The organism is Brevibacillus brevis (genome assembly GCF_022026395.1).
Classification (GTDB): domain Bacteria; phylum Bacillota; class Bacilli; order Brevibacillales; family Brevibacillaceae; genus Brevibacillus.
Genome location: NZ_CP041767.1, coordinates 4385514 through 4443184 on the forward strand (window position 1 = coordinate 4385514; position 57671 = coordinate 4443184).

Below are 57671 nucleotides of genomic sequence, written 5' to 3' on the forward strand. Positions count from 1 at the left end.
ACGAGCCGCTTCCTCAATCTCGTGTCCTTCCAGTTTTTCTTTTGTTTTTTCTTTGCCATCGACGATAATCAACGTATTTCCCAACAAGGTGATACGCCCATTTTCCGTCACTCTTGAAAGGAAATACATCTTGTTGAACATCGATTCAGGAGATGTTTCCGTTAGCACACAGATTGGATGGATGTTTTCTAAATTCCATTGATGGGAAGGTGTCTCAAATCGATATTGATTTTCCCACTCCTCGTCCGTCTTCTTTTGCAAATAGTAGAGCGAATTGGTCTCATCCTGGTATACGCGGTAAATTCCATCACTATCAACAACTTCACCGCCACTCATTGGAACAGGAAGCCGTGGCGAATTACCGCCCATGCCTACATCCACCAAGTATTCCTCGTTATCTAGCGGTACGATGTTGAATAAATGAGCGTTCTCAAGAGCCCAGACTCCATTTCCTACATAGACAGTCCCTGCCATCAGATAAGGCGCAAATCCCAGTTCTTTTAGCAGAAAGTAAAATATTCCGTTTAACTCGTAGCACACGCCACCCTTTTTAGCATGGACAATTTTTTGATATAGGTCTTCTTCACGCAAAGACAGAGGTTTTTTTGCGAGAATATCAAGATTCTCAAAGTGAACTTGGAGGACATGCTGTTTTTGGAGATGGGACAAATAACCGAGACTTAGCTCACTTCTTCTTTCAGCCTTTATATATTCTAAATATTTTTGTGTATCCATGATATGATTCACCTCTTTTTATACTTAATCATTTACAATGTTTCTGTTTACGTTTTTATTATAAAGTTGATCATCCATAAATAAAAATATATAATTCATTATCACATTAATAACACTGAATATATCAATATAAGGTGGAAATGTACTATGGAATTACTTCAACTCAAGTATTTTCAGACAGTCGCCCGTACGGAACATATGACAAAAGCGGCACAGGAACTCCGTATAGCCCAACCAGCTTTAAGTGTTACCATAGCTCGCTTGGAGGAAGAATTAGGAGTCCCCTTATTTGATCGGATTGGGCGACAAATCCGCCTGAATGTTTTTGGACAAGCTTTTCTCAAAAAGGTGGATATCGCTCTTGGAGCATTAGAAGATGGGAAACGCGAAATTTCAGACCTGGCTGGATTGGAACGCGGAAGTGTTTTGTTAGCCACGACAACCTTGAATCGGGTATCTGAATTGCTAGCACCTTTTCTATCCTTATATCCTCGCATTAGCTTTCGCATCACCCAAGCGACGACAGAAGAATTGAAGGTCCAATTGCTCGAAAAGGGGGAAATCGACTTTTGCCTCACTTCTTCCTCGATTGATCGACCAGGAATCTGTAATCTACCCTTATTGACGGAAGAGATCGTACTGGCTGTGCCAAGTACACATCGTCTAGCGGGCCGCCAGCGTATCCATCTCAGTGAAGTAGCAAATGATCCGTTCATCAGTTTAAAACCGGGATACAGCTTCCGTGAAATCACCGATGCTTTCTGTCGGGAGGCTGGTTTTATCCCCAATATTGTATGTGAAGGGGACGAGCCTGCCGCCATCAGCGGCTTGGTACGAGCTGGTCTTGGCGTTGCTTTTATCCCCATCGATGCCAAAAGGGAATTGCCACCGCTTACGCTCCTTCATATAGAGGAGCCTGTTTGCCAATGGACTCCTCATTTGGTGTGGCATGAAAAACACTACTTGTCACTTGCTGCACAGGCTTTTCGCGAATTCGTTATCCAGCATTACGCTCAAGCAAAACAGTAAGTGTACATCCTGCGTTCGAGGCACTTGCACGAAAAAAGCTGCCAGGCCTAATGCCTGACAGCTCTCCCCTTATTCCTCACTCTTTTTCCTCGTTCGGCGATACAGCAAATCCATGCTTTCTTTGAGCGTTTCATACTCGTGCTCGGTCAAGTTTTCGATCTGTTGAATATTTGTGATCGCCTGCTTTTTGATCTCTTCCGTCAAGCGATCTTTCTCATCCAGACTTTTGCTTTCATGTGTCTCTGTCCAATGCGTAGCAAAATTTGCCGTCAATGCTCCCAGCATTCCGATCCCCGTTATCATCAAAATCGTCGCCATGATCCTTCCACCTGCCGTCACAGGCGAAATATCACCGTAGCCGACTGTCGTAGTTGTCACAATCGACCACCACAACGCATCCGGGAAGCTTTTGATATTCTCGTTTACACCGTATTCGAGCAAATAAATCGCAGTCGAGCTCCACAGCATGATGATCGTGACGACACCAAATACTTGACGCATCGGGCCAGATCGAATGATTCCCAGCAAAAACGGCGAAGCACGCACGATGCGCACCAGACGAAGCACGCGCATGATTCTGGCTAAATACAAATAAGAGTCCAATGGAATCATTGCGATCAGATCGAACCAGTTGGCATAAACGAATTTTCGTTTGTCCTTCGCCCTCCACAGCCGGACCAAATACTCGACAATCAGCAAAATGATCAGCCCATTGTCTACCTTGTCCATCAGTTCATCCGTCAACAGCGGATGATTGGAGAAGTCTGCGAACAACAGAATCGCATACGTAATCACAAGCATAATGATAAAAATCTCATACATGACGCGCCAGAACAAAAAGACTCCTCCCTGTGCCCGTAAGTACCTGTTCAAAATATGAGCGGTTCCGCATCGAAAAAGAGGCGAGAACCTGAAGCGGGAGGAGCCAAATGCAGAGAACCTACATGAGCACCAGACTTCGAAGGTGAACGCCTCTTTCCATGCTTAGTAGCTGATCAGCGCAGCCATCAACAAGCCCGCTGCAATACTCAACCGCGATGCGAAAATACCGACGGATACGTTCCCGTTCGGAATTTCAGACACGACTTTAAATGGTGTGATCCATTCGAACAAATAAAAAATGATGACTTGAAATACCATTCCTACAATACCCCAGATGACCAAATCCCACAAGTTAACGGAGTGGTAAACAGCCGAAGCGAGGACGATTGCCAAACCGATGATTTTTCCTCCCAAATCGTGCGAGGCTGCTTTTGCCGCTGCCATTTTCTTCGGATCGTCAGTCTGTGCTCCCTGCTTGATCAGATCAAACTCCTTGTAAGGAGTCGTAATTGTAAACACAAAAATCCCTACAGCCAATATCGGAATGGTCACTGCCAAATATGCCAAAAAGTTTACTACGTAATCCAATTGTCCCAACATGTAAGTTGTCCTCTCCTTTCGCTACTTGTCTATGCCGACCGGCAAATAATATGATAGGTTGTTTGTAATCGGTCCACCGACACGAGCTACAATTGCCGATGCCTCTGTGCCGATCCAAAAGGACCCCCAGAGCAGTCGTCCAGCATAAGCCCCCTTCATCGTCTGAACCGTAATCTCCGGAAGCTCCACCCGTTTCTGATAAATCATCGGCTGCTCCCAGTAAAACTCTTCCTGATCTTTCTCTTGCAGCGTACCATCTGATGCAAACAGCATGACACCGCCACCTTCTCGCCCAAAAATCGGCTTCGTGACGTAGTCCTCTTTGCCTGCAAACCGATTTTCAAAATAAGTAGGCAGCATGTAAGCTTCGATGATCGCGTGCTCCTCTTCGGTGAAAAACTCATTCGCCTCATGCAAGTTCCAGATGAGCGCCTGCAAAGCCTTCGTCTGAATGAGAAACGCAGAAGGAGGATTAATAATGGCGAGCTTTTTGCGGGCAATCAGCGAAAGCACATGCTCACCAGTCGGGTAGCCGTCTTCATCTTGTTCTACCGCCAGCTTTTCCAAAGCATGCAGACGGTACAGCACATCGACTGGCAGTAGCTCCTCATTCTCCTTTACATAGAGCCGATCTTGCCAAACACGCAAATGTTCCAATGCGGCAAACCGGGCAGAAAGACCCGATTGGTTCAGTAAGTACAATGTCGTTCCCTTGTCTTCCTCATGCCAGTCGAGCGAGCTAAACCAGATAGAATCCGTATCATAGCCTTTCGCCCGATACGCGTCGACCACCTTGCTGAAAGCCGAACGCAACTGCCGCTCCATCCCTTCATTCGGGTCCTCACGCAGGAAATGGCGACAGGCACGACCGTTCACATAAAAAGCCTCGACGATTCCTGTAGGGGTGTCGCTGTTGCACTCAAGCATCTTCAAACCTTCTGTCGTCTGGGCAAAATCAAAGCGTCCAATCACAGTCGGCACCGTTTGGGAAACGACGATCCTGACTGCCTGCAATGCCTGCTTTGGCACTCCTAGTTCCAACAACAGGGAGTCCTCTGCACGCTGCAATACCGGAACGACCTTGGTAAAGATTTGCCCCAGTCGCTCGGTTGCCATCGCGATTTCCTCTCGAAAGGTGGGGGAGATCAGGTGAATATCATGGAGCGCATATTCCTCGCCATACATCCAATCCCAGGTAAATACGCCCTCTTCCCGCATCGGGCCGTACAGCGCCTCTCGTTCTCGTCGGTTATGGTCCGCCACTTTCCTCACCTCACCCGGAGCTGGAATAGCCCGAGCTGCCGATACCGCCCTTGGAGCTGCTCGTGCTTATCCCACTCGATACTCCGGATTTGCTCTTGTAAGACCTGTAGGTAGAGCTCGAACCCCCACTGCTGCTGCTATCGTCACAATAGCCGTCATTGTCATTATCGTAGCAATCATCATAGTCGTCCCCGGAAGAACAACCGCTGATCGCAAGTGCAGCTACGACGAACAGACCGACTACTTTCTTTGATTTCGTTTGTGCCATTTTTCTTCCTCCTACACTGGCTTCGCGTAGTAAACATAAACCTGCCGATCTTCATCCACCTCGGCCGATGTCTTCTCCCATTCGCGTCCATTCACGTACAAGTAGTCGCTTTGCAAATGCAAGAGAGCATCGTCATCGTCCTTGAAATAAAACGTGTGGACGAGCGGATAAACGCTTGCATTTTCTTGAAATTCACGCATTTCGATCTGGATGCTGCCCCAGCGTGCAGACACAGCCTCCGCGTAATCGACAGCTTGTTCTTCTGTTGAGCGCTTGACGTAAATGACATACGTACCGTTTTCGATTGCACAGGACGTTTTTTCATAAACGACATGCCCCTTCACCAAATAATCGCAAGCAAAACGCAAGGAGACCTCATCTTTGTTCACGTGGTCGTAGTAAAACTGAACTGGGTATCCCCTCGCCTCATCCAGCAGCCGATATTCCATTCGTGCCATTTTTCTCACCTCTTTACCTATCACAGAATAGCAAATCTTTCGCACAATTTTATACGTGCGCCGAAACATTTGGTTGCCAATAAATGAAAAGAAATCCAGCAGAGCCATAAACCGCTACATAAGTCCTGCTTCTTTTGTACCCGTTACTGTCGAATCATACCGCGAATGGTTTCATGCAAATGTCCGTTGCTCGCCATTAAGGAAGGGGTGTGATCTTGTTGGAACGGCTCATGCTGATACGGTTTTCCAGACCAGTCCGTAATCGTTGCACCCGCCTCCTGGGCGATCACAATTCCGGCGGCTACATCCATAATATTGGAGCGTTGCATCACGATATAATCGAGCCATCCGTTTGCCAGCAGGCACCAGTCCAGTGCAGGCGCAATATTTCGCATGAGACGCTTTGTCTGGAATACAAACGGTTCCGTAAAAGCCATCTCTTCCTCCTTCGTTACTGTGTTGCGTCCACGGATGTACGTTCCGACTGCACGTGTGAGGTCTTGTCGGTTATTGACGTTCAATCGTTTTCCGTTCAAATAGGCTCCTTTTCCTTTTTCCGCCCAAAACATTTGACCTGCTACCGGATTGTAGACGACGCCCAGCACCAGCTCGCCCTTGTGCTGCAACGCAATCGAGATTGAGAAATACGGATAGCCTATAAAGTAGTTATTCGTTCCATCTAACGGATCGATAATCCACAGATACTCTTCCTCGCGGGAAACCATTCCGACCTCTTCCGAAAAAATGGTATGTGTCGGGAAGTGGCGATGCAGGACCTCAATGATGCGCTGTTCACTGCCTTTATCCTCTGGCAGCTTCACGTCGTTATGCAATTCCTCATCGGGCACGAGCTGTTCAAGAAAACGTTCCTTCAAAAAGGCACCCGCGACACTTGCTGCTTCTTTTGCAATTTCGATCATGATATTTCGCTCCTTTATTACGTTTGGAACACTTTTTTGAACAACCTTCCACTTGCACTTGCATAGGAAAGATTACTATCATAGAGAGATACCCGAAGGAGGGGGATAAATATGAACACCGACTTCATTCGGCTGAAAAATATGGAAGGTGAACTCAAATTCACCCAAATGAACAATAGCTACGGCTTCTCCGTCACCACAAAGGAGCTCGTTTTTTTCAAGCCACATATGACCTACCATTTGTTTTTACAGGATATCATCAGTATGATCCCGATGAAGCTGGACACAAGCCCTGTCACATTTCGGCATCAGAGTCAGACGGTACACGCCTCGTTTGGTTCCGATTACTACAAGCTGACCGCCAAGTGGGCGCGGATTGTTTCACGTTCTGGTATCGTCGAAAAAGAAAACATGGAGTTTATCGTGCCGCTTTCCACCAAAATGCTCACCTATATCTCGGAATACAGCGGTCTCGTTGTCATCAAATAACACCGTCACCCCTCGTTCTCACCTTTTTGATGTGGAGCGAGGCTTTTTTATTTCCGACCATTTCTGGAGAGCACAATGAACGTTCCTGTACCGTGGGCGATCCGCCTATCCCGATCATCGTAAACACTGCCCTCCATGACGACCAGCGTGTGTCCGCGATGCAAAAAGCTCGCTTCAGCGCGCAGCCGCTCTCCTGTTCCCGGAAGCAAATAATTGAGCTTGAGCTCTGTCGTCACTGCATACTGATTCGGTGGCAAGGATCGATTGATCAAGGAGCCCATCGCTGAATCGATCAAGGTCGCAAGAATTCCTCCATGAACAACTCCCCCTGAATTGTGCATAAAAGGGGTCAGAGGCAATTCGAAGCGATATGACTGTCTTTCTACGTCTATGAACTCCCCCTTTAATCCAAGAAACCCGGAGATAAACGCACTATTCCGTTCCCGCTTTTGATGAATGGCAGCAACAGCCAGCTCGAGAATGCGGCGCTCCTCTTCACTCCCGTCCGACCAGATGTTTTTTAGCTCATCTAACATTTCGTTCACTCCAACCGAAATAGAATCGATTCTTCTATTTTATCCCAAACAAGCTGATTTCGCTATGATTCCTAAACTTATGTCATTCGAGACTGAGCAAATGTTCAGACTTTTACGGTTGTTTCTGTAATTAAAAATTGATAAGATAGTTCAAAACATAAGACAGGCATGATCCGTATTGGAAGGGAGTTTTTCAAATTGGCCAGACAACGAAGTGATATGATCAAAAAAGGATTCGACCGCGCACCACACCGCAGCTTGCTTCGTGCAGCAGGTGTAAAGGATGAGGATTTCGATAAACCGTTTATCGCCATTTGCAACTCGTACATCGACATTATTCCGGGTCACGTGCACTTGCAGGAGTTTGGAAAACTGGTCAAGGAAGCCGTTCGTGCTGCTGGCATGGTACCATTTGAATTCAATACGATTGGTGTTGACGACGGAATCGCTATGGGACATATCGGGATGCGCTATTCCCTCCCTAGCCGTGAGATTATTGCAGACAGCTTGGAAACCGTTGTCGCTGCTCACTGGTTTGATGGCATGATCTGTATTCCAAATTGTGACAAGATCACTCCTGGGATGATCATGGGTGCGCTTCGTGTCAACATTCCAACCGTCTTTGTAACCGGTGGTCCTATGAAAGCCGGAAAAACGAGTGATGGCCGCTCCATCTCGCTTTCCTCCGTATTCGAGGGTGTCGGAGCTCACCAAGCAGGCTTGATCAACGACCAGCAACTCGAAGAACTGGAGCAATATGGATGCCCGACTTGCGGTTCCTGTTCCGGTATGTTTACAGCAAACTCGATGAACTGTTTGCTCGAAGCCATTGGTTTGGCTCTCCCTGGCAACGGTACCGTACTCGCTGTCTCGCCTGAACGTCGCGAGCTGGTACAAGCATCTGCTGAAAAACTGAAAAATCTGATTGAACGCGACATTAAGCCACGCGACATCGTGACACTTGAGGCAATCGACGATGCATTCGCACTCGACATGGCGATGGGTGGTTCAACCAATACGGTTCTCCATACTCTGGCTATCGCACAAGAAGCAGGCATCGAATACCCAATCGAGCGCATCAACGAAGTAGCGAAGCGCATTCCACATATTTGCAAGCTGGCTCCTTCCTCCGACTATCATATCGAGGATTGCCACGAGGCAGGCGGCGTATCAGCGGTTCTGAAAGAAATCGCGAAAAAAGCAGGCGCGATCCATCCAGACCGTATCACCGTCACGGGCAAAACCCTTGGCGAAAACATCGCTGACGCCGAAATCAAAAACGATCAAGTCATTCGTCGCCTAGACAATCCGTACAGCGCTTCCGGCGGTCTCGCTGTTCTGTTCGGCAACCTGGCAGAGCAAGGCTCGATCATCAAAACAGGTGGTGTCGATCCTTCTATTAAAAAGCACGAAGGTCCAGCTATCTGCTTTGACTCCCAAGAGGAGGCTCTGGCAGGAATCGCTGCTGGCAAAATCAAATCCGGTCATGTTGTCGTCATCCGCTATGAAGGTCCTAAGGGCGGCCCAGGTATGCCGGAAATGCTGGCTCCTACCTCGCAAATCGTGGGTATGGGTCTCGGTAAAGAAGTCGCGCTCGTTACAGACGGACGCTTCTCCGGAGCTTCTCGCGGGATCAGTATTGGTCACGTGTCTCCTGAAGCCGCAGAAGGCGGTCCAATTGCCTTCGTACAGGACGGAGATATCATCTCGATTGACCTCGAGGAGCGCACGATGCAACTGCTCGTGGATGAAGCCGAGCTGGCTCGCCGCAAAGAAGGCTGGAAAGAATTCGAGCCGAAGGTAAAAACAGGCTATTTGGCTCGTTACTCCAAGCTGGTAACGAATGCGAGCATGGGTGGTATTTTGAAAATCTAGCACACTGCTAGCATACAGACCAAAGCCCTTGTCTTTGTGGGAGACTCCACAAGACAAGGGCTTTTTTTACAAGATTTGCATTCCTCGATTCTCGCAACAAATTGCGCTGCCAGACGTATTAGTTAGTAGAGAGCCAGACGAGTAGATTACAAGACTCGCCGTGCCGAAACAAAGCGCTTCTCCCAGGACGTGCCCTTAAAGGTCGAATACGTCACTCCTGGTTTTCCATATGTATGAAGGAGTTTGTTGTTACCTGCATAGATCGCCACGTGTGTGATCCGTTTGGACGTCGTCGTTTTACTCGCCTTGAAGAACACCAGGTCTCCTTTTTTCAGATTCGACTTGGACACACTTGTTCCTACCTTGGCTTGATCGCGAGAAGTGCGTGGCAAGCTCTTGCCGACTGCGACTTTAAATACGCGCTTTGTAAAGGAAGAGCAATCAAAAACGGCTGTGGTATTGCTGCTCGCACCGAATTTATAAGGAGTACCCATATACTTTCTTCCCGTGGCAATGACCTTGTCCGCCTTGGATTGCGTCCACGCTGCCTCGGCTACATTTTGCTTGCCTGGCAGTGGAGCGACAATCGATGTGATTCCCAATGCTGCTCCCATTACGATTCCTATGAGGGTTTTATGTAATTTCATGCTGTTCATCCTCCCTTTTCTTTTGAAAAAGATCCCTGCTCAACTAGGGACCATTTTATGCAAAGTTTGGCTGACCTCTCACTTGTTCTCTACTTTACCAAAGCTCACACTCTATGAGATTACCAAAAACTTACCAAAAACTATTTTTCCAACTGGATACGATTACCGCTTGACGCCTTCGCGCTTGATTTGACGGGCATTCCTCAAATTTTCAGTCTATTTTCCTGCCATAATGTCCCTCACAAATTGGCAAATTTTATCCAGCTGCCATTTGTCCAAATCCACACTCCATGCGACTTTCGTCCTAGTTCCATTTACAAAAAACCCCTTTTCCCTCCTTTTTCACGTAATCTGCCTCTGGAATCTCGCTTCCCTTTCTTCTCTCTCTACTTGCAACTAGCAGGGAGTCATCGTAAAGTAGATAGGAGTTCGTTTTGAAGGAGGCACATATGCGACTGCGTAACATTCCAGGTGCCGAAGCGGCCCTGAGAGAATATCCGACGTTCGTAGACAATCCCCTTTCCTATAAAGGAAACTGGAAGGAACGCTTCGGGAATAACAATCCGATTCATGTGGAGATCGGCTGTGGAAAAGGACGTTTCATTAATACATTGGCCGAGCGTCACCCTGACATCAATTTCATTGCGGTTGAACTGAAAGCGGAGGTCGTTCTGCGCGCTGTTCAGCGTACAGAGTACAAAGCTGTTCCGAATCTGGCCTTTGTCCAATACGACGCTTCCAAGTTGACCGACTTGTTTGCCGATCACGAAATTTCTCGCATCTATTTGAACTTTAGTGATCCGTGGCCAAAAACTCGTCATGCGAAACGCCGTCTTACTTACAAAAGCTTCTTGAACACCTATCGTCAGGTGCTTGTGGCAGACGGTGAGATTCATATGAAGACAGACAACGAGAACCTTTTTGAGTTTTCACTCAACCAATTCGCTGGGGAACGCTTCCAGATGCGCAATATCACTTTTGACCTTCACCAGTCCAAGCTGGCGGCGGATAATGTGATGACGGAGTACGAGGAGCGCTTTTCTTCTCGTGGGCAGCGCATTTATCGAGTGGAAGCGAGCTGTGTGATTAAGTAGGCTCTGGTTTGAGTCAACATAGGGGAGGAGAAGAAAAAGCACAGCTCTCTTCGACTCTGACACACCAGCAGGGGGGATTCACTGGACGTCTCCACTTCCAAAAGGGGACCGTCGAGCCAAAGCCACCCTACGGGCGGAAGTTTCTCAAGGAAGAAGTGTTCGACAAGCGTGGTCCCCTTTTGGAAGTTCCGACTGGGTGGGCGTTGTCAAGGTCTGCGAGCCCTGCGCTTTTTCTTCTCACCAGCTTTCGTTGGTTCATCGGAACCTTCTAAATGCTTATTAGAAATCATAAGTACCAAAAAACCCTCCACGCTCTCTAGTAGGCTTGTACCTTACTTGCGAACGTGAAGGGTTTTTTTATTCTTTTTGCCGTCCGACGCTTTTGTACACGCGTTCAGGACGTCCGACGACTCCGTACGAAAGGTCTGCGATGGCGTCTCCTTTGGCTACCAGATATTCGAGGTATCGCCTTGCTGTTGAACGGCTAATGCCTGTTTCTTTACTGACCAAATCTGTCGTGGCCTCCTGGGTCTGCATGAGAAAGCCTGAAATTTTGTCCAGCGTGATTTGATCAATTCCTTTGACTGCCCTTGTCTCGGTTGTCTTCTTTTGCCCAGTCCGGGAAATAAGCTCATCGATTTGGGCTTGGCTGATTTGATCGGTGTCTTTTTTCCAATCACTCACCTTTTGCCTGAACTCCTGATAATTCCGCAACGTCTGTTGCAAGCGTGCAAAGATAAGTGGCTTGGTAATAAAATCGAATACGCCATAGCGGATCGCCTCTACAACCGCATCTACTTCTTTGGCGGCTGTCAGCATGATGACATCCGTTGTAGGGAACTGCTCCTTTATGATCGACAAAAAATCGAGGCCGTCCATATCCGGAAAATAAATGTCGAGTAAAACGAGGTCGGGATGTAAAATTTCCATTTGGTCCTTGGCCTCTTGCCCATTCGTGGCAATGCCAATCACCTCGTACCCCTCTACTTTTTCCACGAAGCGTCGGTTTACCTCTGCGATTCTCAGGTCGTCTTCAATGATGAGTACCCGTATCATCTAGTACGGCCTCCTTCCGTTCTGCCGTGCGTGCATCCTTTGGTATCGTCACAGTAAAAATCGTTCCGCCTACCGGATTACCCGTATGCGTAATATTGCCGTGTACATGTAAAACAGCTTGTTTGACCAAGTGCAGACCGTAGCCATGATTCGGATGTTGTTTGGTAGAGAAGCCCAGCTCAAAGATTCGTTCGGCATTTTCTTCGGAGATGCCTGGCCCCCGGTCCTCTACCTCTATGAGCAAGACCTCTTCCATATTAAGCAAAAAGATCGTGATTTCTGGAGCAAATGCACCTGGAGCTTTTACAGCGTCCATCGCATTATCTATCAAATTGCCGAGAATGACAATCAGCTGTGAGCGATCAATCGAGGCAGGAATGTCACGGAAGTTGCTTTCTGGATCTATTTTCAATTCCACTTTGCGTTCGTTGGCTTGATTCAGCTTCCCAAGCAACAAGCCACCTATCAGCGGGTCGGGAACTTCTTGCATAATAAACTTCGTATTGTGGACATGCACATTCAACTCGGAAGAGATCGTTTCAATGGCTTCCTGATACGATTCAAGCTGGATGAGTCCTGATATGAGATGCAGTTTGTTGGAATACTCGTGCGTCTGGGAACGAAGGACTTCCGCATACTCCTTCACTCGTGACAGCTCCTGTGTGACCTCGAACAGCTCGGACCGATTGCGAAAACTCGCTACAGCACCCATTACATGGCGCTCCTTATCCATAATCGGGACCCGGTTCACGACTAATACATGCTCGTCCACATTCGTTTCGCGGTCAAATTCGGCTTTCCCTGTCTCAATCACCTCATGAAGACCAAGCGAACGAACCAGCTCGTCCTGTTTGTCCATGATCCTGTCTTTATCCTTCGCTTGCCCGAGCATGTGGAGAGCGGTCTGATTCGCCAGCGTGATCGCCCCATCCTTATTGACTGCCACAATACCTTCGCGAATCGATTCCAGCACCGCTTGATTTTCCTGATACAATCGCCCGATTTGTTCTGGCTCCAAACCAAATATCGCTTTCTTTACATTTTGTGAAAGAATGAGCGTAGCCACCACACCCAGAAGCATGATGATGATGCCGATGACAACGATTCGATTGCGATACGATTCGATTGTTTCATTTATATCCTCAAACAAGAAGCCGACAGAAACGACCCCCATCACTTTTCCTTCCTCATCATAGATCGGTGTTTTTCCTCTCAGCCCAGGACCAAGCGAACCGACTGTCTCAGAGATGATGGATTGTCCCTCAAATACTGCCTCATTGTCGCCTCCCACCATCTTTTTGCCAATCTGCTCTGGATCGGGATGTGAGTAGCGGATGCTTTGCAAATTTCCTACGGTGATAAAAGCCGCATTCGTGTCCACGCGTATTTTTTCCACGATTGGATTGATAATCTTGGCGGGATCTTCTGTGTCAAACGCCTGTTTGATCTCGGACATCTGCGCGACGGTCTTGGCGGTGTGCAGTGCTCGCGTCCCGATCTCATGCTCTAATACGCCCGCCAGCATCTGTTCAAACATCGTACCGAGTATGACAATCACACCAAAAAGGAGCGAGCAAATAATCAACATCAGCTTGCTGTGAAAACGCACATCGTTCCCTCCTCTTCTTCTCATTGTATCTCATTTCGCCCGATGACGAAAAAAGAGGCCATGAGCAGGCCTCTTTTTTTCTTCCTTCTTTTCGTTGATCAGAATGAGATGACTCCGGTAAGAAGAGCAAGCGCAATCATCACCATCGATGTTCCAAACGCCCATTTCAGGACGAACTTTTGGGTTTCCGCATAATCGACTCCAACCATTCCGATCAACAGGTACTGTGCTGCAAACAACGGGCTGAGTACATGCAGCGGCTGACCCAAGATGGAAGCGCGACCAATTTCCGCCGGATCGATTCCGTAAGCGGCTGCTGCATTTGCCAAGATTGGAACGATCCCGAAGTAATACGCATCATTCGACATGAAATACGTGAATGGCATGCTTGTCAGCGCTACGAGTAGAGGCATATGGGAACCAAGTGAATCTGGAATCCAGGAAACGAGTGTACTCGCCATCGCATCGATCATTTTCGTTTCAGTCAGGATGCCTGTAAAGATTCCCGCAGCGAAAACCATGGACACGGTAGCCAGTGCGTTAGCAGCATGGGCTGCAATTCGCTCTTTCTGATCTTGCATTTTCGGATAGTTCACAAACAGGGCAATGGCAAAAGCGAGCATGAACATCGTCGGCAGTGGCAAGAAGCTCGTAATCAGACCGACCATCAGGGCTGCGGTCAACAACAGATTGAACCAGATCAGGCGCGGACGTTTCAGTGCAGCAGTCTCATCTGTCGCCGCCACTTCTTCTTGTCCTGCAAGCGATTGCAAATCTTCATCTGGTATCTCCATAATCCCCAGACGCTTACGCTCTTGTTTGCCCAGAATACAGGCTACGATCATCACCCACGCAATTCCGCCAATCATTACAGGAATAACAGGGACGAAAATCTCGGAAACATCCATATGAAGTACACTCATGACACGTGCTGTCGGTCCACCCCAAGGCGTCATGTTCATGACACCGAGTGCGAGCATCGGCATGACTGCCAGAATCATCGGTCTAATTCCCAGCTTGCGGTACAAAGGCAGCATCGCTGTAACCGTAATCATATAAGTAGTAGTTCCATCACCATCCAGCGCCACCAAGGTAGCGAGGATCGCTGTACCTACAATCACCTTCAGTGGGTCACCCTTCACCATTTTCACGATTTTCTTGATTAATGGATCAAACAGACCTGCATCCATCATGACTCCAAAGTACAAGATGGCGAACAACAGCATAATTCCCGTCGGCGCAATTTTCTTGATGCCTGCAAGCATCATGTCGCCAATTTCTGTACCAAATCCGCTAATCAACGCAAAAACAACAGGAACGACAATCAAAGCAACCAATGCCGAAAGCCGTCTCGACATAATCAGGTACATGAAAACGGCTACCATGAGAAATCCAAGTAATGCCAACATACGCTAGTTCCCCCTTGCAAGAATGCGCTTACAATGATGTTGTAGCAACCATGACGAATGCGCTTTCATATTGTGCTGTCATTATAACAATGTTCGTAAAAATCCGAATAGAATATGCGCATAAACTGTTTTAACCGCATTTCCTCTATTAACATCATAAAAATCACGAAATGCGCATATGGTGATCGGCCATGCAAGGGAGAAAAGAAAAAGAACGGCCGAATTAGCCGTTCTCTCGTCTTTCTTATACATCTCGCTTTTGAAACACCCGAATGGACAGCCCTAACGCTACGACGCCATAGAGAATGGTGTAGATGAGCATGGCAGTACTCGGAGGTGAAGTCGTACCGAAAATACCTTGCGAAGCGAAGGACAACGGATCGTCAGCTGTATCAAATAGCGAGAGCGTCGTTTGCCTGAATAACGAATCGGTTGGAAAAACCAGACTGGAAATAATCCCGATGTTCGTGAGTGAGCTGTTGCTAAATGCAACACCAAGCTGCTCGATAAAGCCACCAATAAAGCTGATCCCGTACAGAATGATTAGGATAATACCGCCCGTTACTGTTGTAGTCATACTACTCAAGAGCATGGCTACACAAACAAGAATGATCGGCATACTTACGAAGAAAGCGGCTGCTTTCAGGATTTGGTCTCCTCCTACCTGAACAGCCAACGCACCGCCGCCCACCCATTGGTTGATCGCCAAAAGTCCGAGGAACATCAGGAGTGCGTATAGCCCCAACATACTTGCCAACCCGAAAAATTTCCCCAATAAATATTTGTAGCGAGGAAGGGCGCGAGCCAGCCACGTGTCGATTTGGTGGCTCTCGATTTCAGATGCAATACTCCCGACACTGCTCAAAATCGCCAAGAGTGCCGTAATGACGGAACCAAAGTACAAGCCCATCCCCAAGAGCTGCGTGGAAAAGAAGTTTTTTTGCAGCAAAGCTTCTGGACCTGCGCCCCCGAACGATTCCTTCATTTCCTTGACCGCATAGCCTGTGGCAAGCCCAAACAGCAGCAGGAAGGCCAGCGACATGATCAGCGTAATCGTGAAAATACGCTTGGAGATCATTTCTCTATACGTGATTTTGATGATCGGCCACATGTCGTTCTCCCTCCTTTCTCTGCACCCAATACAGGAATACGTCTTCCAGTGATTGTTGCTTGCGCACGACTTCATGTACTCCAGCCCCGGATGCAACCAATTGTTGCAACAGAGCGGGTACCCGATTGTCCTGATCCATCGTCATTAACCATGTATCACGGTCTTTCTCTTGTCTTACGAGACGACTCTCTGTGACAAAGGAAGGAAGCTCGTTCTGAAAGCCTGCGCTACCCTTGTCCACTGTCAATTCAATTTGTGGTTGGACGCTGCTCAGCTTGCGCCAGTCGCCATGTACGACCAACTCACTGCGGTGAATGATCCCGACGTAGTTGCACACGCTCTCCATTTCACTCAGTAGATGACTGTTGAGAAAAATCGTCTTTCCTTGGTCACGCAGCCGCGCGATCAGCTCACGCACTTCTTTCCGCCCGATTGGGTCCAGTGCGGAGGTCGGCTCATCGAGGAAGATCAGCTCTGGATCGGATAAGAGGGCGCAGGCAATCCCGATACGCTGCTGCATGCCTTTGGAATAGCCCCGGATGCGTTCACTCTCCCGTCCAGCCATTCCGACCAGCTCAACGACATTTTTTATCACGGATTTGCTCTCACGATATGTTAATCCACACAACTCAGCATGATGCTCTAGGAGCTGCTGGCCCGTCAACCAATCAGGATAGCGAAACAGCTCTGGCAAATACCCTACCTTTTTTCGCGATTCGACACTGCCAATCGGCTGCCCAAGCATGACCGCTTTGCCATTCGTTGGGTGCAATAGCCCGAGCATCGTCCTGACAAAGGTACTTTTACCCGCTCCATTTTGACCGAGGAAACCAAATACGGAGCCGCGCGGTACTTGTAGCGTAATATTTTTGCAGCCGGCTTTACCGTTATATTGCTTAGTCAATTCCCAGGTCTCTATCACATAATCTGACATCGTTTACCTCACTTTCTCCATCGCAAAACGGGACAAAGCAGAGTCCTCCTTCTTCAGGAAAACTCTGCCAACACTCCACTATTTGTATACTTATTTCAGTTCTTTTGCAAAATCCAACAGCCCGTCAGCGTTCTTTTCGCTGCCTTCCAGCATGTGAATTTGTCCATCCTGCTGCCACATCAGATGCGAATTGTATTTACCTGTGATCAGCATTCCGTTTTGACCGTTCACTTTCACTTCCTTCATCTTGCTCTCGCCGTCTGCCATGTATGGCACAGGGAGGGTATGCTGCCAGTCTTCGATGCTAATCATCTGCTTTTTCACTTGATCCGGAATGAACGGCAGGGCCAAGATTGTCTCGCGAAGCTGTGCCAGATCGACTCCCTCTGGTGCGCTTAGCTCAGGAGCATCTACGACAGAGTAGCCAATATTTTCTTTTCCGACAAGCATCCTGACCTGCTGCATCTGTGGAATCTTCAAGGAGAAGCGTTTGCCACTCAGCTTTTCATCAAAGCGCGCCTCTACCTGCAATTGCGCCAGTAGCTTGTTTGCACGATCGGCATCGATCTCCATGTGCATGGTAAAAGGAGATTGGATCTCTACACTATCCACCGTGACGTCCTGCGGCAGCTGTGGCAGCTTCACCCCAGCCTTTTCAGCGGATTCCTTGTTGTTATAATAGTAGCTTCTTTGCTCAAGTTTCTCTTGATCGTTTTTATCCATCCAGATTTTTCCGATCCCAGGCAGTTCCGTCTCGCCCCAATTGCCGTTAGCGATCCATTGTTCCAGCTCTTGCATATCTTCTTTCGTCACTTTGACGAACTCTACTTTATCCATACGGAAAATGGACAGAAAATCGTTCGCTGCTGCTTGTACTTGGGGGAAAGACAGGGACACAGCCAATACTGCTGCTGCCGAAGCACCTGTCACCCATCTTTTTGTTTGCTTATTCATCTGATTCCAGCTCCTTCTGATTGTTGCTCGATTGGTTGTCATTTGTCGCTCTCGTACATATGTGTCAGTCGTTTTTTCGATAGATTGCGAAAATCGCTGCCACGCTGCTTCCGTATTGACCTTCACATTGTTTCTCTCGGAAAAAGCATGCTCCATCTTCTCACCAGTCCAGCTATCCAACGCGGACAGTTCGTCAAAACGTGTGCGGCAGGTTTCACAGTACTCCAGATGAAGCAGGAATTGCTTACTTTCTTTTGAGCTGCATTCCCCATCCAAGAACGCCTGGATAAAGCCTGTATCGGCACATTTCATTCCTCTTCCCCCCTCATCCGGCCATATATGGTACGAAATTTACTTTTCGCTCTCGCGAGGAGTGTTCCCACCGAGCTGATCTGCGTGCCAGTCGCTTTCGCCAACTCCGCATAAGGAAATCCGGAATATTTCATGACCAGCAAGGTTCGTTCCCGCTCGTCTAGCTCCTCTAGCACATCGCGGACGATACTCTGGGACTCTTTTGCAAGCCACATCTCTTCTGACGAAGGGCTGACGTGTTCTTGCTCGGATGCACTTCGCTCTTGTCTTGCGTACCTGCGTTTTTCTGAACGAAGATAATTGTACGCTGCGTAGAGCGCGGACTTGGACAGCCATGCCGGAATATGTTCGATCCCTGTGCGATCGGTATGGTAAAAGGAGAGAAATACATCCTGCGCAATATCTTCTGCAGTTTGTTGATCTTTCACAATTCGCATGATCTGTCGGACTACAAACGGATAATACGTCGTAAACAATTCTTGAAAGGAATCTGTATGATCCTCTACTCGAGCATGGTTCATCACCAGGTTTGCTTGCACCTCCACTGGATTCCTCCTTCCCGCGTGCGCTATTGACGAATGCCCCTACTGCTTCGTTCATCTAATAGAAACCGCCAAGCCGTTTTTTGTGACAGGAAGAATGAAAATTATTTTTCATCTAAAAATAGATCGGGCTTCTCCAGGAAACGGCGCGTCAATTGATAGTGCTCCGTATCGCGATAATTCACCTCTTGTACCGGCGATTCATCAAAATTGAGGATAGTTGCTCCGGGATAGCCCAATAGAATCGGCGAGTGCGACGCAATGATAAATTGTGCTCCTTCTTCCACCAAATCGCGCATCAAGTACAAAAAAGCGATTTGACGCTTCGGTGAGAGAGCAGCCTCAGGCTCATCCAGCAGGTAGATTCCCCTGCCGTTGAAGCGATTGGCAAACAACGAGAAAAAAGATTCTCCGTGCGACTGCTCATGCAGCGAGCGTCCGCCGTAATGTTGAAAGCTTTTCGGGCCCATCTCATCGATATGGCTGGCAAACTGATAGAAGCTCTCCGCTCGCAGGAAAAAACCATTCGTTATTTTAGGCAGCCAGGAAAGACGTATGTAGTCACCCAGAATCGCCTCCGAGCGATGCACCTCATAATAGTTGTGACGCGATCCTCCAGCTGTGTTAAAACCGCATTGATAGGCAATTGATTCCAATAAGGTCGATTTACCCGAGCCATTCTCTCCTACAAAAAAAGTGACGCTGCTAGCAAGCTCAATCTCTTCCAGCTTGCGCAAGGACGGCAAGTGAAACGGATATTCTTTCATGTTGGGAAATTTCTCTCGCAGCAGCTTGATCGTTCGTAAATAAACCATTTTTGACCTCCACTCTCATTATTTTCCCGACTCCATCCGATACATCCTTATAAGGGCGCCTTTTTGAACGCTCATTTATTTGGGGGAGAAGTATCCGTGGACAAGGTTTCCTTTCTTCAGGAAAAAAGTACATTTCATATGAAATATCCGGATCAGAGCGACCTCGCTTTTTACCGGTGGTATACGACGCAGTATCCAAACGAAGCCATCGGCTGGTTTCACCTTGGCCAAGAACGAGAAGCACAAGGAAACCGGGAACAGGCTCTCGAAGCGTACAGGCGTGGCCTCGTATCCAAGCAAGGCTCGTATTACAACGAGACGCGTGACGCTTATCAACGACTGCTGCGGGAGCGACAACGCAATTCCTTGGGCAATCGAACGCGTTTACTCTTGGCTTCACTCTTGTTTCTCTATTTTCAATTCGCTTTTTCTCCCGGACCGTTGCGAGATGCGTCTTCCAAGACAACGCCGCAGGCTGCTAAACAGCCCGTACCGACATCTGGGCAAACGCAGCCACATGTAGAGGTCATTGCAGTCCCTCCTACACTCAGTGCCCGTGAGCTATCTGAACAGGTCCGGCGGTATGTAGAGTCTCGGCGCCCTGCTCTGACGCAGCCTTTTTCGGTGATGGTTGTCCCGGAAGTACCTGGTTCGCCGTTGTTCCGTCCCTTGCTGTTTTATCAGCCACGTGAAGTCCGAGGCATCTTGCGTTACAATCCGACGAGTCGAACTGTTCTCAGTGAAAAATGGTGGGATAAACCTGTGCAGTTGGAACGAGAACCGACACTTGCCACAGTAAAGGCAGAACTCACAGATGAGCAGCTAACCCTCCAGCATGTACTAATTTTGCGAAACGCCTTGTATCGCTACTATCAGCAAACCGGTACATTGCCTGCCCAGCTCTCTGATCTGGCTGGCGCATATCCAGGCAATTATTTGCCGCAAGTTCCAGTACCGCCGAAGAGACTTTTGTTAAAAAGCTATCCGTATCATCCCAAAGCCTTCTTGCCAGAGTCCGCATGGGACAGCTTGCGCAATGTGCTGCCGCTTCCCGGCTATCCAGAGCCAGTGGCGCCTTTCGAACCGTTACAGCTTCACTTGTCTACCTCGACACATACGATGAAGCTCATCAGCGGTTCCCATCTGGTACGCAGCTATCCCGTTGCCATAGGCAAAAACGGTTCTACACCCGAAGGCTACTATACCATTCAACAAAAAATCAATCAGCCGCGCGGACATGACAATATTTATGGAACGAGGGGCATGGTCTTTCAGGAGAACGGGTACGCCCTCCACGGGACAAACCATCCCGAGAGCATTGGCTCATCCGTTTCGCTCGGATGTGTTCGCTTGTACAATGCCGCTGTCGAGGAGTTGTACAGCTTTGTTTCCTTGGGGACAGAATTCATGATCTCCAATGCACCGTCCCCTGCCCAGCCTTGGAACAATCCTGTACCATTCGTTCTCCCGGCTGGCCCTGAGGAAGAGACGCCACAAGTCATTTACAATTGGCTCCATTGATTCCTTAGGCTTCGTAAAGAAAAGACGTGTGGAACGCCATCTCGTTACGCGCAGATTTTTACCAGGCGCTTACCAAACGAAAAAAGCCCTTCTATCCCTTTGAAAAAAAGGTGTAGAAAGGGCTTTTCTTCCTATAAACGGGAGGATTAGTCTGCGTTCACGATAGCTTTATACGGAATCGTCGTTTTATTTGTGTTGTAGACTAACAAGTAATATTTCCCTGGTTTTGCCTCAAATTCTCCCGTCAGTTTCTTACCTGCATTTTTGGGGTAGGCGAAATACGTTTCGAGATCATCTTCATGGAACACCACCCAGTTCAAGCCTTCGTCCTTCTCGCTACTTACCGTAACTTGAACGACCCCTTCCTCTTCAACCTGAATGATGTACGTATCCTTGTCATCTGTACGATCGGTTTGACCACTTATCTCTTCGCCCAAATGTAGTGCATTTGCGTCGTCGAATGAATTGTTCGGCTCCGTTTCGATTGGTTCTGATTCTTCTTCCGGCAATTCCGCGGTTACTTTGTATGGAATGGTTTCACCGTTAAAGTTGTACACGGATAAGTAGTAGGTACCCGGAGTTGCTTCAAACTCACCGGAAAGCGTTTTTCCTGAAGTTTTGGGGTAAGCGAAATAATGATTCAGATCATCCTCGTGGTGAACGACCCAGTTCAAACCAGTATCATGCTCGCTCGTTACGTTGATTTTCACCGTTCCATTACCCAATACCTTCAAGGCAAAAATGTCCTTGTCATCTTGTTTGCTTGTTTGACCACTCAACTCCACATTGCTTTTCAACGGATTTGCCTCTGAAAAGCTGTTGTTTGGCTCTTGTTCCTTTTCCCCGATTTCTCCACCCTGCTCCTCGATTGTGATCGTCATCGATTTCGCAGTAACCGCTCCTTTGTCATCCGTTACTCGCAGTTTCACGGTATATTCTCCCTGATTTTCGTAGACATGCGTAGGATTGGCATCACTGCTGCTTGTGCCGTCTCCAAATTCCCACAAATAGGATACGATGCTTCCATCCGGATCGGAGCTTCCGTTACTGCTGAATGCAACCTCCTCGTTTACGGCCGCTTTTGATGGTCCGTTCATGACAATAACAGGCGGCTGGTTCTCACCATCTCCCTGTTCTGGAAGAACCCCATGGAACGTGACATCATATTCAAACTGATTGGATGCATTTACTCTATAGTTGGTAAAGTAGGCCGTTACGGTTTTGTAGCCGTTCCATGGCTGGGAAGTAAGTGTAGTTAGAAACTCGTCTGTCATGCGACTCATCGTTTCCCAGTCTCGCTTCTCCCCTTGTGCCTGCGTACCCGTGTACGTGCCTGTTAACGTAAAGGTTTGGAAGAACGCTGAATCGTACTTGTTTGTAGACACATTTTGCAATCCAGTAACCTCTTCAATTTCCCCAAAGATTTCTGCATTTGCTTTGGGGTCTGGCGCGACCAGATAATCATCGGATACCAGCGGTACAGTCAGATCGGGATAGCTGTCTACCAATGATTCCATTGTTCGATGGTAATCCCGATTTAGCTCTGAATCATTGCTGAGCGTACGGATTAACTGGTCATAACCATCCACGTTATTGGCCTCTATGTAATCCATGATATCGTCCAGCTTGTTCCAGTCCTCTTTCATCATGTGATACTGCAGGGCGTATGAATACGTATAAAAGTCCCACGAGCCATAGCGTGCGTGCAAAGTTTGAGACGCCGTATACCAATTATTTTGCCCAAAGCGAATGAGATTGTTGACCATGGATTTTCGAGGCAGAACACCCGTTGTTCGCGTGGAGCCTGCAAAGAGTTCCGCTCCTCCTTCTTCAAACCACGACAGTCTCTCGTCTCTGTAAATCGGCCCCTCATTCCACAAGCCAGGTATGGCATAGCGCCCTTGCAAATAGTGCGTAAATTCATGGCGGAACAATTCTTCCAGTGTGTACGTGCTCTGCTGCGGTGTTCGTTCGTAGGTGAAGAAAGTTCCTTTTCCCTCGATATACATGCCCCCGTTGTCCGTTTCATAGCCATACAGGGGGTTGTTCATCTTGTACTCTGAAGGACTATTGTAAAGGACAATGGTCAAAATATCGTCGGGGTTCCCTTCTTCCATCGGTTCATCTCGTCCTACCATCCGATGAAACTGCGCTTTGACCTCTTTTGCCGCCCAATACAACCGTTTTACTTTTTCTTCCGTGACATCTCCGCCTGTTTTCATGACGATGCTTCCGTCATCAAATGTGTATTCTTTTGGCAAATACTTTTCCATAGCATCCTCACGAATCTTGTTGAACTGGATGTCTCTTCCCTGCGCGTCTTTACCTCCATAGACCGTTTGGATCAGCTTCGCTGCTTGCATATACTGAAGTCCCACATACGGATAAAGCTCTAACGCTTCTGTGAGGACCTCATTCCCCTTATTCGGATTGGAATGGTATTCTCCCAAATACGCACTATGATAAAACCCATTGTCGAGGACCCATTCTTTTGCCTCATCCGTATCGCCATGCAAGGCGAGTTTTCCCAACTCGTTCAGATACGAATCGATTTTGCCGTAAAACTCCTGCTTCTTCGTTGGTTCATCCACTTTCCACATTAGAATATAGCTAAACTGGCTCATGATACGGAATACAGCATCACCCGCACTCCGCTGCGTAATGAAAGTATCCATTTGTTCCTCGTATTGACGGATGATCGGGGCAGCTTTCTCCACGAGGGAAGCGTTTACAAAAGTGTTTCCGATGAGTCCACCAAATGCACCTACCACCTCATTTTGAGCATCTGTCCCTAATTTGAAATTCGGATTGTCTGCAATGGCTTGCAGAGCAGGGAACACTTTTTGATGCTCGCTTCTCTGATTGAGATAGGATAATTCCTGATGGTAGTAGCCGAGGTAATATCCAGAGCGAAGAACCTCAACCAAGGTGTCAATTCCTTTGGAATCGCTGCTGGAGTATTGTGTACCTCTCACTTGCAATGCGTCAATGATGGCCTGAACGCGCTGCCGATCGTTGTAAAAAGCATACGAATCGGGGGTAAAATCGAATAATTCAGGAATCTGCTCCCAGCTGACCGTCACCAGTACTTTGACTAACTCGTCATAACTGAGTTTGTTCAAATCGGACATCGCGTACTTTTCGGCATTTGCCTTTATGCTCCACTGCTGTTCGCTAGAAGAATCTTGCTCCTCCACACTCCAGGTCGGCTCCACTGGATGCGGATATTCTTCTGCTTTGTCACTGGTTTGATGCTGAAACGAGGTGACTGGGTCCAGCTTTCTCCCCGCATATTTCCCAGAGGGCGGAACGTTTTGATGCGCATCCCTTCCAATCGCACTCGTGTAATCCTTGACCGCCAAAGCTTGGGCAGGGGTACCAACCGTCCCCAATAGAAATGATGTCGAGAGAAGGACACCAGCCATCATGCGGCTTGTGTGTACCGTGTGACGCTTTTTCCTCATGAATGAGCAAACCTCCTTTTGGAATGAAATAACGTACACGCTGTTAAAATTGCAATTATGGTGCCAATACATATAACAGAAGAGAAGAGTGAATGTGTATACATTTTTTTACATAACTACATAAACATGTATGTTGCATTAGACACTGTTACTTTCCTAAGTGAGCCTAGCTTAGCGCACGCAAAAAAGCGCGTTCCCGCAAATGGGAACGCGCCATGTTTTTACAGTCACATTTATTTTTCTTCTTCCAATTCCCTCATCGACTCTTCTTGTTCTTCTTCTGGGTTCCAATAATCGAGCACTTTTCCTTGCAGAACCTTGCCTTGAATGAATTCTACCTGCTGCTCACTGAAATCCTCTGTCCACTCAATACCCAATTGTTCAGCTAGACGTACGACGGTCAACAGTTCTGACCAAGCCACATAACGTTTGTACCAGAAGAACTGTGGCTGTTCGTTCATGTATGGGTAAAGATCATCGAAATCGGTGTGTTTACAGTCAAGTGCTCGCTCAAAATTCAACTTGGTTTGGCGTAACTGTTCTTTGAAAAATGTGGGTAGATCCCTTTGTGCGTAGCCAGACATGGACTGTCCCCCCTGTCTCCCGATTTAATGGTATTGTACCACGCGAAAGAAGTTGTGCAAATAGTCGAATCGGTTTTGAATCGTTCCTGCTGGGCTAATCTTTAGCCGTTTGAAGCATCCGGGAACTGGTTCTGCCCCTCCTCTTGTGGAGGTGGCGGTAATTGAATTTCATTGGAAGAACCATTTGTCTGACCAGGAACTGGATTCATGATGTCCGGTGGAACCTCACCTGTTCCCTGATTTGGCGGTTGGCTACTGCCTTCATTATTTGTATGCTCACCAGTCTCTCCGGTACCTTGGTCAGGTGGAATTTCACCGTTGCCATTTCCCGTACCATCCGGATTTTGTCCCTGATTGGTGCCTTCCTCGTTATGACCTGGATCTTGATTAATCAGATTCTCCAGCTTCTTGGAATCGATTGGGACTTCTTTTGATGGCGTCCCTTCCTCACCTTGCGCATTTCTCGGAACGACTTGATAACGATATTGTTTGGGACTGTCCAACACATCCAGGAACGAGGTTTCCTTCGTACCCGCAGAGATGAGTTGTTTTTCGCCGTTTTCGCTAATGCGGTACAAATCGTACGTACTGCCGTCAGCTCCACCGATCCAGCTAAGCACGACCATCAATTTATTGGTACTGGTATCCAATGTCATGTCAGCAGCCAATTGAATTTCCGGTTCAACTTCCTCTTGTTTATGTTGTACGACGCCTTCTGGTCGAACGAAGTCTGATGACGGCACCCCTTTTAAGGCTGTTGCCAACACTTTGGAGAACATTTGCGCCGTCATGCTACTACCTTGGTGCATCAAATGCTGTTTATCCTCTGGATCAAAGCCCATCCAGACTGCACCGACGTATTCCGGTGTATAGCCTACAAACCAAGCATCCTTGTTTGCTTTGCTATCGCCTGCTATCGATTGTGTCGTTCCTGTTTTCCCTGCAACATGGCGGCCAGAGATACGCGCTGCCTTCCCTGTCCCTTCCTGTACCGCTTTCTCCAGCATGGTGTGAATCTCCCAAGCTGCTTCCGGCTTCAGTGCCTCCGATTGTTTTGGCTGGTATTCACGGACGACACCCTCAGTCTTGTTCTCGACCTTGGAAATGGCGTGCGCTTCGGACACTACCCCTCCATTTACAAAAGGTGTATAGGCCTGAGCCATTTGCATCGGAGATATACCTGCATCCAATCCCCCGAGGGCAATCGCCAGGTTCCGGTCATTCGGTGTCAGCTCAATGCCGACCTTCTTGAGGTACTCCAAGCTTTCCTTTACACCGATTTCATTTAGCAACCATACAGGCGGGATGTTTGCAGAGTCGATCATTGCCCGGCTCATGCTCATTGTTTCACTGTAGCGGTTATTGTAGTTGCGCGGCTCATAGCCATTGAAGCTCTGCCTTTTATTGCTCAGCTGCGAATTCGCGTTCCATTTGTTGATATCTTTATTTACTGCTGGAGCGAACACGGCAATCGGCTTAAAGCTGGAGCCCGGTTGACGCTTCATGTCTGTCGCATAGTTAAAGCCTTTTGGCGCATAGTTGCGTCCGCCCATCATCCCGGCAATTCCGCCCGTTTTCGCGTCGATGACAATCATCGATGATTCTACACCGCGCTTGGCGCCGTCTTTCGGGAAGTTTTTGGCATTCGCATATTCCTCTACCATGGCATCCTGTACTTTCGGATCGAAGGTCGTGTAAATGTCCCAGCCTCCGCGGTACAGTTCTTCTTCCGTTACTCCGAACTCAGCTTCAGATTCTCGAATCATATGGTCAAAAAACGCGCGATAGCCTTTTTTCAAGCTCGCACCCGCCACTTCATGCGGTTCTTTCGGCAACGCCTCTGCTTGAGCTGCGTCTTTTTGTTCATTGGTAATGATTCCTTGCTCATACATCAGACGAATAACGGTGTCTCGACGCAGTTTTGCTTTTTCCGGATTGTTAAAAGGTGAATAAGTGGTCGGTGCTTTTGGAATGGCCGCCAGCATCGCTGCTTCTGCAACGGTAACATCGCTCGCGGACTTACCGAAGTAATACTGGGCAGCGTCCTCTACCCCAAATTCCCCTTCGCCCAAATAAACGCGGTTCAAGTACATCTCTAAAATTTGATCCTTGGAATACTTACGCTCCAAGCCAATCGCGATACTCATTTCTTTTGTTTTGCGCCAGAATGTTTGGTCTAGGGTGAGAAAGACGTTTCTTGCCAGCTGTTGGGTAATGGTACTTCCCCCTTCAGCTAACGATCCTTTTTTAATGTCATTAACAATGGCGCCACCGATCCGAACCATATCCACGCCTTTGTGTTCATAAAAGCGCTTATCCTCTACGGCGAGGAAGGCATCGATCAGAGTCTTTGGCATTTCGTTAATCGGTTTGTATACACGGTTCTTCTGACGAATCAGGCTCGTCATCTCTTTCCCGTTTTTGTCGTAAATGACAGTTGGTTCTGCTTTTAAGTCCTGTAGCTTTTGCACGTTTTGCTCAATCATCCGGTCTCCCGCATACAACAGAGCAAAGTAGCCCCCAATCACACTAAGGATAAGGAAAATTGCAAACGATACGGCAATCATCAGCAAGTTGTTCTTTTTCTTCTTGACTGTCTTCTTGGCCTTTGCTGCCATTTTTTACCTCCTGGTCTTCTCTCTCTCCCCCACATCTTATATAGACGGTCCCATTTCAAAAAAGTTTCTGTTTTGGGTCGTAGTCTATCATTCCATACAAAATTCCGTTTGTCACTGGAAAAGCCTATCTCCTGAAACAGAAGATAGGCTTTTTCCTAAAGGTTTACGATTTATTTCAGCAGTTTTTCTGCTTCAGCTACAACATTTTCTACCGTGAAGCCGTATTCCTTCATAATACGCTCACCTGGTGCAGATGCGCCAAACTGATCGATTGCGATGACCGTACCGTTATCGCCAGCATAACGCTCCCAGCCCATTGGAGAGCCCATTTCTACCGCCACGCGTGCTTTTACAGTTGGCGGAATCACAGCGTCGCGATACTCTTTCGGCTGACGCTCGAACAGGTTCCAGCTCGGCATGGAAACAACGCGTGTTTCAATACCTTTCGCGAGCAATTGCTCACGCGCTTGCATCACGAGTGATACCTCAGAACCAGTTGCCAACAGGATGAGCTGCGGATTGCCGCTTGGAGCGTCTGCGAGAACATACGCACCTTTGCTCACGCCTTCTGCCGCTTTCTCAATGGTTTCAGGCAGAACTGGCAGGTTTTGACGAGTCAGTACCAGGACGACTGGCTCATCTGTACGGGATACAGCGTATTTCCAAGCCTCGTTCGTCTCCACTGCATCAGACGGGCGAAGAATGGTCAAGCCTGGCATTGCACGCAAGGAAGCGAGCTGTTCAATCGGCTCATGTGTCGGTCCGTCTTCACCAACAGCGATCGAGTCATGTGTAAATACGTAGACAACTGGCTGCTTCATCAGTGCAGAGAGGCGAATCGCCGGACGCACATAGTCGGAGAATACGAAGAACGTACCGCCGTATACTTTAACACCACCGTGGAGAGCCATACCATTGAGGGCTGCACCCATCGCGAATTCGCGAACACCAAACCAAATGTTGCGGCCATCGTAAGAGCCTGGCAGGAAGTTGCCCGCTTCTTTAATCACCGTGTTGTTGGAATGTGCCAAGTCAGCAGAGCCACCTAGGAAGAACGGAACGCTGTTTGCCAATGCATTGATCGCATTACCGGAAGCAACGCGTGTCGCCAGCTTCGCGCCAGCTTCATACGTCGGCATATGGTTGTCCCAACCAGTTGGCAGATGACCTTCCTGTGCAGTCGTAAATTGCAGCGCCAGCTCTGGATACGCTTTTGCGTAAGCAGCAAACAGGTCGCGCCAAGCCGCTTCTGCTTTTTCTCCCGCATCAGCCAAGCCTGCATAGAAATCCGCCACTTCTTGTGGTACGTGGAACTCACTTTCATGGTGCCACTCGTAGTTTGCTTTTGTCAGCTTCACTTCATCTTTTCCAAGCGGAGCCCCGTGGGAAGAACTGGAGCCGCCTTTGTTCGGGCTTCCGTATCCAATGACGGTTTTTACTTCGATCAAGGTAGGACGATCCAAATCTTTTTTCGCTTCTGCGATAGCCGCGTCAATAGCAGCCAGATCATTGCCGTCTTCTACGCGAATATATTGCCAACCATACGCTTGGTAGCGACCCGCTACGTTTTCAGAGAAAGAACGGGAAAGCTCGCCATCCAGAGAGATATCGTTCGAATCGTAGAGCACGATCATTTTGCCCAGTTTCAGGTGAGCAGCCAGGGAAGAAGCCTCGCTGGATACACCCTCCATCAGGTCACCGTCGCCGCAGATTACGTATGTGTAATGGTCAACGATGTCAAAATTGTCACGGTTGTAAACAGCTGCCATGTGCTTTTCAGCCATCGCCATACCGACAGCCATCGCGATCCCTTGTCCCAAAGGACCCGTTGTCGCGTCAACACCCGCCGTGTGCCCAAACTCAGGGTGACCAGGCGTTTTGCTACCCCATTGCCGGAAGTTATGTAGGTCTTCCAGTGAAACATCGTATTTCATCAGATGCAACATCGAGTATAATAGCATAGAGCCATGTCCTGCCGAGAGGACAAAACGGTCACGGTCAATCCATTTTGGATTGCTCGGATTTACTTTCATAAAGCGGCTCCACAGTACATGTGCCATTGGGGCTGCACCCATCGGCATTCCCGGGTGACCGGAATTCGCCTTCTCGATGGCATCAATCGCCAGCGTGCGGATGGTATTAATGGATAACTGATCAACAGACGTATGCTGAGTCATCTCGCAAAATCCTCCCTGCGTTTTCTAGAAATTACTACCGAGAATCAGGTAAAAACACACTGTGCCATTATAGCATAGTTCCCATTCATAATCATGTTCGCTTTGCATGAATTAAGGAGGTCTTTTTCAATGAATTGGCTTTATCTTACTATCGGGATCATTTTAGGTGTTGCTGGAATTGGCATGCTGCTCTTGGCGATGACCAGCTCTCCTATTTTGAAAAAAAACAGACTGGAACGCCGAAGACAGGCTGCCGAAAATCATCGCCCGGAAGAATATCATTAAATAGAGGAGAATTCGCATGCAGAAAGAGCGCTTCGCGATGCAGGTAGCCGTTCACCTTTTCCTGGTAAAAGATGCGCAAGTTTTGTTATTACGCCGCTACAATACCGGCTACGAAGACGGCAATTACAGCGTTCCCGCCGGACATCTCGATGGGAATGAAGAAGTGAAGACAGCCGCGATCCGCGAAGCCAAAGAAGAATGCGGAATTGACATCGATCCAGCGAGCTTGGAGATGGTAGGCGTCATGCATCGTCGCTCCGTTGATGAACGCATCGATTTTTTTGTCGCTGCTACTGAATGGCGCGGAGAAATTATCAATGCCGAGCCGAATAAATGCGATGAGCTCGTATGGGTGAACATGGATAAATTACCCTCGAACGTCATTCCTTATGTGAGGCAAGCTCTCTCGAACTTTAGACGAAAGCAGTGGTTTGACAGCTTTGGCTGGGAGCCTGCTTTCGAGCAGAAGAAGTCATAAAAAGCAACCAATCCGCCAAAAGCCTTGTGCTCGCTTTGGCAGTTGGTTGCTTTTTTTACGTTACCCTTCGCTTACCGAATCTCAGAAGAGGACCTTTTCCCCCTGATTAGCCAGACCTACTGCTTCCACCTGCTCAGGTGAAATGGGAATCTATGACACAACGACATTTGGTAAATAAATCCGCATAAAAAAGGCGCCTGCCATCCGAAAAGCTCGTGGATAGTAGGCGCCGCACTCTAGGAATTCGTATTGATCATGAAACAGGTGGTTGCTTATTCGTTCGAGGTTCTTTCATTCCACCCAGACGCTGCAACTGGCGAATCATGAGGAACGAAAACCCCGCGAAACAAACGATCGTCAACGTAATTTTGCTATATTGATAAACACCCGCAACCAATATTTCCAGTTGATCGGAAAACCAGTAGCCTGCCACAAAGTAATGCAAGGTCCAAACCATACTGCTCGGCAAAAAGAATAGAAGGAACTGCCGAAACGGCATTCGGCTGGCACCGGCGAGGATCGGCACGATATGACGAATAATCGGAAGAAAGATACCAAAAGCAAGTAGCCAGCCCATTGACCCGCGCAATGCCGACAGTAAATCAGCACGCAAGCCCAGCTTCCGGGTCATCCAGCCAAATGCCTTCGCTCCCAGCAAGTACCACACGCAAGAAACGATGAAAAAAACGGGGTATATGACCGCAAATGCTATAAAAAAGTCCGCTCCTGTATTGGCAATCTGCGCCCCCATGGACATGACCGTAATCTCATCAGGAATAAATTTTCCCAGCGTGCCTGTAACCATCTTCCCGAATAGCTCGTAATACCCTGTAAACTCCACCTGCGCCGCCTCCTTTCTCTCTGCACTCTATCCTAACGGGTAAACCTTTCAAAAGAAGACAGAAATCCTTAAGAAAAGGAAAAGTGTTTCTGAAGAATTTCTTACAAAATAGAATTCGAGATTCCCAAACAAAAAAACGTGTTCACCAACTACCGCATACACACGGCATGGCAAACACGTTCTTACTCTTATTCTCTTCCCTCTGCCTTACGCTTGCTGCGCAACGCTGACATGGCTTCAATGAACTCTTCCTTGTCAATGACATTCAGCTCATATAGCTCCCGAATTTCATCTTCTATCAACAGCAAATCCCCTTCAGGATCACCTGTATAAATAACCAATCCGAAACGGTGCAGAAACGCCTTCAAATCGAATTCATTCGGGTTTATTTTCAATGAGCTCCCTCCAGATCGATTTCCATCCTTGCGAGGACGGCATCGTAATCAAACTCGACAGCAAAGCCGGTAATGACGATGATCTTCGCGTGTGGATACGCTTCTTGCCACGCCTCCTCCTCTTCCGGTTTCAATCCGACGATATACAACGGAGCCGCGGACAACAGTGGATGTTCTTGACACAAGCGTAAAAACTCCTTGCATCTCTCCTGTTCGACAGCCGCATTCAGAACGAGGACCGCTCGCTCAACTTCTCCGGACTCTCTTTGTTTAGCCAGCAACTCAAACGTTTTGACCGAAGGCACAATGGCATTGATCTCAGGAAAACGATCGAGCACTTCATCCAGCCAATCATCTTCATGCCAGGCCAGGTAGTAAAGCATCGCAGTAGACATGTAACAAACACCTCATGGATATATACTTGACAAAATAGGTAGCCATTCTTATTTCTTTTCTATTATAGCACGTCTTGGTATAACTGCCCACGCTGCTAGCTTGACTTCACCTTTTCCTTCACGTAAGGTGGAAAAAGCAAACAATCCGCTTGAACAGATTTTTGTGCGAAAAGAGGTAGACGTAGTGAATAAGAAGCACCTTGCCCTCTTGTTCTTTATTGCTTTTTTCATCATGCTCGGTTTTGGCATCATCATCCCCATTCTTCCCTTTTTCGCGGAAAAGTTGGGTGCGACTTCGTTTCAAATCGGTGTCCTTTTTGCCAGCTACAATATTATGCAACTGGTGTTTGCACCGATTTGGGGAGCACTTTCTGACAGAGTCGGGCGAAAACCTCTCATATCATTCGGGCTGTTCGGCTTTTCCATCACCTTTATCCTGTTTGGACTCGCTGACAGTTATACAGAAATGCTTCTGTATCGCATTTTGGGTGGAATCGTCTCGGCTGCCGCATTGCCAACCGTAACCGCTATGGTAGCGGATCTCTTCCCTTCAGAAGAACGGGCAAAAGGAATGGGGATCATTGGCGCCGGAATTGGTCTTAGCTTTGTCTTTGGTCCGGTCATTGGTGGACTGCTCAGTGAATTCGGCTTTGCCGTTCCCTTCTACGCATCGGGTATCGTGGCGTTGCTTACGTTTTTCCTGATCCTTTTTGCCTTGCCAGAGAGCTTGCCAAAAGAAAAACGGGCAAATCTGCAAAAAGAACAACGGCAAAATCCGCTTGTCTCTTTGTTTGGTTCCATGTCCTTGCTGTACGGTATTTTGTTCACCGTCTCCTTTGCTTTTTCGGGTCTGGAAACGACTTTTGCCCTGTACATAAGTGATTTGTACGGTTTTACCTCCAAAGACCTCGGTTATATGTTTCTCGTCATGGGCTTGATCGCTGCCGCGGTACAAGGCGGACTCATCGGGAGAATGGTCAAGCAGCTAGGGGAAGCAAGTGTCCTCGTCATCGGGATGATTCTTTACGGCATTGGATTTTTTGCCATTCCGCTGTCGGGTAACTTTTGGGTGCTGGCGTTGATCCTCTCCTTATTCGGAGCAGGACAAGGAATGATCAGAGCGACAGCCACAGCAATGATCACCCAGCGAACGATGCAAGGCCAAGGCGTGACGAGTGGGGCAATCAGCTCGATGGACAGTCTTGGACGCATCTTGGGTCCATTAGCTGGTGGAGCGGTATACCAAGTCTCCCACAGCGGTCCGTTCTTCCTTGGAGGAGTCTTGATGGTATTGCTCCTCCTCTGGTTCGTCAGCGGCTATCGTCGCCTGCCAGAACCAAGCACACAAGCACAATCGTAAGCCAACCAAAAGGAAGCACCGTCAGCATCAACACTTTGCTGAAGGTGCTCTTTTTATTGCCGTCTACTGCTCCTGTAGCTCCATCCACGCCGAAAAGGTTACCTCTATCTCCTGCTGCACCTGATCGATCGCTTGTTGCCAAGCCACTAATTGCTCGTAATCGGCCCCTTCACTTTGGAGCAAGGCCGTCAGTTCGCCTTTTCTTCCTTCTAATGATGTTATTTTTTGTTCAAGCTCTGCCAGCTTGTATGGATTCGGACGTTTGACTGTCGCATTCGTCGCGGCGGTCTCTTGGACTTGCTTGACTGCTGGCTGCTTTCGCTCTATTTCCTCCGGCTTACCCGCACGAGCAGCGATCCGCTGTTTTTGCTTTTCCCTTGCTTCCTCATAGGAACCCACATGGTGAACCAGCCGCTTATTTTCTACCCAAAACACACCATCTACCATCTTTTGCAGGAAATAGCGATCATGCGAGATGATGAACAACGACCCGTGAAAATCTGCCAACGCTTCCTCCAATGTTTCTCGCGCTTCAATATCCAGATGGTTGGTTGGTTCGTCCAGAATGAGCAGGTTGATTTCCTGATGCATCATTTGGGCCAAGCGCAGTCGCATCCGCTCTCCGCCGCTCAACTGCCCGATCCGCTTGAAAACTTGTTCGCCGTAAAACATAAACCGTGCCAGCAAATGTCGCGCTTCCGGCTCCGTCACTCTGGCTACCTCACGGAAAACGTCAATCAACCGCTGGTTTTGGTCCCCTTCCAAAGCTTGCTGGGACAAGTAGCCTACTTTAACGCTGCTGCCAATTTTGAGCGTACCTGCGTCTGGCTCAACCTCTCCCAGCAGCATGCGAATCAGCGTAGATTTCCCGCAGCCATTTGGTCCAAGCAGCGCTTTTCGCTCCCCGTAACGCAATAAAAAGCTGGCGTCCGCAAACAATTGTTTTCCGCCAAATGTTTTCTGTACCCCCGTCGCTTTCAGCACATCCTGTCCGCTTCGGTCGGTTTTCATAAACTGCAAGCCCATGCGATCCGCTTCCATTTTCGGTCGCTCGATACGCTCAATCCGTGCCAGTGCTTTTTCCATGCTTTTTGCCCTTCGGTGAAAAGCCTCATTTGGCGGATTGGAACGATTCCCCCACTCCTTGAGCCGTTTGATCGTCTCTTTCATTTTTTTGATTTGCTTCTGCTGTTCCTGATAAGCGGCAAACTGGCGCAGCAAGCGCTCTTCACGCTCCGTGGCGAATGCGCTGTAATTGCCGATATAGAATTCGGCTTCTCCTCCGTCCACATGATAGACAGACGTGACGACAGCATCCAAAAAATAACGGTCATGAGAGATGATCAGGATCGTGCCCTGATAATTTTTCAAAAACTCCTCTAGCCATTCCATCGACTCCACATCCAAGTGGTTCGTCGGCTCATCCAAGAGCAGAACATCGCTTTGTTGACAAAGTAGTTTGGCAAGGCCAGCCTTCGTCTTTTCCCCACCGCTGAGTTGGGCAAAAGGTGTCGCTAACAGTTCTGAACTAACTCCCAAGCCTTGTGTCACCTGGGTCATTTTCGTCTCCCACTGATAGCCATCCAGTTGTTCAAATTCATCTTGCAGCTTTTGATAGCGCAGCATGAGGCGGTTTAGCTCTTGTTCATTTTCGTAAAGCAATCCCATCTGCTGCTCGAGCTCACGCATCTGCTCCTGGAGCTTGATGACATCCGCAAAAGCGCTGGCTACAACATCCGCCCCCGTCCACTCAGCCGGATACTGCGGCGTTTGCGGCAGGTACGCCCATATCGTTCCTTTTGCCCGAAAAAGCTCACCAGAATCGGGGCTTTCGATACCTGCCAACAGCTTGAACAACGTGGTTTTGCCTGCTCCATTCGGTCCGACGATCCCGACGCGTTCTCCTGTTTTGATTTCCAATGTGATATCTTGTAATACCGGATCTGCTCCGTACGATTTTTGCAATTGCTGTGTCGCGACAATAATCATGATTGTTTCCTCCTAGAAATGTTGGTAACGGTTCAAAATAATGGATTTCCTGGTGGCCCCGGCACAATTTTGAGACCACACCGCACGTGCGAGTGGACGCAAAAAAGCCGCAGGCCATTACCTGCGGCATCGTGAAAGGGACTGACCTTACGTCAGTTACCCATTATAGTCAAGAACAAACCGCCCCTGATCGATGCATGGTACGCCTATGGAAACTCCGTTCAGTTGTATGCGCAAAAAAGGACAGACTGGTCCCGTTGAATGCAAAATCATGCGTCATACTGGAAGTTTCTACCACAAACCATGCTTGCAGAGTTCCGAACACGTACACACACCTCCATTTCTCAAGGGATAGGAAATCACAACCATATCTTACATCAGGAATCACCCAAAAACAAGAGGGCCTGCTACGTGCTTATCGCTAGCAGACCCTGTACTTCTTTACCCGATTTTCTTATCGACTTCCGTTGCCCTCTGTGGCAAACAGCGGCTTCTTCGTCTCTGCATCCAGAAAGGAAATCGTCGTGTAAGGTGGCAGCTTTACTTTTGCCGCCAAATACGGATAGGAAATCACTTGCGGGTACATTCTACCCGGATCAGGGAGCGTTTGTTTGACATACACAAAAACCTGCTCCAAGCTCTGCTCGACTTTGGTTACTTGCAGTCCGTAACCGGGATTCGGTGATGGGCCGCGAGCGATGACATACAGATCCCCTTGCTTGTGAATACCTTGCTGTTCTTTTACCGAGTCAATAAACGTACGTTCCTGTTCTGTCAGTTTATCCGCATCGACAAGCGTAAAAGCACTCTCTTCCCCAGCCATCACAATTTCCACCGCCTTTTTCTCGGCATTCCACGTGATTTGATGTCCGGCCTGCTCTGCCATCCATCTCAGCGGCAAATACACTTGCTTGTCACGCACGATTGCGCCCTGCCCATCTAGTAGCCACTTGCCATTCAACGCTACTTTTCCTGTAACGAGGTGGAACGTCAGCGTACCTTTCGCCAGCTTCATTTCCCCATTCGTTGCATCCTGTTTCCAAGAACCTTCCAAAATCCTGCTCGCATCCTCTGCGGAGACATACGTACGCTGCTGGACGAGAAGCGGTGCTTTTACCAAGGGAGCTTGCTCTCCGTTTACCAGTATCGGAGCTGTCGTTATTTGTGGTGTGCTAGACACTGCCGCCTGCACAGGATAAGCCGCCAACACTTGCAGTGTGAGGGCAACAGCCAAAATCGATTTGCCTTTCATTGATGTTCCTCCATCCCTGATCATCATTTTCGTCATTCTTTACTTGTTAGACATAGGTTACCTCTGATTCGTTTCACTATGACTGAGATTGGCGAGAGATTAATGCAAAAGCCAATTTCCCATGACCAGAACAACCGGGATGGACAAGAGCGCCAGCAAGGTAGAACAAACCGTCGTCATGGCACCCATCTCCTCATCCGCCGCATAGCGCCCGAACAAGATCGAGGCTAATGTCAGGGTGGGCATTGCTACTTGCACGAGGGAAACGCTGACAATATCGCTGTCGATTTGAAAAACGGACAAAAGAAATGCCGTCATCAGCGGAAAAACAACTAGTTTAAACGTAAGTGGCATGCTCAAAAGCTTCAGGGATACTTGCGGTTTGTTGCGCAAAAACATGGGCAAGAGCATACCAATATACATCATGGCTAGCGGAGAGGCGAGCTTGGACAGCGTTCCAAACAGCTGCTTCACAGGCTCAGGCGGCACAAACCCGATGATGGCAGAACCGAGTCCGAATACAATCGCGATCATCGGAATGTTGATGAGTGTTTTGAGCCCTTTCAAGGAAAAGCTTCCTTTTTCCTGGAGCATCATCACACCCACTGTCCATAGCACAACATCCACCCCTGCGTCGAAAATAGCCGCCAAGAGCGCCCCTTTTGGCCCAAACAATGCCGCACAAAGCGGCAAACCGATGAATCCAGTATTCCCCAAGCCGGACAAAAGCGCGATCTCCCGACGTTTTTTCACAGGAAGCGGTAGTGCACGCGCACCTAACCAGCCGATAAAAATGCCCAAGCAGTTCAGGATAATGGAAATGAAGAATATTGCAAAAATTTGGGTTAACATATGTTGATCAATGGTTGTCTGAAAGATCCCGTCTAAAATAATGCACGGCATGGCAACGTTTACAATAATCGTGATGACGAGTTGGCGGGAGTCCGCAGTCAAGGGTTGCCGGTAGCCGATTAAGCTACCGATCCCAATGATGACGGCCATGATGAGGATGGACTGCTGCAACGTTTGTAGTTCCATGCTGCCCTCCTGCCTACATTTCTACCGGAAGCCATTCGAGTTCGCTCGGCTCCCCTTTTTCACATGTTCGCAGCAAATCCCCGCATAAAGGAACAACCTGCTCAAGCGGAACACACCAGGAAAGGGGAAAGGCAACCTCACTACCCTCGATGACGAGCGTGGACATCACCGCCGATTGCTTGTCTGCCGCAAGTACAAAGTGCTGCTCCGCCGGCTCGTGTTCTTTCCATTGCACCAATACTTTGCCGTTATTCCCGCCTGCGACGACCAAATCCACATGGTCGCCATACGCTGCGTGAACCAACGTCCGCGTTACTCCATCCAACTGAGCGATTTCCTTCAGCACTTCATGCCAAGCTACATGCTTTTGCTCCATTCCACTTCCATCTGTATACATACGCCAGTCGTTTAACATGTTGATTGACTCCTTTTGTCGGTGCGCTCTCCTATGAAGAACAAGCACGTCATTGCTTGTAGGCCTTTCAATTCGTACTAATTGTACGCTTCTTGACGAGGAACCTCAACCACTACTTATGCGCCAAGTTTTCGTCTCAAGCACATAGCTACTGCATGAATGGAGAATCTTAAAAGGGATAAAAAGTGTAAACGTTCTGTAGTGGTGGGGAGGAAACAGGAGAAAACGCTCAGATTCTTGTCCCACCCGCTGGGGGATTCACTGCCCGCCTCCATGCAAAAAGCGAAACCGCGTCCAAAGTGGTCCTTTCAGGATGTATTTCAGAGGTGGACGCTTAAAGGCGTGTTTCGCTTTTTGCATTCCGTCTCGGTCGGTGTACCAAAGATCTTCGCTGTTTTCTCCTGTTTCCTCTGCGAGCTTTCCATGTGTTCCCGAATTTTTAAATCCTAAAAAGTAATGAAGAATCACATCTGTTACGTTAGAGAAGAATATTTCCAGACGTAGCGACTTGTGGAGTCCTACCGAGCGGAGAAGGGATTTGCGGGCAAAAGAAACGCAACGTGCCCGAGCGACGAAGCGGCTACCACTTTTGCGTTTCCCCGCAAATCCCTTCGGAGCGTACAGTCTCAGCCCCCAGCAGGACGGAGCCTGGAGCCTAGACTGGAAATATTCTTCTCTTCACCGCAGCTACATAGAAGCTTATCCTTTTCAATTCATAGTAATCAAATGGGATTTAACAATTTAATCATTGACAAAGGCATGAACGACCACTACTATGAATCCATGAAATCCGATTAACATAAAGGGGATTACAACATGAAAAAAGTCATTCTGTCTACTTTACTTTCTTGCCTGCTACTGGGAATGGTTGGCTGTAGCACTTCCGGTTCTCCTTCTCAGCCGAATAATACGACTCCGCCTGCTGATCAAGCAGCTTCGCAAAACTTGCTAGAAAAAGTGAAAGCCGAGAAAAAACTCGTCGTTGGTACGGAAGGTACATACTCTCCGTTTACGTACCATGATCAGTCGGGCAAATTGACCGGTTACGATGTGGAGGTTGTCACGGAAGTTGCCAAGCGACTCGGTGTAGAGCCTGTATTTCAGGAGACCCAGTGGGATGCCATGTTTGCTGGTCTCGACTCCAAGCGCTTTGACGTCATTGCCAATCAGGTAGGAATCCGTCCTGATCGTCAGGAAAAGTACGATTTCTCCAAGCCATATACGACTTCCCGTGCGGTTTTGGTGACTCACAAGGACAATAACACCGTAAAAGACTTCAAGGATATCAAAGGATTAAAAGCCGGACAATCCATGACGAGCAATTACGCTGACCTTGCACGTGCCAATGGGGCAGAAATCGTCGGTGTAGACAACTTCAATCAGGCGATTGACCTGATCGCACAAAAACGCGTGGACGTCGTGCTCAACGATAATTTGTCAGTGCTTGATTTCCTGAAACAAAAGCCCGATACGCCAATCAAAGTCGTGGCGAAAAATGCAGAAGGCCAACCAACCGCTTTCATGTTCCGCAAAGGTAGCACGGAATTGATTGATGCGATTAACAAAGTGCTCGATGAGATGCAACAGGACGGCACCCTTTCCAAAATTTCCGTCAAATGGTTCGGCGAGGATATCACGAAGTAATTCTTAAACCTGAAGAAAACCATTATCGAGGAGAACTCAAGAGGGAGCGACCGCGTTTATATGGTACGTTTTCATGCGCCTAAGAATTTAAATAAATTCTTAGGCGTTGACAAAATTGTCTGTCCCTTTTAGTATGTTCCTATTCAAATTCACATCGGTTTAGTGGGGGTTAATTTATGAAAAAACTATTATTTTCCCTTCTCGCTTCCACTCTGTTAGTCGCATTGGCAGGTTGCGGGTCGTCTTCAACGGGACAGCCACCGCAAAATAGTGCCGCTCCTGCCCCAACAGAAGAGAAAAAAGAACAAAACTTGTTGGAAAAAGTAAAAGCCGACGGTAAAATTCTGATCGGAACCGAGGGCACATACGCGCCGTTTACGTTCCACGATCAGTCTGGCAAGCTGACGGGCTATGATGTGGAGGTCGTGACAGAGGTAGCGAAGCGCATCGGTGTTGAGCCTGTGTTTCAAGAAACACAATGGGATGCGATGTTCGCTGGACTTGACTCCAAGCGCTTTGATGTCGTAGCGAATCAGGTAGGCATTCGCCCTGATCGTCAGGAAAAATACGATTTCTCCAATCCATATACTGTATCCACAGCGGTCCTTGTCACCCATAAAGACAACACGACCGTAAAAGGCTTTGAGGATATTAAAGGTTTGAAAGCAGCGCAAACATTGACGAGCAACCTCACCGATATCGCGAAGAAAAACGGAGCGGAAATCGTCGGTGTGGAAGGCTTTAACCAAGCGATTGACCTGCTTGTTTCCAAGCGTGTAGACATTACGATCAACGATGGGATTTCCCTGTTGGACTTCATGAAGCAAAAGCCTGATGTTCCTATCAAAATTATCGCAAAAGATCCGAACGTAGCGAAAAACGGTTTCCTCTTCCGCAAGGACAGCGCAGAGCTGGTTGATGCATTCAACAAAGCACTGGATGACATGACGAAAGATGGTACCCTTGCAAAAATATCAGAGAAATGGTTTGGTGCAGATGTCTCTAAGTAGCTTCTTTGAAAACCCAGAACGCCTGAACCGATGGATCGATATCGCGCAAAGCTCCTTTCTTCCCCTGTTGAAAGGAGCCTTGCTCTATTCTTTAACAATCGCCATCGCTGCCTTTTTCATTGGTCTAATCTTAGCGGTTCTCACTGCGCTTGCACGTCTATCCGGCATAAAGCCGCTGATTGCCATCGCCCGCTTTTATGTATCGATCATTCGCGGTACCCCTTTATTGGTCCAATTGTTCATCATTTTTTACGGATTGCCGAGCATCGGCTTGATGATCGATCCGATACCATCGGCAATCATCGGCTTCTCTCTCAGCGTAGGTGCCTACTCCTCCGAGGTAGTACGTGCCGCGATCTTGTCCATACACAAAGGACAATGGGAAGCAGCCTACTCCCTGGGGATGACCTACTGGCAAGCACTGCGCAGAGTCGTGCTCCCTCAGGCAGCTCGCGTCTCCATTCCTCCTTTGTCCAATTCGTTTATTAGTTTGGTCAAGGATACTTCGCTGGCTTCGGTCGTTCTGGTTCCGGAGATGTTTCGCAAAGCCCAGGAAGTCGTTGCTGCGACATATGAGCCGCTGCTCGTCTATGTGGAAGCGGCCCTTATCTACTGGGTGATTTGTTTCGTACTCTCCATTATCCAGGATCGCATCGAAAACAAGCTGGACCGTTATGTCTAAAAAGCAGGTGAAAACGAATGATTACGATCACGGATGTGCATAAACAATTCAACACCTTACATGTGCTCAAAGGAATTTCCCTCTCGGTGGAAAAAGGAAAGGTAGTCGTTATCATCGGTCCTTCTGGCTCCGGGAAGACAACCTTGCTTCGCTGCCTGAATGCACTTGAGGTTCCGACCAGCGGCAGCGTCCAAATTGGCGACGTCAAGCTGGACTTTTCCAAAAAAGTAGAGAGAACAAGTATTCCGAAGCTGCGTAAGCAGACAGGGATGGTGTTCCAAAACTACAATCTGTTCCCTCACATGACAGCCGTTGAAAATGTCATGGAGGGGCCTGTCACTGTCAAAAAGGAAGACAAAGAAAAAGCACGCACGAAAGCCGTTGCTCTCCTGAAAAAGGTCGGTCTCGGCGACAAGCTGGACCATTTTCCGGCACAGTTGTCTGGCGGACAGCAGCAGCGCGTAGGGATTGCGCGGGCATTGGCGATGGACCCGCAAGTCATGCTATTTGACGAGCCTACCTCCGCTCTCGACCCGGAGCTCGTTGGCGAAGTGTTGAAGGTGATGAAGGAGCTTGCCCAGGAAGGAATGACAATGATCGTTGTCACGCACGAGATGGGGTTCGCCCGGGAAGTGGCCGACGAAGTTATTTTCATGGACCAAGGCGTCATCGTGGAGCGAGATACACCTTCCCATTTGTTTGCAAAGCCGCGTGAGGAACGCACACGTCAGTTCTTGCAGCATTTGAAGTAGTGACCAGAAAAAAGACTCTGTCTCTCGTATTAAGAGCACAGAGTCTTTTCTTTGTACGATTGCCTTAATCATCAATGAAACAAATCACTAGAAAAATAATAATGAGAATCCAAATGAACCCGCCACCAAAAAAGAAGCCACCGCGATTGCAACCCATAATCTTCCTCTCCTCTCATTGAGATCAGATGGAAGCACCGATCAGCTGACAAGGATCAGTACTCCATTCAGCTTATGAAAACCGCATCTCTCCTGTATGGATGCCTGTCTATCCCAGCGATCAAAAAGAAAAAAAACGGGTGCCTGCCCCTCGGCCTTTATACAAAACCTAAAATTAACAAATGCTTCATGTTCTCTCTACTCTTCCTTAACATCAGACATCTATCATGAATGTGTCAGACCCTACGATGGACATTACGTCCTCCATTTCCGCCCGAATAGCCCCCTTCTACATCGGGCGGGCTTTTTTTCTTTGCCGCAAACCTATAAAATATGGATAAATAGACCATTTTTTAGCGGAGAGAGGGAATTACTTCATGGAAGAATATAAACGGGCGTTAGCGCAATATATTGACGCTACCAATACACATGACTTTGCCAATGTAGAAAAAGTGCTTCATCCGAATGCCATTTACTGGTTTTCTGACAAGACGTGTACATCCATGAGTGAGATCCGCGCTTACTTTGAAAATGCATGGCATCTGATCAAGGATGAAGTCTATGCAGCTACGGATGTCCAGTGGATTGCTGTCGATCAAAGATCCGCTAGCTGTGTATATACGTATCAATATCAAGGCTATTACAACGGGGAATTCGTCAAGGGAAGTGGTAGAGCCACGAATATTTTTACGAAAACAGAGACAGATGAATGGAAGCTCATTCATGAGCATTTGAGCGGCAAAGTTGAGTAAGAAAAAAATAAAAGCCTCGCTAGGAAGAAAGGCTTTCTTGGTAAGTCGAGACCCCTTTTGGTAGGGGTCTCATTTCTTTTTTTATCCATTAAAAAGGAATTCGTTCTGAATGAATCACATACTGATGCTGTGCAGCCCACTCTTGGAGACCATCCCAGAATGCTTCGCAAGCGGTAACGATTTTTGCTGGATCAGTCAAATCCCCCGTCATTACCAAGCTGGCTACCTGATCGAATCCAGCCGGACGATGCGGCAATTCCAGCGCTTCTGGCAAAACCTTGGCCCCTGTTGAGTATAGCTGTCGGTTATGCAGCCCGATCAACATCGCACCGTATTGGGCAAACTCCATAGCCAAATAGGGCAGATAGGTGTGGGGGCCGTTTAGATTTACGTTTCGCAGCTTGCCAATAAACTCATACATTTCCCCTACGAGAATACCGTTGATATTCTCTGTGAACGCTTCCTGCGACGGTGATTCTGCTGCTTTTTTGAGCGTTTCAAAAAAGCCCTTCGGATCGTACAGACTGAGCGGAGAAAAGAATGGGCCATGTGTCAGCGGCCAATCATCCTCGACAGTAGCAGCAGTGTTCAGCAAAACATCTGCACTGCACACATTCACTTCCGCCTTCCAAGGTCCCGCTGACCATTCGTAGCTAAATTCTATTTCTTCCCCTGTTTCTTCTAGTACACAAAACATCTCGATATCCGAATAAGGGCCGTCTGTCCCGCGAGAGATGGAACCATACACCCCAATGGCCAGAACCTTTTCTTTGTACACTTCATGCAATCTCGCAGCAATTTCTTGGCAGGTTTGAAATCGTTCACTTCGAGAAATTTTTACAGGTCCATTCATGTTCATTTACGTACATCTCCCTTGAAATAATGTGAGGTGAGCTGACACAAATACATGAATGGAGGACCTCGGGATTAACGGGGGACTTTTTTTGGATGCATGTGAACTTCCTCCCATCGACCAGATCGTACTGTTCGTCATGATATGCATTTATTTTACCAAGGAAAGGAAAATCTTACGAGTGATTATTATTGATGGCGGAAGCCTGGGCGTTGTCGATGGCCGATTGAATATACGCTTGTAGCGTATCGATGAAGGTACGAGCCGCGAACCCCATATATTTGTCCTTGCGATAAACCAGACAGATGTCTTGGCTGGGTGTCGGATGCAAGAGATTGATGATCGCAATCTCGTCGTCGTTTACGTTTTGCAGCAGTAAGCTAGGCAGGATACAGCCCCCGATCCCCTTTTTTACAAGACTCAATTGAGACTGGAGTGTAGTTGTTTCGATATGAGGCTGCAAACGAAAGCCTTCCTGTATGCAATAGCGATTGATGAGCTGTCTTGCTTGATGATCCGGCGGAAACATTACCATTTTCACATCTTGAAGCTGACCAAACTTAATTGCCTTTTCCTTGGCGAGTGGATGTGCGCGATGAACGGCAAGCGCGAACTCTTCATGAAATAGCGGAATGACAGTGATTCTCTCATCCGGCTCAGGTAACACAGTCACGCCCAAATCAATCTCGCCGGATGTGATTTGCTCCACGATTCTTGTAGACTCTATGACGGATAAAGATGTTTTCGGATACAAGCGGTGGAATTCTACAAGAAGAGCATCAAACAATAAATCGGCATCGCCAGGCAAGACACCGATCGTAAGCGTGCCCCCTTCGTTGTTTTTCATGGCAGCAATCGCTTCGCGTGCGTAATCGATATGGGAAAAAACATGCCGACTCTGTTCCAGCAATACCTTTCCTGCTTCTGTCAGTGTGATTCGCTTGCCTAAACGGTCAAACAGCGGGACACCCAGCTCACTCTCTAAAAACTTGATTTGCTGGCTGAGATTGGACTGCGAGGTACACAGCTTTTCTGAGGCCCGGGAAAAATGCATTTCCTCACATATTGCCATAAAATACTCCAATTGCCTGAGCTCCATTGCTTCACCTCTTGCGTCCATTATCATTTTTACTAATCATTCTAATCGGAAAAGCATGATTGTTCCGTTTTCCCCTACGACGTACACTTTAGTTGACGGTAAGAGCGCTGTCAATCATAGGAAAATGATAGGGAGGTTTGTCTCATGTCTCAAAGCATGATCGCTACAGCCACATCCGTTCGTCAAATTGGCCTGCAACAGATTCCATTGATTCCTGAGGAGCTATTGGATGTTCAATCCCCCGCTTTTTCAAATACACTTCGCTGGAATATCGGGCATATCGTCTTTTGTTTTCAACATTTCCTGTCCATCGGCTTGCCTTACCAATCTGACCTGCCCGCTTCTTACGCGACTCTTTTTCAGACCGGAACGAAGCCTGCTGACTGGACGACTGCACCACCCTCGAAAGATGAGCTGATTCACTACCTATCCGTACAGCTAGATCTGCTGGCCTCCGTCACCCCTGGCGAGCTAGAAGCAGCTTTGCCTGCCCCCATTACTATGGGTCCCTTCCAGTTTGCGACGGTAGGCGAAGTCTTTAACTTTGCCGTCATGCACGAATCCATCCATCTAGGGATCATTTCCAGCATGGTAAAAGTCATAGCGCAGGAAGCAACAGCAAAGTAGTTGCAAAAAAACGAGACCATTCGAAGGTCTCGTTTTTTCGTTTATTCGAACCGAGTGAACTTTTCTTCGGCAGGTGTGCGCGTGCGTGCTGCTGGTACATTTTCCTGATCAAAAAAGCCAAGGTGCAGGAAACCAACGATTTTCTCTCCTGGCGCAACACCCAAGATAGCGTGTGCCTTCGGGTCCCAGTTGTGCGCGTTTGTTTTCCAGACGACGCCTAATCCACGCTCCCATGCGAGCAACTGGAAGTTTTGAATGAGAGCAGCCGTCGCACTGAAATCTTCTTCCCATTGTTTTTGGCGCGGATCTTCTTTCATGATCACGACCAAATAGGCTGCCGGCTGGTTGTACATGTCTCTGCGCGCCTGATGGGCTTCTGGAGGATAGCAGGTGATCAGCTTCTCCACAAACGCTTCTTTTTTCTCTGAAGATACAAACAAAAATCTCCACGGCTCACGAATACCATGGTTCGGCGCGTATACGGCGTCATTCAACAGCTCCAGAACAAGTTCTTCGGACACAGTATCTGGTTTATAGTCTTTTTTAATAGAGCGGCGCTCTCGAATGATTTTGGCAATGGACACAACGGTCACCCTCTTCTTTTAGACTTTGCACTTTGATAATGGTTATCAGTCTTATTCAGAACATATGTTATCGTGTACACTCGTCAAAATCAAGTAAGAAGTAAACGAAACTGCACACCACGCTTTCAAGGATATGGTAAACTTTTGGACGAGGAGGGATGTAGCTTGGACAGACAGCGCCCAGCTCTCATAAAGCCCGGATTTTTCAGTATCGATGCGCCAGCAGACAGGCGACGCAACGAATTTGACTTTCATAATGAAGCGTTACTTTTCCACCAGCAGCCCGTCGATTTTGTTTTTTTCGGCGATTCCATCACGCATTGGTGGGATCTCGCTACCTTTTTTGGCCGGCCAGATCAGACGATCGTCAATCGTGGAATCGGCGGTGACACAACCGAACAAGCACGCAGACGTTTTGCCGCGGATGTCCTTCAATTAAAGCCACGTTATGTGGTGATCATGATCGGGATTAACAATACGTGGGCACTGGATACATTCTTGCCTTCCGACCGACTGACACCCCAAGAGATTTGCCAGCAGGTGACCAGTGATGTAGAAGCAATGGTGCATGCGGCTCTCGAGCAAGGCATTCAGCCCATTCTTTGTTCCCTTTTGCCTACATGCATGGACCGATACGCACGCAACCGTGAACGAAATGAGCTCGTCATCACTATCAATGAACGTTTTCAAGTGATTGCTAACCAAACAAACTGTCTCTATGTCGATTATCACTCCCGCATGACGGACGCAGATGGCATCACACTGCTCAAGGAATTGGCTGACGACGGGCTTCATCCGCATGTCCTCGGCTACCAGCTCATGGCGACCGTTTTGCGCGATACACTTTCTGCACATGACATCTCAATTGGCACACCATCATAAATAAAAAAAAGGATGCGGCTTTTTATGCCCATCCTTTTTTACTGCTTATTCCGGTCGTCGGTCCGTCAGCCAATGCCCACCTGCGATTTTGCCCACTGATGCCATCAAAACAGTCAGATGGGACGTGCCGTCAATGCCTAAATATTCGTTCATGTCATGATCCATCCAGTGACCAATCGTCGTTACCCCAAGCCCCAATCCGTTTGCTACCAAATGCAGATTTTGCGACACGTGCCCGGAATCCCACCAAATATAGCGGTACGCACGTTCTTTGTATTTGTCTTTCGTGCGATCCACCATTGCTGTCCAAACGAAATTGACAGCAGCCCGTCTCGTCACTTCTTGTTCTTCCGTGAACAGATAGGCAATCTCGGACGTGTCTTCTTTCTTCAGTTCTTCCAAGCACCAATTCTGTACATCCAGGTGATACAGGCCCTTCTCGAGTCCCTCCACGTTGTTGATCATCAGGTACGTCTCAATCGGATACAGGGCCCCGGCAGACGGCGTCGTGCGTAATTGATAGTCTCCCATATCATCTGTGATACCCTGTGTACCCCACAGCAAGAGATTCAATTCGTTAAGCGTCATAGGCTGCTTCAAGAAATTACGCTTGGATCTTCGATTGGCGAGAACCTCCCACAAATCGACGGACGCCGGAAACTGCGGCTTGCCCAATTCTATGCGGGCAAATACCTCTTCATAGCGCAAATACGTCGCCGGTCTTTTGGAAAAATCGTAACGAGAGGCCCAGCCTTTTTCCAGCTCGCCTACCCGGTAAGAGGTCGCCTCGATAAATTCATTTGCAATTCGCTGCCATTCGGGATGCATCTATGTTCCTCCTCGTATGTTCTTGGTGGTGATGTCTTTTACTATACGAAGCTCTTTTCCATTAGTAAAACAATGATTTATAATATCTTTCATAAGATAAAACTAATGAAAAGGAACGTGGAGACATGACGCTTACCCAACTGCAAGTGTTTGTCACCGCAGCAAAAGCTGGTAGCTTCACGCGGGCAGCAGAAGAAATCGGCTTTACGCAATCCGCCGTCTCGCAGATGATTCAGTCCCTGGAAAAAGAGCTAGGCGTCAGTCTTTTTCAGCGTAGTCGCAGCGGGATCACTCCGACGAGCATCGGAGAACGGATGCTTTCGCACGCTCGCGACATTTTAAACATCACATCCTGCATGACGGAGGAAGCAAACGTGGCCCGTGGGATTTCATCCGGCACCTTGCGTATTGCCTCGATCCCCAGCGTCGCCTCCCGCTTTTTGCCCGGACTTTTGGGCAGCTTTCGCAAGCGGTTTCCGGCTGTGGACATCCTGCTTTTGGAAGGCGACAGTGATGAAATTAGCAACTGGCTGCACAGCTCGGTTGTCGACATTGCTTTTACCGTTATGCCTGATAAGGAAATGCAAACGTTGCCGCTCCTGCAAGACGAAATGATGGTCATTTTACCAGATACCCATCCGTTGAAGGACAGTCAGACCCTTCGTTTTTCCGAAATTGCAGAGCGTTGTTTTATCATGCCAAAGGATGGCTGCATCCGAAAAATGCTGCAAGAGAATCACATCACTCCAACGGTTACATTTGAAGTGCGTGAGGTGTATACGATTTTGACCATGGTGCAGGAGTATATTGGCGTCACCATCATGCCTGAGCTGTACATGCCACCTGTCATCCCCAAAGTCGTCGCGATTCCTCTGTCGCCGCCGATTACAAGGGAAGTGGTGCTCGCGGTGCGCAACTGGCAGTCGATCTCCCCACTCACGGCAGAATTCGCCGTTCACAGCCAGCAATATGTAAAAGGCATGGATTTCACGCCAACAAGCAAGTAGTCACACGAACAAAGCCCTCGCCTATTGGGATGGGCGGGGCTCTTGGTGTGCGAGAAGCTCTGTTAGCCATTTTTCAAATTTATTGGCACTCATAATTTCATGGGTAATAAATTCGCCATCATAAAACAAGCCAAAGGTCGTCCATATGGCAGGCGCGTTCTGTGCTGCTTCCCTCGTTGTCAGCTTGTAAGTATGAAAGGGAACACTTTTCGCTTCCGCTACTTTACTCAGCTCTTCCAAAACACCACCAGCAAATGGACATTGCGCTGTGTAATAAATGGTGACGCCTTTGTACTTTAAAGAAGTTGTTCCTGTTTTCTTAAAGGACGGCATAGCTGCTTGTCCATTCCATTTCCATGTCACTAATTGAAAATAAGGTTCTGCTTGGTCTGCCAGCTCAAACCCCATATGTTCAAAAAAGCGTCTCTCGCTCAAATATGGGTACTTGTTCTTCCCTACGATATGAACGATTCCGTCCATGCCACGTTTGACGGCATCTTCCTTGCAATGATGCAACAATTGCTTCGCATACCCGTTCTCTTTATATCTGCCGGACACCCACAAACAGTTGATATACATATAATTGGGTGCTTCAATCGGCACCCATGCCATTTCCGCAGGCAAGTACTCAATAAATACTTTTGCTCGCTCATCCAAGCGATAAAAAACCAAACCTTCATCCATTCGCTCTGTCAGCCACTTCTTCTTCTCAGCTACTGCACTCTCGTATTGTTTTGCACCTAATGCACAGCATATGTGCTCCGTTTCTATGTTCTTTTTCGAGATTTCTATATACCCCATTTTTTATCGCCTCCACCTTTCCTCTGCTTTTAGAATAAAATCGGCGATTCTGGATAAAAATGGTTGTTCTTTTAGTAGCCGAATAGTTGTGTATATTTTACCACTTCCTTACTGATATGGAAAAGAAAGCAGAAGCATTTGTAGTACCAGTAGCCATCGAAGGCAATTGCGTGCGAATTTAAAGCTCTATTTCACCTGCTCGATCTTGCTCCAGATGAACAAGTGGAACAGGAGAGTAGATAAACGTATCCCCGTCGTTTTCAAGCTTGTACATGATACAAAATAAAGCTGAACCTCTATGATCGCCACTCGGTATGGAGAAAATCATGGCTGGACAGCGCAGCTCAGCAGAATGAACGCTTGCACACAGATCTTTATAAGTCACAACAGCAAGGTTGTCGACATCAGCGAGATGCTGTTGACAATCCCCGATAACTTGCCTGTAATACTCTATATTCTGATGATACTTATTCGCAAAGCTCTGCTTATACTCCTCAATGCTAAGAAAGCAACACTCCCAATCCAAAGGTGGGATACTTAACACATAGCGATAGAACTTCAACTTTCGGATTCCTCCTTTTTTGAAATCGAGCTATTATACGCGATCATTAAAGCATATAGGTTTTTCGGAAGGATCCATCCCGAAGTCTTAGACTACCGCTGTGTTATTGAGCTATCGTCCGTTAGTTAAATAACAGCTTTAACTGGTGATACGGTTCACCTTAACCGGTTTATCAGCGATTATTTTATCTTACTTTCTCTCTATCTTCTATTCTGAACTTCACTTCGATTTTTAGTTAAAATTTTTACAAATATCATCTATCACCATAGTAATTTTCTATAAAACAAAGTGTTTTCCATTCATTTTGTATCATTTTTTGTAAGGTAGCTAATATAATTGATAATCCAAAATCACAATATTCTATTATAATTGCCTGATACTCACTACACTTATCATCCAAAATTTCATTAGCTAAGGGAGTTGCAATATCTAATTCTCCATGAACAAAACGACTTCTCAGATCATAAAATTCGTTAATTTTCTTCTTATATTTACGTTTAATATCATCCGAAATACCTAAAACTAAAGAAATTCTCTCTATTAACGTTTTATTTATTTGTGCTTTTGGAGTATCATATAAAGCCTCTAAAGCAAATGAAATCCAGATTAATTGAGTTGGACTTACTTTATCCTCTTTGCAAAGATGTAAAATCGAAAATAAAGCCCTTTCTGTTCTATTTTGTGCAATTTGCCTATAGCCAAAATTTAATGTTTGTATCCAATTCCACACCCTACTTATTTCAATTGAACTTATCGTTGGCCAACCATTGTCAGTACTTTCAATCCAAGCGCTTTCAATACAAGAAGAGGAATACTCATAAATTTCAAAATTAGAATTAACCTGTAACTCCCTACTAAAGGGATTAAAAGAGCCTGGGGTTGCTATATTCATTGCAAGAAAAAATTGAAATATCAAGTTTTCTATATGGTAGTCAATGACTCTCCTTTCTGCGTCTGTAAGATTAGTTTGATAATTATCGTTTCTTAATAATTTGATGTTGCATTCCAAATCTATATATTTCTCCTCAATCACTTTTTTTACAAATTTTTCATCAATAAGCCTAGTAGAAAAATAATCATTATTGATAGTATTTTCAATTATTTTTGACGTATGGTCTCCCCAATTAAAGTAAATTTCAATTCTACCATCAAGAGTATTAATTTTTACCTCTGATAAGGTATTCGGGACCTCTCCCCAAACTCTAGTAAAAGCCTCCGTGATAAAATTATGATTAGCGAATTCCCTATCAAACATTGGAAACCTTACTTTTACTAGTTTTTTGATGAAAGTCATAGAAAGCCTACCTCCTTACGATAGCTCAAAGTCCTGTATAGGCTGTTAAGTGACATTTAATTCAATCAGAGTGTAAAACTTTCAATGATTCTTTTCAATCTTCTTACTAGTTCATCATAAGTAACGATATCTACAACGTTCTTGTACTTTCTTTTTATTATTTCTAAGTCATGACGTTGTTCATTATCCAGATCGTTTTCTCTTCCAAGTATTAATATTGCATTAGGGTTTGTTATTGTAATTTGTAAATTCTCAGGGAGACTTTTCTTGTATCGTTCGGTAAGGACAGATTCGCCTCTTTTCCCCCATTTATTTAAGTAAAACAAATATTTTTCTATCTGCATTATAGTTCCAGATAGTTCTTTAAGTGGTATATGGTTATCTCTATATTTATTTTGTGAAATAATGCTATTTTGACTTGGTTTCTTTATTTCAACAATATCAATATTACCGTTTGAATCAATCAACATATAGTCAAGTCTTCTTGATTTTCCAGTATATTCATCTTGGAACTGTACCTCATCTATTACTGATATATATTTCGGATATATCAGCAGTAAGATATCAATTATTTCACTTTGCCAATCTTTTTCTGAAAAACCAAGTTCATTCTCAAGCATATACTCTAGCCTTTTCAAGATCTTGGTGTACTTTACAGTTTCATATTCAAAAAAGGTAGATCGTAAAGTAGATTTCATCATATCAACGGCTTTATTCGAAACATATGAATTATAGTCTTCAGTAAAATCTTTTTTTATACCTATGTACTCTCTTAAAACGTTGTCTATTCTTGACAAAGAGTATTTTCTTAGTTCAGTTGAGTTGGGAAATACACTCAGTAGTTGCTCGAAAATTTCAATTTTCAAATCTAGTTGATTAGGTCCAATATACAAGTCATTCTTTATTACATTTGCAACTTGCCGAAAAATTGAAATGTTATTCCATGTTTTAAACATTGCAACTCTAAATTTTATATCTTTATGAATATATAATTCTTGATTTATCCCGAGAGCATTTTTATTAATTTTGAAATAATCACCTTCAATTTTTGCGAAACGAAACTGTATTTCGTCATATGAAATATAATCTTCTTCATCTTGAGGAACGTATACATCTTCTTTAAAAAAAGTGAATGTTTTCCCAATTGTAATTTTTTTATTATTCTCAAAGGCATCTTCTATCCATGATATTCCCCCCATCGGTGAGTAGCATAGAACTAATTGCTCTTCAATTTTTTTAAAATATATCATACGTTCTCCTTTTCAAATATCAAATAACATTTAGGTCATTCACGACGTCTGCATGATCTAGTCTTCTTCAAAACTCCACTTGGTGAGCAAGGGACGAATGGTCTAAAGCGTAAGTACCGTCTCGAAAGCACTTACCTATATTTCATGATAACACCAAATGGAAAATGGTGGGCAATCTAAAAATCTCTGAATGCAAAGGTCAGCAGCTCTACTATTCCTTATAGCACTCACACAGAAATATTCTTATATCTCAATATCTTTTGACGTCACTTATGATAAGGCTCACCGAGTTTTTGATCAACGGCAACGATGAAAAAAAGGAAGAGGTTTTTTGCCCTCTTCCTTCCTCCCCTATCTAATTAAGATGTAGAACTATTCCAATGGTTAAACCAATAATCACTTTAGCCAAAACATCTGTCCAGAAGCACGTCGTAACTACCACTTTAGCCAATCGGTTTAACACTTGGTTTATTTTTTGTCTCATGCCACTTACCTCCATGTTTCCAATTGGTGTGGAGGAAAAAGAAGTAAGTGAGCAAGAATACCTTTCAAAACAAATGGGGTAAGCCATTTAGTGTAGTGGCAGTTAAAGACATTTTGAATAACCAGCTTTATATGGGCAGAATCTGTTTCAATAAACATGAGAACTGGTCAACCAAGAAACGAAAAGGCATCAATGCTGACTATATCGAGGTGTCTGGTGATCATGATCCCATTATTTCTGAGGAACTTTGGAACACTGTACAAGCCATGCACAAGACAAAATCAGAAAAGCGAGCATCAGTATTTCATGGTTCCTTCCCCTTTACTGGAGTTATGCGCTGCCCTATGGTTGGGCATGGGATGGTTGCCATTGGAAGCCAACCACAGATTACAGAAGATGTGGTAAGGGAACTTGGACAACGTCAAGAAGTGGGCAAAGAACCACTAGAGCAGGAATTGAAGCATCTGGACAAGGAATTAGAAGATACGCAAAATGGCAAAGCATATGATGCTGTACGAAAACGATATGCTTGAAGTTGAAATATTGAAAGAAAGTTTGCAAGAACTAAGGGAATTGGAACAACGGTTGAAGGTACAGAAAGCGGAATTGAGAGCAAGTTGCATGCTGGTGATGCCGCTCCGATACCGTTTGAGGTATTGAAAAACATGCTACGGGAGTTTCGGAATGTGTTTAAACGGGCTAATCATGTCAAAAGGAAGCATTTGTACATGCAATGATAAAGGAGATTATTGTGAAAGGGGATAGGAAAATAGATAAAGTTGGGTTGAAGTTTGATATTCCAATAAACACTTTACTCGTGGGATAGCAAGAAAATAACAAGGCGAAGCAAGTAACAGATGCTTCGCCTTACCCCTTGACCCAATTAGCTCTGAGAAAGTTATTCCGACTAAGGGATCAAACCTTTTTATATAACGGTTGATCCAGTTTACACAAAATTCTTTACACCCCCACCAAATATATTTTTGCTTAAATATTGTTTGAAATATTGATAAACTTCAACCCGCCATATATTCAATTGCTGCGTTTTTTATCATTTCTATCCTAACATCTTGAATATATTTCATTCTTAAGTCATCTAATTCAGCATCATAAACTTCACCTATATTAACAAATTTAAATTTTAATCTCTCAATTATTTTAGGAGAAAGCCTTAAATTATCTATACTATGGCTTCTAAGAATTTTATAGAGTGATTCACCTTCTGATACTTGAATCTTATGACCACATCTAGGACAAAAAGCAAAGGTTTCATCAGCAGTTTTATAATCACATTTTGAATTTGAACATTGATACTCATTACCATCTTTTAGATTTTCTATTAACTCTTTAAAACCCGGCGATGTCGGATAGTAAGCTTGATTTGTATCTTTATTAGTAGAGACATTGTTCATTTCGGAAATATCCCTAAGAATAAGATCGGTAAAGAGTAAACTTGGATTTAATGCCATATAATATCCATGTTGATTTTTCCCCAAGCTTTTTTTACTATAATCAATCATTATGATATTAGAATAGGCAAGTATATCAAACAATTGTGGTACTTGGTCATATAAAGTAGTTGATACATAAAAACCTGCAGATAACTTCTTACTGTTTTTCCTCTGTTTATTATTCCATTCCCTTAAGTTTGGAATAATTACTTCCTTCATAAGGTCTTCCGCAGCTTCAATATAATTTCTATATTTTACAAGTCTTTGCTTTAGAGTACTAAATTCTTTCCATTTACTATCAAAAACCGTTCTTAATGCGGCAATAACCTTTGGAATACTGATAGCTTTACTAAAAGCTCTTGAATTTTGCAATTCATCAATAATATGGAAGGAAAATCTTGGATTACCGTTACTACAAGCGCAAATTATGTCTATTACGGCTTTATTTACTGTTAGCTTATTCCAATAATCTAGGTCAAATTTTTGAATTCTTACCTTAAGAATATCCTTGATATAATTTAGATCTTCTAAATTTGTCGCCGCCCAATCCAACCTTAGCTCTTTAGCATCTTGGCCTTTTTCAAAATACTTCCCATAATTTGTTATACCTGGATATACAGCAGCTTTACAAGCTATCTTTGGATGCCTAAGTGCTTTAAACAATGTAAAGAACTTTTCCTGTTGGCTGAAAGAAAACACGTGTGCTGCTTCATCAAATAGTAGTACTATTCTCTCAAGATGAAAGTCTTTTATTAGATCAACAAGAAAGTTCTTAAAACTAGTCGGATTCTCAAGTATATTTACTAATTCAATAGAAGGTACGTTTTTACCTAGCGAACTATTATCTTCTATATCCCCTTTCTCTAATACTTGAATATAATCCGATAAAATCTTTGCATAATAGCTATAGTTATTTTTATTATTACTTCCAAATATTTTAGTTAGACGATCTTCTAGACGTTCAATACTTGCAGGTTTTAATTTAATTATATGCTCTAAAACCTCGTAAAGAATCTTCCCCATAGTCCATTGTAAGAAGGGGTCTAAGGATGTATTGACTACCTTAATTCTCTCAATTCTTATCGATTCTTCAAAGCTTACCCAAACTGCAAGAACACTATTTTGACCGAAGGTGTTCTTTGCAAGCAATTCCACCGATTTCATAAGCATGGTTTTACCACTACCACGACTACCTTCCAATAGGTACTGTTCAGTATCAAGTAATCGTTTAATCTTATCATCACTTCGTTCAATAAAATATTCCTGAATTAAACTGTCATCTAAACTCTCAGTTCTATCAACAATATAGTCCCCAAGAGAGTTTAATACCGTGGTCATAGCCTAATCACTCCAGAAAAGTTAGCTAGTTCTATAATTTCTTTGTCCTTTTTATCATTAAATCTAAGAATATACATTACTGTTACAATACTTAGAGTCCTTAAGAATTTTTCCTCATAAAATTTGAACAGTTGCTTATTGTACTTTATCTCCAAGCCATTTACTTTCGTTAAAGTTTTATAGCGACCATGTACAACATCGCTTAGTTCTGCATAAATCTTTTTTAAGAAAGTACTAACTGAGTTCTCACTAGTTTCTTCAGAGTCTATTGTTTCGTAGAAGGTTTTTATATATTTTGTTGTAAAAAACAAATGTTCATTAACTAACGTAGAAACATATTTGTCTGCTTTTAAATCATGTTGTTGGAAAAGCCTATACTCAATCTCATGGTCAAAAAAGTATAGTGCGCTACATGCAAGCTCTAGAACACTTCTTAATGCTAGTATCGCTAATCGATAAAATCCGCTTGATGCCGAGTGTACTGAAGAAATTGTATCGGAAATTATTTCATTCCATAGTTCGGCAACTTGTTCATTACCTTTGGTAATATTTTCATGAATAGTCATTAATGCATTTAGACTAGAGAGAATCTTATTAAAATCATTATCATTAATGGTCTGTTTTTGTATACTTACTACAGGTTCGATAAAACCGCTAATAAATGTTGCTTTTGTATAAGACATATGTATTCCCTTCTTCAACCATCTATAGCAATATTTTATATTACCAGAAATAATTGGACAACTCTTATATTACATAAAACTCTAAATACTGCTCCCCTATTATCATCACTTATTGTAAGGTTCCCCATGACTTGAAAATCTGCAATAACTATCTAAAAAAAACTGTAGCCGTTATTTATGATAAGGCTCACCGTAACGGGTCGGACGGGCATTTTCTACTGGTATGAAATAAGGCTATCACAACAATAGCTCCATGGCTGCGCGTTCTTTATCCGCAATCTCGAGCAACAGCTTAGACGCGTGCACGAGCTCTTGGTGCTCACCTGTTCTTCCTGCATGGTCGATTGAAGCAGACACGCTAACCCACATTGGAGCGATCTCTGTAAACATAGAGTGGGCTTGTTCGATCCTCGGGTCCTCCAGCCGATCAGCACATTCTCTCAAATAATCCCTATACAGATTCCGAAATAAAGCGCCGCCAGTTCCCGCCCGCTCCATTAGCGTCGCGGTAAGACATAAATCATGTTCGAAATTGTTGCTGCGAGAAGGCCATTTCAAGATTTCATTGCTCATTTTAACAACGCCTCTATTGCCAATATTCTGAATGGGCGGGTTCAGATAGTCATGCGCATTCATGGTCAA

General features: G+C 46.3%; 56 protein-coding genes (2 of these 56 cut by a window edge). 17 read left to right on the forward strand and 39 right to left on the reverse strand.

Features of this window, described 5'->3' with window-relative positions:
- On the reverse strand, nucleotides 1-735 hold the 5' portion of the coding sequence (locus FO446_RS20830) for an arylamine N-acetyltransferase family protein (protein ID WP_173610917.1). It extends 24 nt beyond the left edge of the window; the window shows 735 of its 759 coding nt (coding positions 1-735); its start codon is at nucleotides 733-735; the stop codon falls past the left edge of the window.
- A 147-nt stretch (nucleotides 736-882) separates the two neighbouring features.
- On the opposite strand from FO446_RS20830, the gene FO446_RS20835 reads away from it, so the two are divergent.
- Complete coding sequence (locus tag FO446_RS20835; protein ID WP_173610916.1) at nucleotides 883-1764, forward strand: LysR family transcriptional regulator; 882 nt, start codon at nucleotides 883-885, stop codon at nucleotides 1762-1764.
- A gap of 69 nt (nucleotides 1765-1833) precedes the next feature.
- Here FO446_RS20835 and FO446_RS20840 read toward each other — a convergent pair whose 3' ends face one another.
- The 6 genes from FO446_RS20840 to FO446_RS20865 form a co-directional block, all read right to left on the reverse strand.
- Nucleotides 1834-2601 carry a potassium channel family protein gene (locus FO446_RS20840; RefSeq protein ID WP_173610915.1) on the reverse strand — a complete coding sequence of 256 codons (768 nt, stop codon included), beginning with the start codon at nucleotides 2599-2601 and terminating at the stop codon, nucleotides 1834-1836.
- A 147-nt stretch (nucleotides 2602-2748) separates the two neighbouring features.
- Complete coding sequence (locus tag FO446_RS20845; RefSeq protein ID WP_173610914.1) at nucleotides 2749-3186, reverse strand: DUF350 domain-containing protein; 438 nt, start codon at nucleotides 3184-3186, stop codon at nucleotides 2749-2751.
- 21 nt (nucleotides 3187-3207) lie between these two features.
- Nucleotides 3208-4449: a glutathionylspermidine synthase family protein gene (locus FO446_RS20850; protein WP_173610913.1), complete on the reverse strand. Its 1242-nt coding sequence runs from the start codon at nucleotides 4447-4449 to the stop codon at nucleotides 3208-3210.
- A 10-nt stretch (nucleotides 4450-4459) separates the two neighbouring features.
- Nucleotides 4460-4717 carry a hypothetical protein gene (locus tag FO446_RS20855; protein ID WP_173610912.1) on the reverse strand — a complete coding sequence of 86 codons (258 nt, stop codon included), beginning with the start codon at nucleotides 4715-4717 and terminating at the stop codon, nucleotides 4460-4462.
- Nucleotides 4718-4728: 11 nt separating this feature from the next.
- Nucleotides 4729-5175 carry a hypothetical protein gene (locus FO446_RS20860; protein WP_173610911.1) on the reverse strand — a complete coding sequence of 149 codons (447 nt, stop codon included), beginning with the start codon at nucleotides 5173-5175 and terminating at the stop codon, nucleotides 4729-4731.
- 143 nt (nucleotides 5176-5318) lie between these two features.
- Nucleotides 5319-6095: an inositol monophosphatase family protein gene (locus FO446_RS20865; protein ID WP_173610910.1), complete on the reverse strand. Its 777-nt coding sequence runs from the start codon at nucleotides 6093-6095 to the stop codon at nucleotides 5319-5321.
- 111 nt (nucleotides 6096-6206) lie between these two features.
- Here FO446_RS20865 and FO446_RS20870 point away from each other — a divergent pair, with 111 nt between their 5' ends.
- Nucleotides 6207-6584: a hypothetical protein gene (locus tag FO446_RS20870; RefSeq protein WP_173610909.1), complete on the forward strand. Its 378-nt coding sequence runs from the start codon at nucleotides 6207-6209 to the stop codon at nucleotides 6582-6584.
- 47 nt (nucleotides 6585-6631) lie between these two features.
- On the opposite strand, the gene FO446_RS20875 is transcribed toward FO446_RS20870, so the two are convergent.
- A complete protein-coding gene (locus tag FO446_RS20875) occupies nucleotides 6632-7120 on the reverse strand; it encodes a PaaI family thioesterase (protein WP_232773797.1) in 489 nt (162 codons plus the stop codon).
- A 198-nt stretch (nucleotides 7121-7318) separates the two neighbouring features.
- On the opposite strand from FO446_RS20875, the gene ilvD reads away from it, so the two are divergent.
- Nucleotides 7319-8995, forward strand: coding sequence for a dihydroxy-acid dehydratase (gene ilvD, locus FO446_RS20880; RefSeq protein ID WP_015892520.1), 1677 nt, complete (start codon nucleotides 7319-7321; stop codon nucleotides 8993-8995).
- Nucleotides 8996-9141: 146 nt separating this feature from the next.
- On the opposite strand, the gene FO446_RS20885 is transcribed toward ilvD, so the two are convergent.
- A complete protein-coding gene (locus FO446_RS20885) occupies nucleotides 9142-9642 on the reverse strand; it encodes a C40 family peptidase (protein WP_232773796.1) in 501 nt (166 codons plus the stop codon).
- Nucleotides 9643-10091: 449 nt separating this feature from the next.
- On the opposite strand from FO446_RS20885, the gene trmB reads away from it, so the two are divergent.
- Nucleotides 10092-10736, forward strand: coding sequence for a tRNA (guanosine(46)-N7)-methyltransferase TrmB (trmB, locus tag FO446_RS20890; protein ID WP_173610906.1), 645 nt, complete (start codon nucleotides 10092-10094; stop codon nucleotides 10734-10736).
- A 357-nt stretch (nucleotides 10737-11093) separates the two neighbouring features.
- On the opposite strand, the gene FO446_RS20895 is transcribed toward trmB, so the two are convergent.
- From FO446_RS20895 to FO446_RS20930, 8 genes are all read right to left on the reverse strand, one after another.
- Entirely contained in the window at nucleotides 11094-11792 is a 699-nt protein-coding gene (locus FO446_RS20895; RefSeq protein WP_173610905.1) for a DUF977 family protein, read from the reverse strand.
- Complete coding sequence (locus tag FO446_RS20900; protein ID WP_237898962.1) at nucleotides 11770-13425, reverse strand: ATP-binding protein; 1656 nt, start codon at nucleotides 13423-13425, stop codon at nucleotides 11770-11772. The genes FO446_RS20895 and FO446_RS20900 overlap by 23 nt, the downstream gene beginning before the upstream one ends.
- A 74-nt stretch (nucleotides 13426-13499) precedes the next feature.
- Nucleotides 13500-14810 carry a CitMHS family transporter gene (locus FO446_RS20905; protein ID WP_173610903.1) on the reverse strand — a complete coding sequence of 437 codons (1311 nt, stop codon included), beginning with the start codon at nucleotides 14808-14810 and terminating at the stop codon, nucleotides 13500-13502.
- 244 nt (nucleotides 14811-15054) lie between these two features.
- Entirely contained in the window at nucleotides 15055-15921 is an 867-nt protein-coding gene (locus FO446_RS20910) for an ABC transporter permease subunit (RefSeq protein WP_232773794.1), read from the reverse strand.
- On the reverse strand, nucleotides 15893-16855 hold the full coding sequence (locus tag FO446_RS20915; protein ID WP_237898963.1) for an ABC transporter ATP-binding protein: 963 nt from the start codon (nucleotides 16853-16855) through the stop codon (nucleotides 15893-15895). Before FO446_RS20915 ends, FO446_RS20910 begins: the two co-directional genes overlap by 29 nt.
- Nucleotides 16856-16945: 90 nt before the next feature.
- Nucleotides 16946-18121 (reverse strand): anti-sigma factor family protein, encoded by a 1176-nt coding sequence (locus tag FO446_RS20920; protein WP_237898964.1) that lies wholly within the window; start codon nucleotides 18119-18121, stop codon nucleotides 16946-16948.
- The gene (locus FO446_RS20925) at nucleotides 18118-18642 is read right to left on the reverse strand and encodes an RNA polymerase sigma factor SigX (protein ID WP_217367222.1); all 525 of its coding nucleotides are present in this window, start codon (nucleotides 18640-18642) and stop codon (nucleotides 18118-18120) included. Before FO446_RS20925 ends, FO446_RS20920 begins: the two co-directional genes overlap by 4 nt.
- Nucleotides 18643-18767: 125 nt before the next feature.
- Entirely contained in the window at nucleotides 18768-19478 is a 711-nt protein-coding gene (locus FO446_RS20930; RefSeq protein ID WP_173610898.1) for an AAA family ATPase, read from the reverse strand.
- Between the two features lie 96 nt (nucleotides 19479-19574).
- On the opposite strand from FO446_RS20930, the gene FO446_RS20935 reads away from it, so the two are divergent.
- On the forward strand, nucleotides 19575-20999 hold the full coding sequence (locus tag FO446_RS20935) for a L,D-transpeptidase family protein (protein WP_221868102.1): 1425 nt from the start codon (nucleotides 19575-19577) through the stop codon (nucleotides 20997-20999).
- Between the two features lie 146 nt (nucleotides 21000-21145).
- Here the strand turns inward: FO446_RS20935 and FO446_RS20940 are convergent, their stop codons facing one another.
- The 4 genes from FO446_RS20940 to tkt form a co-directional block, all read right to left on the reverse strand.
- Nucleotides 21146-24463 (reverse strand): collagenase, encoded by a 3318-nt coding sequence (locus FO446_RS20940; protein WP_237898967.1) that lies wholly within the window; start codon nucleotides 24461-24463, stop codon nucleotides 21146-21148.
- Between the two features lie 233 nt (nucleotides 24464-24696).
- Entirely contained in the window at nucleotides 24697-25047 is a 351-nt protein-coding gene (locus FO446_RS20945; protein WP_173610895.1) for a hypothetical protein, read from the reverse strand.
- Between the two features lie 101 nt (nucleotides 25048-25148).
- A complete protein-coding gene (locus tag FO446_RS20950) occupies nucleotides 25149-27665 on the reverse strand; it encodes a transglycosylase domain-containing protein (protein WP_232773790.1) in 2517 nt (838 codons plus the stop codon).
- 170 nt (nucleotides 27666-27835) lie between these two features.
- Nucleotides 27836-29842, reverse strand: coding sequence for a transketolase (gene tkt, locus FO446_RS20955; RefSeq protein WP_221868100.1), 2007 nt, complete (start codon nucleotides 29840-29842; stop codon nucleotides 27836-27838).
- Nucleotides 29843-29971: 129 nt separating this feature from the next.
- Here tkt and FO446_RS20960 point away from each other — a divergent pair, with 129 nt between their 5' ends.
- Both FO446_RS20960 and FO446_RS20965 read left to right on the forward strand, forming a co-directional pair.
- Complete coding sequence (locus tag FO446_RS20960) at nucleotides 29972-30127, forward strand: hypothetical protein (protein ID WP_229088116.1); 156 nt, start codon at nucleotides 29972-29974, stop codon at nucleotides 30125-30127.
- 16 nt (nucleotides 30128-30143) lie between these two features.
- Nucleotides 30144-30605, forward strand: a complete 462-nt coding sequence (locus FO446_RS20965; RefSeq protein ID WP_173610891.1) for an NUDIX hydrolase — start codon at nucleotides 30144-30146, stop codon at nucleotides 30603-30605.
- Between the two features lie 253 nt (nucleotides 30606-30858).
- Here the strand turns inward: FO446_RS20965 and FO446_RS20970 are convergent, their stop codons facing one another.
- The 3 genes from FO446_RS20970 to FO446_RS20980 all read right to left on the reverse strand — a co-directional run bounded on the left by FO446_RS20970 (nucleotide 30859) and on the right by FO446_RS20980 (nucleotide 32236).
- On the reverse strand, nucleotides 30859-31446 hold the full coding sequence (locus FO446_RS20970; protein ID WP_173610890.1) for a DedA family protein: 588 nt from the start codon (nucleotides 31444-31446) through the stop codon (nucleotides 30859-30861).
- 188 nt (nucleotides 31447-31634) lie between these two features.
- A complete protein-coding gene (locus tag FO446_RS20975) occupies nucleotides 31635-31841 on the reverse strand; it encodes a YqgQ family protein (RefSeq protein ID WP_015892550.1) in 207 nt (68 codons plus the stop codon).
- Nucleotides 31838-32236: a hypothetical protein gene (locus FO446_RS20980; RefSeq protein WP_232773789.1), complete on the reverse strand. Its 399-nt coding sequence runs from the start codon at nucleotides 32234-32236 to the stop codon at nucleotides 31838-31840. The genes FO446_RS20975 and FO446_RS20980 overlap by 4 nt, the downstream gene beginning before the upstream one ends.
- Before the next feature lie 22 nt (nucleotides 32237-32258).
- Here FO446_RS20980 and FO446_RS20985 point away from each other — a divergent pair, with 22 nt between their 5' ends.
- On the forward strand, nucleotides 32259-33596 hold the full coding sequence (locus FO446_RS20985; RefSeq protein ID WP_312027536.1) for an MFS transporter: 1338 nt from the start codon (nucleotides 32259-32261) through the stop codon (nucleotides 33594-33596).
- Between the two features lie 63 nt (nucleotides 33597-33659).
- On the opposite strand, the gene abc-f is transcribed toward FO446_RS20985, so the two are convergent.
- From abc-f to FO446_RS21005, 4 genes are all read right to left on the reverse strand, one after another.
- The gene (gene abc-f / locus FO446_RS20990) at nucleotides 33660-35585 is read right to left on the reverse strand and encodes a ribosomal protection-like ABC-F family protein (protein WP_237898969.1); all 1926 of its coding nucleotides are present in this window, start codon (nucleotides 35583-35585) and stop codon (nucleotides 33660-33662) included.
- A gap of 454 nt (nucleotides 35586-36039) precedes the next feature.
- Nucleotides 36040-36837 carry a stalk domain-containing protein gene (locus FO446_RS20995; RefSeq protein WP_232773788.1) on the reverse strand — a complete coding sequence of 266 codons (798 nt, stop codon included), beginning with the start codon at nucleotides 36835-36837 and terminating at the stop codon, nucleotides 36040-36042.
- 99 nt (nucleotides 36838-36936) lie between these two features.
- On the reverse strand, nucleotides 36937-37875 hold the full coding sequence (locus FO446_RS21000; RefSeq protein WP_173610886.1) for an AEC family transporter: 939 nt from the start codon (nucleotides 37873-37875) through the stop codon (nucleotides 36937-36939).
- A 13-nt stretch (nucleotides 37876-37888) separates the two neighbouring features.
- A complete protein-coding gene (locus tag FO446_RS21005) occupies nucleotides 37889-38290 on the reverse strand; it encodes a hypothetical protein (protein WP_047071713.1) in 402 nt (133 codons plus the stop codon).
- 816 nt (nucleotides 38291-39106) lie between these two features.
- Here FO446_RS21005 and FO446_RS21010 point away from each other — a divergent pair.
- The 5 genes from FO446_RS21010 to FO446_RS21030 all read left to right on the forward strand — a co-directional run bounded on the left by FO446_RS21010 (nucleotide 39107) and on the right by FO446_RS21030 (nucleotide 43286).
- Nucleotides 39107-39934, forward strand: a complete 828-nt coding sequence (locus FO446_RS21010) for an amino acid ABC transporter substrate-binding protein (RefSeq protein ID WP_221868096.1) — start codon at nucleotides 39107-39109, stop codon at nucleotides 39932-39934.
- Nucleotides 39935-40110: 176 nt separating this feature from the next.
- Complete coding sequence (locus FO446_RS21015) at nucleotides 40111-40944, forward strand: amino acid ABC transporter substrate-binding protein (RefSeq protein ID WP_173610884.1); 834 nt, start codon at nucleotides 40111-40113, stop codon at nucleotides 40942-40944.
- Nucleotides 40931-41626, forward strand: a complete 696-nt coding sequence (locus FO446_RS21020; RefSeq protein WP_056489631.1) for an amino acid ABC transporter permease — start codon at nucleotides 40931-40933, stop codon at nucleotides 41624-41626. The genes FO446_RS21015 and FO446_RS21020 overlap by 14 nt, the downstream gene beginning before the upstream one ends.
- Nucleotides 41627-41643: 17 nt before the next feature.
- Entirely contained in the window at nucleotides 41644-42378 is a 735-nt protein-coding gene (locus FO446_RS21025) for an amino acid ABC transporter ATP-binding protein (protein WP_173610883.1), read from the forward strand.
- Nucleotides 42379-42911: 533 nt separating this feature from the next.
- Nucleotides 42912-43286, forward strand: coding sequence for a YybH family protein (locus FO446_RS21030; protein ID WP_056489635.1), 375 nt, complete (start codon nucleotides 42912-42914; stop codon nucleotides 43284-43286).
- A gap of 88 nt (nucleotides 43287-43374) precedes the next feature.
- Here FO446_RS21030 and FO446_RS21035 read toward each other — a convergent pair whose 3' ends face one another.
- Together FO446_RS21035 and FO446_RS21040 are read right to left on the reverse strand one after the other, a co-directional pair.
- Nucleotides 43375-44145 (reverse strand): ANT(4')-I family aminoglycoside nucleotidyltransferase, encoded by a 771-nt coding sequence (locus FO446_RS21035; RefSeq protein ID WP_221868095.1) that lies wholly within the window; start codon nucleotides 44143-44145, stop codon nucleotides 43375-43377.
- A gap of 169 nt (nucleotides 44146-44314) precedes the next feature.
- Nucleotides 44315-45238: a LysR family transcriptional regulator gene (locus tag FO446_RS21040; protein WP_232774819.1), complete on the reverse strand. Its 924-nt coding sequence runs from the start codon at nucleotides 45236-45238 to the stop codon at nucleotides 44315-44317.
- Between the two features lie 144 nt (nucleotides 45239-45382).
- On the opposite strand from FO446_RS21040, the gene FO446_RS21045 reads away from it, so the two are divergent.
- Nucleotides 45383-45865 carry a DinB family protein gene (locus FO446_RS21045; RefSeq protein WP_232774821.1) on the forward strand — a complete coding sequence of 161 codons (483 nt, stop codon included), beginning with the start codon at nucleotides 45383-45385 and terminating at the stop codon, nucleotides 45863-45865.
- Nucleotides 45866-45906: 41 nt separating this feature from the next.
- On the opposite strand, the gene FO446_RS21050 is transcribed toward FO446_RS21045, so the two are convergent.
- Nucleotides 45907-46458, reverse strand: coding sequence for a nitroreductase family protein (locus tag FO446_RS21050; RefSeq protein ID WP_173610878.1), 552 nt, complete (start codon nucleotides 46456-46458; stop codon nucleotides 45907-45909).
- Nucleotides 46459-46614: 156 nt separating this feature from the next.
- Between FO446_RS21050 and FO446_RS21055 the strand changes: the two genes are divergently transcribed.
- Nucleotides 46615-47331, forward strand: coding sequence for a GDSL-type esterase/lipase family protein (locus FO446_RS21055; protein WP_237898973.1), 717 nt, complete (start codon nucleotides 46615-46617; stop codon nucleotides 47329-47331).
- Between the two features lie 45 nt (nucleotides 47332-47376).
- Here the strand turns inward: FO446_RS21055 and FO446_RS21060 are convergent, their stop codons facing one another.
- Complete coding sequence (locus FO446_RS21060; protein WP_232774824.1) at nucleotides 47377-48159, reverse strand: SagB/ThcOx family dehydrogenase; 783 nt, start codon at nucleotides 48157-48159, stop codon at nucleotides 47377-47379.
- A gap of 125 nt (nucleotides 48160-48284) precedes the next feature.
- Between FO446_RS21060 and FO446_RS21065 the strand changes: the two genes are divergently transcribed.
- Nucleotides 48285-49166, forward strand: coding sequence for a LysR family transcriptional regulator (locus tag FO446_RS21065; protein WP_173610875.1), 882 nt, complete (start codon nucleotides 48285-48287; stop codon nucleotides 49164-49166).
- A 21-nt stretch (nucleotides 49167-49187) separates the two neighbouring features.
- On the opposite strand, the gene FO446_RS21070 is transcribed toward FO446_RS21065, so the two are convergent.
- From FO446_RS21070 to FO446_RS21085, 4 genes are all read right to left on the reverse strand, one after another.
- Complete coding sequence (locus tag FO446_RS21070; RefSeq protein WP_237898978.1) at nucleotides 49188-49967, reverse strand: GNAT family N-acetyltransferase; 780 nt, start codon at nucleotides 49965-49967, stop codon at nucleotides 49188-49190.
- Between the two features lie 178 nt (nucleotides 49968-50145).
- Nucleotides 50146-50529, reverse strand: coding sequence for a hypothetical protein (locus tag FO446_RS21075; protein ID WP_173610873.1), 384 nt, complete (start codon nucleotides 50527-50529; stop codon nucleotides 50146-50148).
- Between the two features lie 253 nt (nucleotides 50530-50782).
- Nucleotides 50783-51823 carry a HEPN domain-containing protein gene (locus FO446_RS21080; protein ID WP_221868088.1) on the reverse strand — a complete coding sequence of 347 codons (1041 nt, stop codon included), beginning with the start codon at nucleotides 51821-51823 and terminating at the stop codon, nucleotides 50783-50785.
- A 65-nt stretch (nucleotides 51824-51888) separates the two neighbouring features.
- On the reverse strand, nucleotides 51889-53073 hold the full coding sequence (locus tag FO446_RS21085) for a Shedu immune nuclease family protein (RefSeq protein WP_237898979.1): 1185 nt from the start codon (nucleotides 53071-53073) through the stop codon (nucleotides 51889-51891).
- A gap of 531 nt (nucleotides 53074-53604) precedes the next feature.
- Between FO446_RS21085 and FO446_RS21090 the strand changes: the two genes are divergently transcribed.
- Nucleotides 53605-54090: a recombinase family protein gene (locus tag FO446_RS21090; protein WP_221868086.1), complete on the forward strand. Its 486-nt coding sequence runs from the start codon at nucleotides 53605-53607 to the stop codon at nucleotides 54088-54090.
- A 483-nt stretch (nucleotides 54091-54573) separates the two neighbouring features.
- On the opposite strand, the gene FO446_RS21095 is transcribed toward FO446_RS21090, so the two are convergent.
- The 3 genes from FO446_RS21095 to FO446_RS21105 all read right to left on the reverse strand — a co-directional run.
- Nucleotides 54574-56346 (reverse strand): ORC-CDC6 family AAA ATPase, encoded by a 1773-nt coding sequence (locus tag FO446_RS21095; protein WP_221868085.1) that lies wholly within the window; start codon nucleotides 56344-56346, stop codon nucleotides 54574-54576.
- The gene (locus FO446_RS21100) at nucleotides 56343-57029 is read right to left on the reverse strand and encodes a hypothetical protein (RefSeq protein WP_221868084.1); all 687 of its coding nucleotides are present in this window, start codon (nucleotides 57027-57029) and stop codon (nucleotides 56343-56345) included. Before FO446_RS21100 ends, FO446_RS21095 begins: the two co-directional genes overlap by 4 nt.
- A gap of 237 nt (nucleotides 57030-57266) precedes the next feature.
- Nucleotides 57267-57671 carry the 3' portion of a BtrH N-terminal domain-containing protein gene (locus FO446_RS21105; protein WP_229088118.1) on the reverse strand. Its footprint extends 576 nt past the window's final position, so the window shows 405 of its 981 coding nt (coding positions 577-981); the start codon falls outside the window, past its right edge — the gene reads right to left on this strand; its stop codon occupies nucleotides 57267-57269.

Bases quoted from the DNA above. Each gene is read 5' to 3' on its own strand.
- FO446_RS20835 (WP_173610916.1), top strand. From the start codon at position 883: ATGGAATTACTTCAACTCAAGTATTTTCAGACAGTCGCCCGTACGGAA.
- FO446_RS20845 (WP_173610914.1), bottom strand. From the start codon at position 3,186: ATGTTGGGACAATTGGATTACGTAGTAAACTTTTTGGCATATTTGGCA.
- FO446_RS20855 (WP_173610912.1), bottom strand. From the start codon at position 4,717: ATGGCACAAACGAAATCAAAGAAAGTAGTCGGTCTGTTCGTCGTAGCT.
- FO446_RS20860 (WP_173610911.1), bottom strand. From the start codon at position 5,175: ATGGCACGAATGGAATATCGGCTGCTGGATGAGGCGAGGGGATACCCA.
- FO446_RS20865 (WP_173610910.1), bottom strand. From the start codon at position 6,095: ATGATCGAAATTGCAAAAGAAGCAGCAAGTGTCGCGGGTGCCTTTTTG.
- FO446_RS20870 (WP_173610909.1), top strand. From the start codon at position 6,207: ATGAACACCGACTTCATTCGGCTGAAAAATATGGAAGGTGAACTCAAA.
- FO446_RS20875 (WP_232773797.1), bottom strand. From the start codon at position 7,120: ATGTTAGATGAGCTAAAAAACATCTGGTCGGACGGGAGTGAAGAGGAG.
- FO446_RS20885 (WP_232773796.1), bottom strand. From the start codon at position 9,642: ATGAAATTACATAAAACCCTCATAGGAATCGTAATGGGAGCAGCATTG.
- trmB (WP_173610906.1), top strand. From the start codon at position 10,092: ATGCGACTGCGTAACATTCCAGGTGCCGAAGCGGCCCTGAGAGAATAT.
- FO446_RS20895 (WP_173610905.1), bottom strand. From the start codon at position 11,792: ATGATACGGGTACTCATCATTGAAGACGACCTGAGAATCGCAGAGGTA.
- FO446_RS20900 (WP_237898962.1), bottom strand. From the start codon at position 13,425: ATGAGAAGAAGAGGAGGGAACGATGTGCGTTTTCACAGCAAGCTGATG.
- FO446_RS20905 (WP_173610903.1), bottom strand. From the start codon at position 14,810: ATGTTGGCATTACTTGGATTTCTCATGGTAGCCGTTTTCATGTACCTG.
- FO446_RS20910 (WP_232773794.1), bottom strand. From the start codon at position 15,921: ATGTGGCCGATCATCAAAATCACGTATAGAGAAATGATCTCCAAGCGT.
- FO446_RS20915 (WP_237898963.1), bottom strand. From the start codon at position 16,855: ATGTCAGATTATGTGATAGAGACCTGGGAATTGACTAAGCAATATAAC.
- FO446_RS20920 (WP_237898964.1), bottom strand. From the start codon at position 18,121: ATGAAATGTGCCGATACAGGCTTTATCCAGGCGTTCTTGGATGGGGAA.
- FO446_RS20925 (WP_217367222.1), bottom strand. From the start codon at position 18,642: ATGAACCATGCTCGAGTAGAGGATCATACAGATTCCTTTCAAGAATTG.
- FO446_RS20930 (WP_173610898.1), bottom strand. From the start codon at position 19,478: ATGGTTTATTTACGAACGATCAAGCTGCTGCGAGAGAAATTTCCCAAC.
- FO446_RS20940 (WP_237898967.1), bottom strand. From the start codon at position 24,463: ATGAGGAAAAAGCGTCACACGGTACACACAAGCCGCATGATGGCTGGT.
- FO446_RS20945 (WP_173610895.1), bottom strand. From the start codon at position 25,047: ATGTCTGGCTACGCACAAAGGGATCTACCCACATTTTTCAAAGAACAG.
- FO446_RS20950 (WP_232773790.1), bottom strand. From the start codon at position 27,665: ATGGCAGCAAAGGCCAAGAAGACAGTCAAGAAGAAAAAGAACAACTTG.
- tkt (WP_221868100.1), bottom strand. From the start codon at position 29,842: ATGACTCAGCATACGTCTGTTGATCAGTTATCCATTAATACCATCCGC.
- FO446_RS20960 (WP_229088116.1), top strand. From the start codon at position 29,972: ATGAATTGGCTTTATCTTACTATCGGGATCATTTTAGGTGTTGCTGGA.
- FO446_RS20965 (WP_173610891.1), top strand. From the start codon at position 30,144: ATGCAGAAAGAGCGCTTCGCGATGCAGGTAGCCGTTCACCTTTTCCTG.
- FO446_RS20980 (WP_232773789.1), bottom strand. From the start codon at position 32,236: ATGTCTACTGCGATGCTTTACTACCTGGCCTGGCATGAAGATGATTGG.
- abc-f (WP_237898969.1), bottom strand. From the start codon at position 35,585: ATGATTATTGTCGCGACACAGCAATTGCAAAAATCGTACGGAGCAGAT.
- FO446_RS20995 (WP_232773788.1), bottom strand. From the start codon at position 36,837: ATGAAAGGCAAATCGATTTTGGCTGTTGCCCTCACACTGCAAGTGTTG.
- FO446_RS21000 (WP_173610886.1), bottom strand. From the start codon at position 37,875: ATGGAACTACAAACGTTGCAGCAGTCCATCCTCATCATGGCCGTCATC.
- FO446_RS21005 (WP_047071713.1), bottom strand. From the start codon at position 38,290: ATGTTAAACGACTGGCGTATGTATACAGATGGAAGTGGAATGGAGCAA.
- FO446_RS21010 (WP_221868096.1), top strand. From the start codon at position 39,107: ATGAAAAAAGTCATTCTGTCTACTTTACTTTCTTGCCTGCTACTGGGA.
- FO446_RS21015 (WP_173610884.1), top strand. From the start codon at position 40,111: ATGAAAAAACTATTATTTTCCCTTCTCGCTTCCACTCTGTTAGTCGCA.
- FO446_RS21020 (WP_056489631.1), top strand. From the start codon at position 40,931: ATGTCTCTAAGTAGCTTCTTTGAAAACCCAGAACGCCTGAACCGATGG.
- FO446_RS21025 (WP_173610883.1), top strand. From the start codon at position 41,644: ATGATTACGATCACGGATGTGCATAAACAATTCAACACCTTACATGTG.
- FO446_RS21030 (WP_056489635.1), top strand. From the start codon at position 42,912: ATGGAAGAATATAAACGGGCGTTAGCGCAATATATTGACGCTACCAAT.
- FO446_RS21035 (WP_221868095.1), bottom strand. From the start codon at position 44,145: ATGAACATGAATGGACCTGTAAAAATTTCTCGAAGTGAACGATTTCAA.
- FO446_RS21040 (WP_232774819.1), bottom strand. From the start codon at position 45,238: ATGGAGCTCAGGCAATTGGAGTATTTTATGGCAATATGTGAGGAAATG.
- FO446_RS21045 (WP_232774821.1), top strand. From the start codon at position 45,383: ATGTCTCAAAGCATGATCGCTACAGCCACATCCGTTCGTCAAATTGGC.
- FO446_RS21060 (WP_232774824.1), bottom strand. From the start codon at position 48,159: ATGCATCCCGAATGGCAGCGAATTGCAAATGAATTTATCGAGGCGACC.
- FO446_RS21065 (WP_173610875.1), top strand. From the start codon at position 48,285: ATGACGCTTACCCAACTGCAAGTGTTTGTCACCGCAGCAAAAGCTGGT.
- FO446_RS21070 (WP_237898978.1), bottom strand. From the start codon at position 49,967: ATGGGGTATATAGAAATCTCGAAAAAGAACATAGAAACGGAGCACATA.
- FO446_RS21080 (WP_221868088.1), bottom strand. From the start codon at position 51,823: ATGACTTTCATCAAAAAACTAGTAAAAGTAAGGTTTCCAATGTTTGAT.
- FO446_RS21085 (WP_237898979.1), bottom strand. From the start codon at position 53,073: ATGATATATTTTAAAAAAATTGAAGAGCAATTAGTTCTATGCTACTCA.
- FO446_RS21095 (WP_221868085.1), bottom strand. From the start codon at position 56,346: ATGACCACGGTATTAAACTCTCTTGGGGACTATATTGTTGATAGAACT.
- FO446_RS21100 (WP_221868084.1), bottom strand. From the start codon at position 57,029: ATGTCTTATACAAAAGCAACATTTATTAGCGGTTTTATCGAACCTGTA.